Origin of the sequence: Polymorphobacter multimanifer, assembly GCF_014205635.1 — a bacterium.
Classification (GTDB): domain Bacteria; phylum Pseudomonadota; class Alphaproteobacteria; order Sphingomonadales; family Sphingomonadaceae; genus Sandarakinorhabdus; species Sandarakinorhabdus multimanifer.
The window spans coordinates 1-50,095 of the sequence record NZ_JACIIV010000026.1; the positions used below are offsets into that span (position 1 = coordinate 1).

Consider the following 50,095-nt stretch of genomic DNA (forward strand, 5'->3'; position numbering starts at 1 on the left):
CCGATCGGGGGCCTTTTTGCAAACAACCGGGCCGCACCGAAAATGGCCTGCTTTTACACCGCCACACTGGCCTGGAATCCGACCGCCGTTGACACGATGGCCCCGCTCGTCGAGGTAGAGCAGCAGCACCGCCCGATTTAGAGGATCGAAGCAAGCCATCGTCGCGTGCAGAGCGTCGAGTGCCTGGTTTGCTTCGAGATCGAGGCCAGTGGCGGCTACGGCGTCATGATCCGGCGTAAGTGCTGTCATCACCTTCGCCTCGCGATAGACCCGTCGGACATGGGACAGCGCGACATTGAGCGCGACGCGGTACATCCAGGTCGAGAAGGGCCGCCCCTCATCGTAGCGTGGCCACGCCGCCCATAGATTGGCCAGTATGTCCTGCATCAGGTCAGCGCGATCCTCGGGCTTGCGAGCATAGGTGGCGGAGACCTTGCGGAGGATGCCCGCATGAGTTTTGATCAGCGCCGCGAACCGATCGCCATCATTGGCCTCCCCACCCGTCACAGTTTCGCACCTCATCATGGCTTCATAAGGTTATTCGCAGCCATGGACGTTTCATCACACGATCGGCGAAAATTGGGTCGGCAAGGTTCTGGCCCCCTTGCGCACTGTCGGGATCGTCTTCTGCCCCGATCGAAAGCGTCCAACTGCAAGATCAACTGTACAAGTTCGCCGTGACGCTCTTCGAGCAGTGCGAGGAAACGCTCCCGTCAAGATCGTGGGCGAGGCTGTCCGGGCCGAGCTGGAAGGTGAAGGTCACCCGGCCAGTTCCAGCTTTGCCCGGGTAGCGCGCAGCGACGTCGCGCGGGAGCCGCTCGGGACGGCGACCCTCCGGGCGGCAAGAAGGCGCGTCCGCGGCCGCCATCATCATGCGACAGCGGGCTGAACGCGCGGGCGCGCATGCAGCCACTTGCCCCCTTCCTCGCAGAAAGCGCGTGCGCCGTTCCAAAGATAATTGCCTACGAGTCCGACTCCGCCGCCTAATTCGAGCTGCGCGTTTCCGCCGAATACGCGTTCGAATGGGAGATCTGCTTTCCACCCCAAGGCCTTCACCTCGGACGCTTCCTTGATGGACACCCTGCTATTGAACCTGTGCAAATGTTCGGCGGACGCCATCAACCAACCCGACTACAGATTTTCGGTTGTCGCCTTCCCTGAAGATCAAATCGAGCCCCGCATCCACCCTCAGGTTCTTGACGGGAATGGCCCTGGTGCCCGCCGGAGGCTGCAGCGCAACCGACTTCTGGACCAGCGTCCAGCCAGTGCGCGCGAGGACCAGCGGCGCGCTGGCCGAGGCGCTGCCTACACCCTCGGCGAGCATGACACGGTGGAACCCGGCCTGTCGCGCGGCGGATGTGATGACATCGTGCAGTGAGGGATGGAGAGTTCGATCATACAGGCCCAGCGGCAGGTCGCGTAGATCCTCAGGACCAAGCTGCTCCCTTTCAGCGAGCGGGTGATCCCATGGGATGAGCGCATCTGACCCAGGATCGTCGCAAAGGCGGATACTGGCCATGCCGGGTGGATAGGCCCCATCGGCGGGCTTCCCAAGGCCGGCGCTCCAACAGAAGCCGACATCGAGGGAGCCACGCAGAACAGCCTGCGGTTGATGGAGCCATGGCAGCCCGCTCGTCTGGACGACCGAGGGCGAAAAGCGAGCGTCCAGCTCTCCGAGGGCAAGCCGCACCAATTCGAAAGCCGTCCCGGTTTCAGGCAAGCCAACGACCAGGCGGTCCTCGGCCTGCCCGGAGGCTAGGCGGACCTCGGCAAGGGCTGTCGCAGCAGACGCGACCGCAATACGCGCCGGCCCTACAAGCGCTTCGCCTGCTGCCGTCAGGGTCATGCCCTTTGCGTGCCGCGTGAACAATGGCCCTCCGGCAGCGTGCTCCAGGTCCCTCAATTGCTGCGAGAGAGCAGGCTGGGACACATGCAGTCGTCTTGCGGCCCGGCCGACATGCGCCTCTTCGACAACGGCTAGAAAGTAGCGAAGGTGACGCAAATCCAACGCAAATCCTCTCCTTGGCCAGGCCGATAAGTATAGCTTATCGTGCGATTGGAACAATGACTTGGACCGACGCTGTCTCTCGGATGCAAATTTGCGTCAGAGGAGAAAGTCTGATGAAAATTTTACGGCACCGTCGGCGAATGGTCGCCCGCTTGGTTCACCTGGCGCTTGCGTTGCCGCTCGGGGCTGTCGTCTATGCACCGGAGGCGATTGCCTTGACGATCCGGCCATTCTTGCAACTCGGAATGTTCCCGCTTCTGGCCCTGAGTGGGATCTGGATGTGGCAAGGGCATCGGGTCCAGCGCTTGGTCGGTAGAACAGCCCCTTCTGTGCGGCCAAATGGGTCGGTGGCGTCATGACGAGCAATCTGACTTCCAAAAGTCGCAGCATCCTTGCCGCCGTATTGCTGTTCGGCCTCCTTCACCACGCGGATCATGCCCTGAGGGTAGATCACAGCGGTTGGCCATTCCTGCCGCAGGTCACCCCTTACACATTCAGCCTGCTGATCTATCCTGCCTTGGCACTCGTCATGTGGGCGGATGTCCCGCTGCGCCTGAAAGCTGCAATGGTCGGACTGATCGCGATCGGCGTGATCTATGCCCATATCGTGATCGAGACCCCGCGCATGCAATATGTCATGTGGGCCTTCAACCGCAGCCTGGAGCCTCAATTTGCAGGCGTCAGCAATGCACTGTGCATCAGCTCGCCGACGCTGGGCGTCTTCGCTGTCGTCATCGCGATGGGTGTCAACATACTGCTGCCGGTCCTCGCCCTGTCGCTCTGGAGAGACGGACGGCACGTGAACGCGACATGATTGGCTTGTAGCGCTATTTCGGTTCAGCCAACTTCGGCGGCTACTGCCGGGAGGATGTGCGTGAGCGTTGAAAATGGTCTGCTTGCACTTGCCGGATTCGATCCCGCAACGCTTTCGAGAGATTTCCGCACTCGACTGCATCCCCTTGTTGAGGCCGCCGACGAGCGTGGCCCATTGTTGGAGGAATGCTGCGGCGCCTATAATCACCGGCTGCTTCGGTTCTGCACCATGTTGACTGTTGAACGGTCCAAAGTTTCGTCGCAATGCTCAGCATGTCGCGAGAGCATGGACGTGGAAATTTTCGTCACCAAATTGCTTGAAACACGGGCAGGCGATCGCAATGCAGAAGTATCTGTTGGCGCGTCAATATTCCGATTGCCACGGATGGCCGATTTGGGCGCAATTGAAAGTGGCCCCGACGCTGAGCCAATCATATTGCAACTGGCTCGGATCTGTCGGATCAGGGGGTTGGAACCGATTGGCGAAGATCTGGTCGACGCATTGAGCTCTGCGTTCGATACGGCTGATCCTGCCGCTGCGATCAAGCTTGATCATGCCTGCACCCAATGTGGTCATCGGGCTCTTGTTTCTGTCCAGGTAGAATTGCTCGTGGCGAATGCTGCGACGCAGGCCTCAACCCGACTGCTCCAAGACATCGATGCAATCGCCAGCGCTTATGGTTGGAGCGAACCTCAGATTATGACCTTGCCACCTGAACGACGCGGTCGATATGTGGAGATAATCACTGCGCGCATTGGTGCACGGTAGTTGGCGGCGTGACTGTTTCGTGTTCTTAACAAATGTGCTCACAGACGAACCGCCGTCATGTACTCGCGAATGCTGGTAGGAGAAGGAAGTACGGCGGAAAACGTGTATGCCCGGTCAGGTGCGCGACGGACTACGCTCCAGCGTCCCCTTGCGGACATCACGTGCCCATCTGATGACGCCAAGGCCAACGAGATTGAAAGCCAGTGCGATGAAACTCCTTCTATGGTGCAGCCTTGCCCTTGCGACCGTTTGCTTTTCTCGGCCAGCTTTTGCAGTGGAAGATGCAGCTGCCTTGAGGCTTGCCGAGATGAACGGACTGGTTGGCACTTGGAGACAAGCAGACAAACCTGGCTCGCCGCTGCGCATCCGGTTTTCTTTGACCGCTGGCGGAACTGCGGTTGTAGAGGAGTGGCTGCGGGGCAGCCAGCCTCATTCCCTGACGATCTACCATCGTGACGGGCAAGGGTTAATCGCTACACACTACTGCCCACAGGGCAATCAGCCGCGTTTAGCGTGGGTTCCCTCATCAGCTGTGAATGTGCTGCGCTTCAATTTTCGCGACGCAACGGACCTCGACGCTACGCATGAATCATATCTTGTGGCGCTTGCGTTCGATCTATCACACGAGGGCAAGATAGTCCGAACTGAAACGTATCGGCGGGCCGGCGAAGACGAAGTCTCATCGATGCATTTGGTCCGCGATCAACATTGAGTGCTTAACCTGGCTGTGGTGACCTCCCACGATTGCGACCTTCTTGCACAATGCAAGACCGTCCCCTTGCGGACATTGACGGCGGCCCTGTTGATGGTCGTGGAGGGCTCTGTCAGCCATCGATACAGTTGTAGATTGAGTTGCAGCGGCCAGGGGAGATGACGGCCAGATCGTCTGTGCCGCCTCATCTGGGACAGGGACGCGTTACAGCAGATCAGCGCAAAGACTGCTGAGGGGGCGCAATTCCCACAAAAGCATGCGGCTATTTGATCGAAATCGGGGCCATCGTGACGGCAATACTGGTTTGCGAAATCGGCGCGATGACATGACGCAGGATCTCGATCTCGTTTTGCAGCGTGATCGGATCATGGCCGTCGGCAGCGCGGAGCGCGGTTTTCAGCCAGTCGCTGACATGTGGGCTTTCGAGCAGATGCCTTATCCGCGTATTCGTGATGGCGATCACGGTTTCGGGTTCGTGCTTCATGACGACCTCGCGCTCAGGTTGCGTTTCTGGCCGCTTCAGGCGGCGACTCTGGATTGGTTCGGCGTTTGCGTGCCGGCCTCTGACGGCTGCCAGCGCGAGTGCCCTGCATAGCGCCAGGCCATGCGGCCCGCGTCGTCGAGCGCGAACAGGTGCAGCCAGCGGTTGTCGAACAGCGCCGCAATGCCCGGGTGGCGTTCGAGGACCGCCGTCATCGCTTCGCGCGGGGCCTCGATGCAGACCGTCAGCCGCAGCGGTTCATGGACCAGTGACGCGCCGTCATGAACGGATTGCCACGGCAGCCCGGTGCGCAGCGTTCCGCCATTGCCTTCAACGACACCGAAACCGCCGACGACATTGTGAAGCAGCTTGTTGCCGCCACCGAACACTTCGGGCGCCACGCTCGATCCGTAATATTGCAGGCTGATCCAGCTCGCGACGACGACCGGCGCGGTCATGATCAGTTCCAGCACGCCGAAGCCTTCGTCCTTTTGCCAGTTATAGTCGTGCAGAAAGGCGCGGCCGCCGAGATTGCGGCCCTGGGTGCGCGCCCGCGGTGCAGCGATGAATGCCTTGCACCCCGCAAGGCCCCATTCCGGGCGAGTCTCGGCCCAGTCTCGGCTGCGGCGCGTGATCGCCTGCTGGTTGTCGGCGCGGGGAAGACGCGCGGCGCGTTCGGTACGCGCGAGTACGGTGGCGGCCTCCAGCCAGCTGCGCAGGCGGATGACGTCCTTGCGGTGCGCGGGCGATACGAGATCGCTGTCAAACAAATGCACCGCATCGGTGGTGGTGTCATGCAGGGCGCCCAGGAACATTGTACTGTAAGGGATCATGATGCCCTTTTCCCGCAAGCACATGCGCACCTCTTCATCGTTGAGCAGGCCGGCGAGCAACCTGGCATTGACCTCACCCGAATAGCCACCGCAGGCACCGCAGTGCAGCCCGCTGGCGTGCGGGTTGTTGACGACATTGGCACCATGACCCGCCAGCACCACCAGCGGTGCAAACCCCTCGGTCAACGACATCGCCCGCAGGATCGATTCGGCGCTACTGGCGCGTATCGCAAGGTCGAGTGCCGGATCGGGCCGGGGCGCCGGTTCATCGCAGTCGCCGGTTTTACCAAGTGCGAGCGCGTCACGTATCAGCTTGAAGCCATAAGTCGGTCCGGCGGCCTCGACGAAGGCGAATGACGAAACCGCTGCCAGCTTGAAACGAGCCCAGGCGCGAGTGACACGGGTCTCGAGCCGTTTCGCCATGTCGGCGGGGAGGTCGGCGGTCCCTCCGGCGCGGGTCGTCAGGCCGGGATTGAGCAGCACCGGCAACCGGTGTTCGGCCACGTCCGAGCCCAGCCGCTGATGCGATGCGGTCAGCCCGAAGAAGCCGGCAAAGCCCAGCGTCCGGATATGCGGATCGACCGTTTCCAGCGCCCGGCGAAATACCTCGGACCGGACATCTATGCAGAAGGCCATCTGCAGCTTTGGCGGCAATGCCGGGGCAACCGCTATCTCTTCGGCCAGAACCGCCGCAATCGCCCGCTGGGCCGCGTGCTCCGCCGCTTCCTGCACGATGGCGTCGACGCACTGTGCTTCCGTCGGGACCAGCGGCGTTGCATGGGCGACAACGGCCGCCTGCCATGCCGTGCCGATCTGTGGCCGGTAATGATCGAGCAAGGCATATTCCCACATCATCCGGATGGTAAGGAAGTCGGCGATCGCCGCATCGTCACCGCCGGCCAGATTGGCCTGCCACTGGCGATGTCGGGCTGCATGGGCCCAGCCGCCCAGCGCCGAAAGCGCGCGGTGGAAGCAGCTGGCCATGGCAGCGGGGGCGAGATCGAGCCGCGCGACGATCAGCGCCAGCGCCTCTTCGGCTGTTTCGGGCGCCGCCGCGACCTTGGCGGCAAAGCCCGCCAGCCCGAGGATTTCCGGGGTCAGGTCGTGGGTCGCGGCCGATCGCCAGGCAGCATAGGCGGAGGTGCCGCGCGGTGCCGCCCACAAGGCCTGGCCTTCGTCGAACCAGCCGGCGGCCCAATTGCCGAAGCGATCGGCAATGATTGCTGCCCAGTCGATACCGGAGGCTTCGGCAGCCAGATCGGCGATGGTCGGAATCGCCTGGGGGGGCGGGGCCGGCGCTGCAAGTGACTGCTTCAGCGCGGCGACGCTTGCCGGGCGCCAGCCTTCCGCCGCGTGCAGGGCGGATGCGAGATCATCGTCCGTGATGGCGCCGGACACGATCCGGTCCCGATACCACGCCCGGTCCATGGTCATCGCGATGCCGGCGGCCCGTGACATGCGGGCGGCGACCATCGCCAGCCCCTCGCCGGTCTGGCCGAGCCAGGGGTTGACGGCGACGCTGGATGCCAGCGGCCATGCCGGTGGGATGGCGGCGACAGCTGCCGTAACGGCAGCGCGCAAGCTGCTTTCGTGCGATGCAATCTCCGTGGTCATGCTGAAACCCTCGGGTTGGAGGAGGACGTACTGCGCAACGCCCAGCCGCCGAGCAGGCGGTCGGTCATCGCGTTGACGTAAAGGCCATTGGAAAAGTGCGCGCGCAGCCCTGCCGCTGCCGGATGATAGGCCCAGAGCGGAAACATCGCCTGCGCAACGGCGACGAGGCCGAAGCTGACCACTGTGAGCGCGATGAGCACCCATTCGAGCGGCCCCGGTGCCGGCGGCTGCGGAACGCTGCCTTCGATCAGCCAGTTGGCGACGACATGCAGAGCGAAATAGCCCAGCGAGGCGACCGTTGCGAGCACCGCCAGCCGCCGTGTCAGCGCCGCAGGCGCTGCCTCGGCAAGACCCTGAGCCAGCAGATAGGCGATCCCGAAAATCAGGATGGCACCCAGCGCCAGCGCCTGGGGCGATTGCCCGAGAAACCCAATTGCACCGCCGATAAGGCCATAGATCAGCAAGGCGACGACAAAGGCGCGCGCCACCGCCGCCGGGCCGGGGATGTCGACGATGCCGGGCCGACGAAACGTCGCGATCCGTTCTATCGCGCCGCCGGACGACAGAAAGGCGTGCGCCTTGTAAAGCGAATGGGCGACCAAGTGCAGCAAGGCGAGCGGGAACAGCGCCAACCCGCATTGCATGATCATGAAGCCCATCTGGGCGATGGTCGACCAGGCGAGCGAGGTCTTGACCGCCGGCTGGGTCAGCATGACCATGCCGGCGAAGAGGGCGGTGAAGCCGCCGATCATGACAAGGCCGGCGAGCGCGGCAGGCGACAGCAGCATGACGTCGGCAAAGCGGATCAGCAGGAAGCCACCGGCATTGATGACCCCGGCATGCAGCAGCGCCGACACCGGCGTCGGGGCTTCCATGACCTCAGTCAACCAGCCGTGGGTCGGAAACTGGGCCGATTTGAACAGCGCGGCGACTGCGAGCAACAGCGCTGCGCCATGGGCCGCATCGCCGCCGCCCCCGGCACGTGCTGCCGCGATGATCGTGCCGATGTCGGTCGTGCCATAGGCGATGGCGAGGATCAGCGCAGCGGCCACCAGCATGACATCGCCCGCACGCGCGAACACCAACTGCTTGCGTGCTGCCCGCTGCGCTGCAGGCCGGTCGGGATAGAAAAGCAGCAGACGCCTCAATCCGATGCCGATTCCGATCCAGGCCGCAGCCAGTAGGACGAGATTGCCGGCAACGACGAGCAGCATGACGCTCGCAAGCGTGGCGCATAGCCAGGCCATGAAACGGCCCTGCCAAGCCTCGCCATCAAGATAGGTGCCGGCAAAGCGAACGACGACCCAGCCGACGAATCCGACCAGCAGCAGCATGACCGCGCTTACCGCATCAAGCCGGACCGACAAGCCGATCTCGCTTGCCCCCATCAACGGGCTGGTTCCGGGCCCCGACGCAATGAGCAGGCCGGCGGCAAGAAGCGCGCTCGCCAGCGCCCCTATCACCAACCCTTCGATGGCCCTCAGCGCGCCGCGGCCAAGATGCCCGGGCCGCGCGAATCCCAGGGTGGCCGCGGCCAGCACGAGCGCCGGCGGCACCAGCATCATGAGTGTCATCATCAAGGTTATCCCCTCAACTCGCCGCTTTCGGCTCGGCTGGAGGCTTATCGGCAAGGGGGCGCCGCTAAAAATTCATTGTTTCGCGGAAATCGTTCTGTTTAAACGAACGAACAATGGCCGAGATGAACTATAATCACCTGCGCTATTTCTGGGCTGTAGCGCAGGACGGCAACCTGACTCGCACCGCGGAGCGGCTGAATGTCTCGCAATCCGCCCTGTCGGTGCAGATACGCAAGCTGGAGCACGGGCTTGGCCATACGCTGTTCGAGCGGCGTGGCCGTCAGCTCCATCTGACCGAGGCGGGAAGGATCACGCTTGACCACGCCGATGCAATCTTCGCTACCGGCCGCGACCTCATGGGCACGTTGCAACAGACAGGAACAGTGCGGCAGGCGGTTCGTATAGGTGCACTGGCAACCCTGTCGCGCAATTTCCAGATCGGCTTCCTGCGGCCCCTGCTCGGCCGCGACGATATCGAAGTCATCCTGCGCTCCGGCAGCGCGGCCGAACTGCTGCGGGGCTTGCAGGCTCTCAACCTCGATATCGTGTTGACCAACCAGGTGCCCGAGATCGACGCGCTGACTCCGTTCATTGCGCACAAGCTGTCGGAACAGCATGTCGGTCTCGTGGGAACGCCTCGCCTCATCGGCGCGAGGCGCAGCGTTGCGGATCTGCTGGCGCGACATCCACTAATCCTGCCGACCCAGGGCAGCACCATTCGCATCGGCTTCGACGCGCTTGCCGTTCAGCTTGGTATCAGCCCCCAGATCGCTGCCGAGGTGGACGACATTGCCATGATGCGCCTGCTGGTGCGCGAGGGATCGGCGCTCGCGGTGCTGCCGCCGATTGCTGTTCAAGACGAACTGGCAAGCGGCACACTGATCGAGGCCGATGAACTTCCGGGCATTGTCGAAACGTTTTTTGCCGTCACCATCGATCGCCGTTTTCCAAACCCGATTGTCCGATCGCTCATCGGCGCCAGTCGGGAATTCCAGATGGGCGAATCCAATTCATCGGCGCGCCGATGAAGCCCAGTTGGGCATGGGGCAACAAATCAATGGCTTTGACAATCACGCGCCAAAGCTCTGGACAGCTTGCGATCTGAAGAGGCCGCTCGATCGGGCGCGAATGTCTTGTAATGGCGAAAGCCGGCATTCAGCTAACGCACCAAATAGGACGCAGTATCCCAGAACCGGTCTTTCGCTCGTCCGCCACCCTATCAAAGAACGGCCCCCTAGCGGACGCATGGTAGTTTGCGGAAGGTCAGCCGGCTCGCACTGCCCACATGGCGTACCAGAGCCCGCGAAACACCGGCTGCACCCGCTCAAACCCCGCCGCTGCGAAAAGTTCGCTCATGCGGTTGTCGCCGATGATCGGCATCGCCGCAATGGCCGATGGACCCTGTTCGATGACTCCCTGCATCGCGGCTTCATGGCCCATCTGACCTTGCAGCTGCGCATGCTGGATGAACCAGGGAAGACAGGGTTCAAATCCATCGGTGCCATCGAAGCACAGATCGGCGCGCAGATACGGCGCGCGGACCAGAAGGTAAAGAGCCTCCACGCCGGCCACGGCGAGCTGCATGTCGCGATAGCGGTCAAGCGCAATGTCCCGGTCATAGTCCATGCTGCCCTCCCGGCTACAGGTCGACCGTGAGATAGCCACCGATGCGCCGACCGGCGATCATGTCGAAGGCGCCGGCGCCGCGTAGTTCAAAGCCTTGCAGGTCGGTGAGATTTTCCACCTGCAGGCGCAACGTGGCGGCCTGGCCGGCCAGCTCGAACCGATACCGCGCACCCAGATCGATCAGCGTGCGCCGCGGAATCACCGTGCCATTGCTCACCGTGGCGGTTTCGGTGCTGCGGTGCGAGGCACTGACATCGAACGACAGTCCGTCCAGCAACGCCGGCCGCCAATCGGCATTCAGTTCCAGTCTCCGGCTGATCGCGCCGACGGGGCGCGGGCCCACCCGGCCGAGCGCAACGCCTTCGCCGGTCACGCGCGGGCGCAGCAGTACGGCTCCGGCGACGATGCTCAGCCGCTTCGTCACCGGGCCAGCGATCGACGCCTCGATGCCTTGGTTGATCACATTGCCGAGCGCATCGAAACGCCCATTGGCGCCCAGATTGAAATAGGGTTTGCGCACATCGAATACGCCGGCGACCAGTTTGACATCATCGGTGATGGCAAGGCGCAGGCCGGCGTCGCGTTGGCTGGTCCGGATCGCCGGTAGCGCCTCGTTGCGGTTGGCGGCATTGCCAGGTGCGATGCCGCTTTCCTCCAAGCCGGTCACATAGCCGGCATAGGCGACCAGGCGCGGGTTGATCTCGGCCGCCAGCGCGGCGTTGAACAGCAAGGGCGAGGCATCGGTGGCCACCGGCAGTTCGTCGGGCAAGCCGATGCGTTTGCGATACTGCGTCTTCTGCACACCAAGGCTGAGTTCCCCCACGCCCGGCCAACGCCCTTCATAGGCGAGGCCTGCCGTCCACTGCCGCACCCGGTCCCGCTGCTGCGTCGCGAAACTGAAGGCCGGCGCCGGCGCGGTGGTGCGCGCAAAGATGCTGGTCTGGCCCAGATCGACGACGTCCGATCCGCCAAAGCGCCGATCGCCGGCTCGCGCCCGCACATTCGCGTGGATGCGGTGGGCGCGCGGGCCATCGGGGATGGTGCGGGTCAGCCGCAGCTCGCCGCTCGTGCTGGCGAACTTCACCGGCGGATCGGCGATGATCAGCTGGCTGCCGATGCCGTCGGGCGTTACCCCGGTGATCAGATTGGCAAAACCGCGCGCATCGTCGAACAGGGATCTGAACAGGCCGCCCTGCAGCTCCCACCCGGTGGCGACCTGCCACTTCACCAGCGCGCCGGTATTGAACGCCACACCGCGATAGCGTGCCCAATCCGGACCGGTGAAAAAGCGGCGTGGCAGGCGCGGCGGCAGCGTCTCCCCCGCCGGCAGAAAGATCGGCCCGGTCTGGTCGAAGCCTTCGGAACGGGCGACGAACGGCACGATCTCCAGGGCAGCGCTGGGGGCAAAGCGTGCCGCGGCCGACAACTGCCAGAACCCGGCACGCGTGGCGTTGTAGAAGCGGTCGTCGAACACCGCGCCGCCCAGCCCCAGGCTGAGTTTTTCGGCCACCGGCAGATTGGCGTCTGCCTCGAACGCAAGATTGCCCCACTGATTGGCCGCAGCGAGCAGGCTGAACGCCGTCTTGTCACCGGGCGTCCTAAAGGCATAATCCACAATCCCGGTCGGCGCCGGAAACGGACTGCCTAGCGCCGACAGGCCAACTCGGATGTTGGTCGTACGCCGCAGCCGCGGGTTGAGGCCCCAAACCTGATCGAAATACAGGCCGTCAATGCGCACATTCCCCGCCGCCGTAGGCGAGAAGCCGCGCACATTGTCGCTGTTGTACAGTCCGATCGTCTCGCGGCCGATGCTGGTGCCAAAGGCATCGACGGCGCTGCGCACGGCGTTCTCCGCCGCCCGTTCGCCCGTGGCCGCTGTCGTGTCGACCGGCGGCACCTCCTGGGCGGCAGCCGGTGCAGCGATGGCGGCGGCCACCAGCATGTGCGCCCGCATCAATAGCTCACTCGTGCCGTCAGGCCGAAGGTGCGCGGCCGCAGCACCACCTCTTCGCGCTGGGTGCGCGTGTCGAAGCCGGTCGGGCGAAACCCATTGGTGGCAAACAGCGCCAGTTGCTGCAGCGCCACATCTTCATTGGTGAGGTTGCGCACGAACAGCGACAGGTCGATCTTCCCCGTCCGCAGGCCGATCTGCGCATCCACCTGCGTCTGCGTCGGCAGATCGACCCCGAAATCCGGGTTGCCGCGCGGCCCGTAAAGCGGATCGATGCGGTTGCCGACATGGCGGACATCCGCCGCCGCATAGGGTTTGAACTGGCCGATCAGCGGCTGCGGCGCGCTGTAATCCAATCGGAAATTGAAGGTCCATTCGGGGATATAGCCCAGCCGCTCGCCGCGGGTGATGCCCGCTTCCGGCGCATCGGCGGTGAACTTGCCATGGGTATAACCGATCACGGCACTGGCATTGAGGTCGGGCAGCAGCGCCAGCGCGGCCTCGATCTCGACACCCTGGATGCGGGCGGTGCCGGCATTGCCGGTATAGGAAACCACCGAATTGTCGGCGCAGGTGAAGGACACACCGGTCTGGATATCCTGCCAGTCCACCCGAAACGCCGCAGCATTGATGGCGAGGCGATTGTCCCTGGTGCGCGCCTTCACGCCCACTTCATACGACCAGGCACTGTCGGCATCGAACTGGTCGGGCTGGGCCGGGAAGCGGCTGCGATCCGGGCACTGGCCGCGCAGGTTCTCGGGCGGGTTGCCGCCACCGGTGCGAAAGCCTTCGGCAGCAGACACATAGGCCGTGACGCCATCCGAACCTCGCCAGCTGGCGACAAGGCGCGGGGTGAGTCGCGTTTCGCTGGCTGTCAGGCGGGAGGGATTGGCGCGATCGCCGGGATCATCGAAGGCCGGGAAGGATGCGCCGCGTAGCAGCATCTGGGTGTAGTGCGTAACGCGCAGACCGCCGGCCACGGCAAAGCCGCCGCCCAGACGCAGCTCGGCATTGGCAAATGCGGCATATTCATCTTCGGCAAAATCATCGCGGCCATCATAGCTGATCGCATCCGCCACTCCGAATTGGTCGAACAGCGCCTGCGGGGAGCCTTCGAAACTGTAAAGGATGGTGTCGGTCTGCCGCAGGCGATTGTAGAACAAGCCGCCGACGAGTTGCAGCGACTGGCTGCCGGTGGTCACCAGCCGCACTTCCTGGCTGAACTGGCGCACCCGGGTGCCAAACTCCCCCCACGACGGATCGACCGAGGCGGCATAGGTGTCATCGAACCCGAAGCCGACCACCCAGCTGCCGTTCGACGCAATGCTGTCGTCACGGCCACCCGCGCGCCGATCCTGCCAGTTGGTGGCGCTGACCAGCTGCAGCCCGCCAAGCGCATCGATATCGGCCGTCATCTTCAGGCTGGCGACGACAAGCTCGTCATTGACGAATTCATAGGGCCGGCCATCGGCTTCAAAAGTCGGATTGAAGGCAAAGACGGTCGCGCGATTTCGATTGCCAAAGGCGTTGAGCGCGAAATCCCCGGCACCGCCCGCACGATTGCGCAGATAGGTGAGCGACGGGACGATCTCCACGCCTTCGGCCGGCAACAACGACAATGCGGCGCGCAGCGTCAGGCGGTTCTGGCTGTTGTAATCGCGGATGCGCGGGGCGGTGGCAGCTTCGGTGACGAAATCCTGGGTGCGGATCAGGATCGCATCGATGAAGCCCTGATTCTCGACATAGTCACCGCTAATCCGCAGCGCCGCCGTGTCGGTGGCCAGCGGCAGATTGACGGCGCCGCGCAGCGCGAAGTTCGGGCTGCCGGCGTCCTGCGTGCTGGACAGCTCGGCTTCGCCCTTGGCGGAAAATGTCGATCGATCAGGCGCCGTCGGCACCGCACGGATGGCGCCGCCGATGGCACTGGCGCCATAAAGCGTGCCCTGCGGCCCGCGCAGCACTTCGATGCGCGCCATGTCGTAGAGGTTGATATCCGGGCTGGCGAAGAAGAAATTGGTGCGGGTGGTGAGCGGCGCTTCATCCAGATAGATGGCCGTCGCCGCTCCCTGCCGCCAGCCGAACTGTCCGCCCGCGTTCACCCCGCGGATGACATAGCGCGCAAAGCCAGGCTGGCTGGTTTCGATCGACAGGCCGGCCACGCGGCCGAGCAGGGCATTGGCATCCTGCGCGCCAAAGCGGGCGAGCGCTTCGCTGTCGAAGGCCGCAACACTGGCGGTGACCAGACCAAGCCGCTGCTCGGTCTTGCTGGCCGTGACGATGATCTCTTCGGCCAAGGTCGGCTGCGCCTCTTGCGCTACAGCCGCCGGCGCAACGGCGGCGGCGCAGAGCAACAAGCCCGCGCGCAGGATGGCTGTCATCGGCAATGCTCCCCGTGAGAAAAGGTTTCAATCGAGTCTGATGGCGCGGTAGCGCCGAACGGCAGCCAAGGTTGCGGCGACCGCCACGGCCAGCAGCCAGGCCAGCGCCGGCCATGGCGGCGCGCTGGCCTGCGACGGGGTGAACTCGGGCAGCGCGGCGAGCCGGTCTGCCGTCAGTTGGCCATCGCCCGCGATCACTTCGCCCAGCTTCGCCTTCACGTCGGCCAGATGGCCTGCCGCCGCAGCCCGCCAGGCCTGCGATGCTGCCAGACCGGTGCCGCTGGCGGCAGCCATGGCATCGCTGGCGATCAGCGGCGGCGACAGGAACGCCAGGCGGCTGGCCAGCGCCTGCTGTGCGGCCAGTACCTCGGCAAAGCGCGCGCTGACCGGCGCAACGGCGGCCTCCACCTTGCTGTTGATGCCGATACTGCGCGCCACCGAGGCGCGGCGCGACTCCACTTCACCCGATGCCAGATCGGGATGATCGGTTTCCCAGCTGGTGCTGGCATTGATCTCGGCGCTGCGCGCCGCGGCGATCTCCGCAAAGCGCGATGGCGCCGGGTGGATGAGTTGGGCATTGGCGGCAATCAGCGCCGGCATCACCAGCGTGAGCAAAGCCCACAGCCCGACCAGGCCCAGCGCGGCGGTTTCCGCCGTGATCTTCTGGCTGTTGACCAGCAGCACTGCCGCCCACCAGGTCGCGAGACTGGCCATTGCAATCAGTGCCCACTGCAGCGCAGCCGCAGGGCGGCCGGGAATATCCGGCCCAGTCAGCAGCAGGAATAGCAGCGCGAACAAAACAGGCAGGATCACCAGCGACAACCGCGGCAGCGATCGCGCTACCAGCAGCGCACCGACACTGCCGGCCTGTGCCAGCACCAGCCGCGCGGCACCGCTGTCCCGATCGGCCGTGAACAGCCCTGCGCCCAGCGCGATCAGCAGCAGCGGCGCGATCACCACCACCACGAAGCCCAGATCGAGCTGGCCCCGCGCCAGCCGCTCCGGATTTTCCAGGCTGGTGCGGTGGAACATCGTGTCGGCCCGCGCGCGCAGGCCGGCGGTGGCGGTGCTGGGTTCGAGCGCCGCGCGGCCGGCACTTGCATCCATCAGCGGCGGCAGCGGCGCAATGATCGGCGTGCGCACCCGCATCGGCAGCAGCACAGCCTCTTCCGGCGGCACGCCCTTGGCCAGTTGGCCCTGCAATTTGGCACTGGCTTCGGCAACTTCGGCCGTGGCGGCGGCACGCGCGGCGATCTGGTCTTCCAGCAGCGCCCGGCCGTTGGACACCGCCAGCGCCAGCACCGCAATCAGCAGCGTCAGTACAAGCAGCGCCAGCCGGCTGCGCAGCAACAGCCGGGTTTCGATGGCGATCAGGCCCATCATACGCCTTGCCGCACCAGCCGGCGGCTGGCCAGCACCAGCAGCACCACGGCCAGGCCAGCCCACGCGGCCAGCGCCAGCAGATCCGGCACGATTCTGTCGATCACCGGCGCCAGCGGCATCGGCCGATAACGGAAATCGGGAATGGACTTCCACAGCGCCGGACTGGCCTTGTAATCAAAGCCTTCGGCGCCGGCATGTTCGACGAAGTCGAGGTTCAGCAACCGGATCACCCGCCGCCGATGCGCCTCGGCCTGGGCCTGGAAATCCAGCTGGTGAGCGGTATCGGTGCCAGCCAATGCCATCGAGACATTCTGCAGCGGCACCAGTGGCGACAGCAGCGCCGTCCAGCGCATCGCAATATGCTGCTGCGCATATGTCGCCTCCAGCCCGGCCCAGGCGCGATCGAACACCGCGTCGCCATGATCTTCAGACGCATTCAGCCGCAAGCCGTCGATGTTGACTGGCAGGTCTTCCAAACGCGAGACCTTGTAGCGCGCCATCACGTCCGCTTCGAACGCCTTGGCACCGTCGCCCTCGAAGGGGTCGGGCGATGCCTTCAGCTCTGCCTGTATGGCCGTCGCGAATGATCCCGGATCAGGCACCGGCGCCAGCGTACCGGCAAGCCCGGCCCCCGCTCGCGGCACCACCAGCGCCGCCAGCAGCCATAGGCCGATCAGCAGCAATTGCGCCTGCCCCGCCGTACGCAGCAGCGCCGAAACCGCGATGGTGATGGCGGCCAGCAGCGCAAACCACAGTGCATACACGCCCACCCACAGCAGCAGTGCGGCCGGCTGCACCGCGCCGGCCAGCAAGGAGGCCAGCACCGCCGCACCCAGCAAGGGCAGCGCCAGCAACGCCGCGATGCGGCCCAGCCCGCCCAGTTTGGCCGGTACGAGCCCACCCGCGCTGGCCCCGCTAGCCAGCATCAGCCGCAGCGTGCCGCGTTCACGTTCGCGTGCAACAAGGCCGGCACCGATCACGAAGATCAGCAGCGGCATGATCGTCTGCATCACCCAGGCGGCGCTGAAGCTGCCCAGATCCAACCCAGTGGCCAGATCCTCCACCGGCCGCGCCTGTGCAGGGTTGCGGTTGTGTGCCTCCATCCACACAGCCGACCCGGCATGCGGCGTCACGCCGGGATCGAGCAGCGCCATCGGCGCCAGCGGTCGCAGCGCCCAGAAGGAAAAATGCGCCGCGCTGTGCGGATTGCGTTCGCCCTGTCCCTCCCAGGTCGCGCGATCGGCTGCGATGGTCGCCAGCCGGTCGGCTTCGTGCGCAGATACCCGCGCCCAGGAGGTCAGCACCGCCGCCAGCGCCAGCAGCGTCACCAGCACGGCCATCAGCACCAGCCGGGGATCCCGGCGAAACTCCAGCCAGTCCTTGCCGGCCAGAGAGACGTACAGGCTTGCCGTCATCATGCCGCGCGCTCCGCCATGTGGGTGAGATACAGGCTCTCCAGTTCCGGGCCGGACAGCGCGCCGGGATCGACCGTGTCGACCAGCCGGCCATGGCGCATGATGCCGATGCGCGTCGCTACATCCTTGGCGCGGAAGATGTCGTGGGTGGACACCAGCAGCGCGGTGCCCCCGGCCGCCGTTTCGCGCAGCACCGCCACCAGATCATTGGCCGCCGCCGGATCGAGGCCGGACAGCGGCTCATCGAGCAAAATCGCCTTCGCGCCCTTCATCAGCGCGATGGCCAGCCCCAGTTTCTGGCGCATGCCCTTGGAATAATCGCCCGCCGGCCGCGCGATGGCGCTGGCCGGAAAGCGCAGCCGATCGAGGATTGCATCGCGCTGCGTCGCCCGCGGTGCCTGTCCGGCCAGTTGCGCAAAGAAAGCCAGATTTTCGGCCCCTGAAAGTGATGGGTAGAGGCTGACGACTTCGGCGACATAGCCCAGCGCCGCGCGTGCCGCCGCCGGATCGGCCGCCACATCGTGGCCCGACACCAGTGCTTGGCCCGATGTGGGCGCGGTGAAGCCGAGGAACAGATTGAGCGTCGTCGTCTTGCCTGCGCCATTGGCCCCAAGCAGACAGAGCGTCTCGCCCGCCGCGACTGCGATATTGAGGCGATCGAGCGCCAGATGATCACCATAGAGTTTGGTCAGGTCACGCGCTTCAAGGACAGTCATGACAGACACTCCGGCTCGGCGGGGTTGATGACGAGCACCAGCCGGCGCTGGCCGGTGCCGGCAATCGGCGGCGAGCGGTGGATGATCGGCGTGGCGCTCCAGCGCCTGCCCTTGAACAGAGCGACCTCGCCGGGCTGCAACTGTTCAGGCACCACTTGATCGGGCGACACCCCGGCGGCCAGCGCGGCGGCGTCGCCATCGCACAGCCACTGGCTGCCCGGCCCGGCATAGCTGGTGATCAGCCGCGCCGTGACTTGATCGGCATGATATTTGCGGCAGGCATCGCCGGTGATGACCTCCAGCCGCAACGAAACGGCGGCGCAGGCCATCACATCGGCAAGACACCCGGCGAGCAGGGCCATGTCCATGGCGATACGGGGTGCAGGCGGCCATCCCGCCGCAACCATTGCGCCGGGCAGCGCCGCCGCCACGTCGGCCACCGCCAGTTCCAGCCGCAGCGGTTCACACTGGAAACGCAGCAGCCGGGCTGCGTCGGCCGCCAGCGCGTCATCCAGCATGCGCTGCCAGACGGCCAGGTTGATGGCCGGATCATGAATGTCGGCCAGCACGTCCACCGCGACAGCCATGGCAACATGATCGCGTGCGGTAGGATATGACTGGGACGATTTGATGGTCGCCCTGCCATTGCGAAACGCCAACGGCGGAATATCAGCAGTGCGATACAAACTCCCGGCCCCCTAAGAATCATATGTTATCTTGTAACATTTGCCACACAGCACTAGGGGACGCAAGGCACCTGGTTTTGCAGGTTATGCGGCAAATGGCAGGGACCAACAGGAATGGCAGCGTCGTAGGCAGCTTCCAACCGATTGAACGACTGAAATTAGGGCGCGAAACTGCCATGATGGGTCCCTTGCGGACGACACGCAGCAGATGCCGAGCCGGAGAAAATTAAGTGCTAGCGCCTTCGGGCAGCTGGCTTCCGGATCGCTCGGAAGGCCGCAAGTGCTCCGCTGAGGCAAATGATGACTGCACCGGCTGCCAGCCATAGCCTTGCCGACCATAGCCTGGCCAAAATGGCGAAAGGGCTGATACCATTGTCCGGCAGGTCCGCGGTGCTCACCCGCTGGCGGACCCAGGCCGAAGCCAGGCGCGTCGCCAGTCCGTCGCCACCTGTCGACAATGCGATGATGGCATCGCCGGAAGCCGGGTCGAGGCGGATGGCCGTGTTGACCGCGGGAGTGTTGCCGCCATCATGCCCGAAAATGTAACCGCCGCCTCTGGCCGGTGCATAGAGCCGCACGCCCAAGCCCCAGAATGGACGGTCATCTACTCGGGCCTGGGGAGCTTGGAGCGTCGCAACAGAGCTTGGCGACAATACGCCCCGTCCGACCACGGCTCCATCGGGACCCGACCTGTGGGCGCTTACGAAAAGCGTCAAGTCAGCGACCGACGAATAGAGCGAAGCGGCACCGGCGGCGGTGTAGGCAAAATGCTGTGCAGCCGACCCGTCGGAGTCGAAGAACTCGGCAACGTTCGTGGCGCCTGGAGCCCTTGGGCGGAATGTCGAGCGCTTCATGCCAAGCGGCTTCAGCACCGCAGCATCCATATAGTCGGCGAACGGCTGACCCGAGACGTCTTCGATCAGCAACTGGAGCAGGCTGTACCCGCCACCTGAATACTGCCAAGCGCCCGGTCGAGCCCCAACTGCCACGCTGCCATTGGTAAACGGGCAAGCGTCAGCCGCTGCTGTCAGCGACGCCGGCAGCGGCTGCAAGGGCTTTCCAGGCGCAAAGCCGCAATAGCCCAGACCGTCGGTCAGGCCGGCAGTATGGCTCAACAGCCGGCGCACCGTCACCAGATCATTGTCATGCTTTGAAGGCGGAAGTCGCCAGCGCCGCAGGTAGCGCGACACCGGTGCGTCCAGTTCGATTTTGCCTGAATCCACGAGCGTCATCACGCCCCAAGCCGTGACCCACTTGCTGACCGATGCCATCTGGAACAGCGTGTCAGCGTCGACCTGTTGCCCGATCGACTTGAAGTGCCCCACTTTTACACGGCCTTGGTCGATCACAACCAGCGCCAGGTTCCCCGGGAATTCGGCAGACTGCGTCTTCGCAGCCTCGACGAGAGACGCGGCGTCGTTGCTGGCGACCGCGATAGTGTCATCATCCAACGCGGCCACGACCACGAATCCGCCGATCCAGAAAACCAGTGCCAGAAGGACGAACCCGGCAACGCGGGCAAGCCGTAACGATGTGCCGACCATCGGCAGCCCCTTCAGGATCATGCAGCAGCGGGTTGCCGAGCCAGCGTTCGATAGATTGTCGGCCGCGACATCTGCAACAGGTTGCCGAGATCGCCGATCGAGTAGTCGCCGCTGTCGTACATCCGGCGCAGCTTCTTGCTCTGCATCGGGGAAAGCTTTGGCTTCTTGCCCTTCAGCGTCCCTTTGGCCCGCGCGACCGCCATCCCTTCGCGGGTGCGCAGGCGGATCAGGTCGCTTTCGAATTCGGCAGAGGCAGCGAGAATGTCGAAGAACATCTTGCCCATCGGGTCAGTAGGAGCATGGATGATATTGTGATCATCAAGCACTTTCATTCTTTCGATACTGGTTAGCACTGGCCTGTCAGAGATCTTCTACCTTCTTCGGCTTCTGTCATTTCTGCTGGAGGCAAGTTGGGACGGAATCCGACAACTAGTTTGGTGCACCCATGCGAGCGGTCAAAAAAATATGCTCCTGCGGAGATTGGATAGCAGAGAACTGCAATTCGTTCGTTTGGATCAAGTGAGAAGCAAAAAGATGTCCTGATCTGAAGAATCGAGCGCCGCGCAGACCGTGGCCGCATCGCTTTCTGTATCTCTTTGTGTGTGCCTGTTGCAATTTGGGAGCCAAATGCCATGCTGAGCCACAAGATTTGCTTAACGACGGCCCTGAGGGCTTCGGTTGGCGTCGCAGCGCTTCTCGTCTCCTGCGTCGCGCATGCCCAGGCGCCGGCCGCCGATGAACCGGCAGCCGGGGAACTCGTCGTCACCGGCTCACGCGTGAAGCGCGACGGTTACAATTCGCCAACGCCGGTCTCGGTTGTCAGTCGCGATGAGATCTCGCGCTCGGCGACGCCGAACATCGCCGATTATGTCAACACGCTGCCCTCGCTTTCCGGTAGTTCGACGCCCGCAACCACATCGAACATGGTGGGCCAGGGCCGTCAGGGCATCAATGCCATGAACGTGCGCGGTATCGGCACGGTTCGCACATTGACGCTGCTCGATGGCCGTCGCGTCGGCGGCATGGCGAACGATGGCACGGTCGATGTCAGCGAACTGCCGCAGCAGCTCGTGTCGAGGGTCGATGTCGTGACTGGCGGCGCATCGGCATCCTATGGTTCTGACGCGCTCTCGGGCGTGGTCAACTTCGTGCTGGACACCAAGTTCACCGGGCTAAGGGGCGAAATCTTCGGTGGCCAGACCACCTATGGCGACAACCAGAACTGGAAGGTCGCCCTCACTTACGGCGCGGCGTTCGCCGGTGGCCGCGGACATTTCCTGCTCAGCGGCGAAGCCAGCCACGAAGACGGCATCTACCGGCCCGGCAACCGTGATTGGACCGAAGCCAACTGGGGATACATCAACAACCCGGCCTATACCGCGACCAACGGCCAGCCGCGCGTACTGCGCAAGCAGGACATTGCGCTCAGCACGGCAACCTTCGGCGGCGCCATCGCCTGCACTGCCACCTCGACATGCGCGTCGCTGCGCGGCATCGCCTTCGGCCCCGGCGGCACGCCCTACAACCTGGTCCTCGGCCCTATCGTCTCGGATCCGATCATGTCGGGCGGCACCCAGGCCGACAATTCGCCGCGCAACAATCAAGACAACAGCATGGTGCCCCGGCAGAACCGCCGCAACCTTTTCGCTCGGGTCAGCTATGACGTCGCCGACGACTGGAACATCTATGCCGAGGGCATGGTGGCCCACCTCGATACCGATGCCCGGTACTTCTCGGGTACCTTCGGCAACACGCTGGCGGTCCGCGTCGACAACCCGTATATGCCAGCCGAAATCGCAGCACGGATGCGGGCGCTGAACCTGACGTCGGTGCCGTTCGGCACCTTGAAAGGCGACAATCCGGTATCGGGCGCCAACTCCGAGCGCGGCTATACGCGTGTCGTCGCGGGGGTCGATGGCAAGTTCGATGCGCTGGACACCGAATGGACCATCGGCGCCTATTACCAATTTGCCCGCACCGCCCTGCGCAATACCGCCACCAACGCCACGCGGCTGCCCAACTGGAACCGCGCCATCGATGCCGTTCGCGCACCCAATGGCTCGATCATCTGCCGCTCCACCTTGACCAATCCGACCGATGGCTGCATCCCCTACAATCTGTTTGGCACCGGCGTGAACAACCAGGCCGCCATCGACTATGTGACCGGCAATCCCACGCAGGACAGCGTTTTCAAGCAGAATGTCGTCAGCATCAACATTGCCGGCGAGCCGTTCGAAATCTGGGCAGGCCCGGTCTCCCTCGCCTTCGGCGTCGAACACCGGACCCAGAGCGCCGACGGCGTGGCCGATCCGATCACGCAGGTAAGCGTGGCCAACTGGGACACCACGGGCGGCTTGCCGACGATCGGAAGCTACAAGGTTTCGGACGCCTATGTCGAAACCGTGATCCCGTTGGCGAGGGACCAGGCCTGGGCCAAGCAGCTGACGATTAACGCGGCGTCGCGGGTAGTGAAGTACGAGAGCGGCACCTTCGTGACCTGGAAGCTGGGCGCCGAGTACATGCCGATAGAAAGCCTGCGTATTCGCGGCATTGCGTCTCGCGACGTGCGCGAAGCAAATCTCTCCGATCGGTTTGCCGGCGTGTTCCAGACGTCCGGTTCGTTTCTGGATCCCAACAACAACGGCGCCGCCACGACGGCGCGCGGCCTCACCACCGGCAACCCGAACCTCGATCCGGAAATCGGTAGGACATACAGTGCCGGCATCGTCTTCCAGCCAACCTTCCTGTCAGGCTTCAACGCGTCGGTCGACTATTACAAGGTCAGCATCACCGGTGCGATCGGCAGCCTCAACATTCAGCAGGTCGTCAACCTGTGCTTCGCCGGCAATCAGGATGCTTGCGCCCTGATCACAGCGACTCCGGCCGGCCCGCAACAGTTCGAGGTGCGCACCGCGCCGCTGAACCTAGCGTCGGAAAGCACAAGAGGCCTGGATTTCGAGGCGAGCTACCGTTTCAGGTTCGAGGATCTTATGCCTGGGACGAGCGGCACATTCACGATCCGCGGCCTGGCCACGAACTACATCAGCTACACGGTGAATCCGGGGCTGCCGGGGTCGATCGTCACCGAGCGGGCCGGTGCTGCGGGGCTGCCGTCGTGGCGATATCAGCTCTCGGTCAATTACCAGAACGAGCGCCTGGCGCTGAGCGGCACGATGCGCGGCGTCAGTGGCGGCGTTCAAAACAACAACTGGATCGAGTGCCAGTCCGGTTGTCCGACGTCGACCGGCGACAACCCAACCTACGACGACATTTCGATTGCCGCGGCGACCTATTTCGATCTCTCGGCGACCTACAGCCTTGGCGACAACAACCAGTTCCAGTTTTTCTTCAACGTTCGCAATATCTTCAACAAGGATCCGGCCGTCGTGCCGGCTGGCCCGACCGGCCACCCATCCTGGTGGAACCAGCCGATCGAAAGGTCGCAATATGATATCCTCGGCCGTGTCTTCGGCGCAGGAATCCGTTTCCGGATCTAGATGCAGGCAGCATGTCGGAGCCGCTCGCAGGGTAGAGACAGCATGACGATGCCGGTTGAAAGGGACAGGACAATGAGAAAAGCGACAATGACGTTCGGCCTGCTTTCTGTGAGTGTCATGCTCGCAAGCTGCGCCACACCCGGGCGCGTCGGGTCGGGGCCGGCGGCAGCCGGATCGGCGTTTCGGGACTGTCCCAATTGTCCCGAGATGGTCGTGGTACCGGCCGGGCGCTTTATCATGGGCACGGCTGAAACCGATCCGATCCGCGACAAGGATGAGGGTCCGCAGCGTGAAGTAACCTTCGCCAACGCCTTTGCTGTCGGCAAGTTCGAACTGACGCGTGGCGAGTTTCGGCAGTTCGTGAAGGAGACCGGCCATGCGCCGCTGAATAACTGCACGGTGTTTACCGGCGCCAAGACCGAACGCGTCGCATCCAAGGGCTGGGAAGACACCAACTTCCCGCAAACCGACGCTCATCCGGTGTCCTGTGTCAGCTGGCTCGACGCCAAGGCCTATGTCGCATGGCTCGCGACCAAGACCGGCAAGCCGTACCGACTGCTGAGCGAAGCCGAATTCGAATATGTAGCAAAGGCAGGAGCAAAGACGCGCTATTTCTTCGGAGACGATCCAAACGAGGGCTGCGCCTATGGCAATGTCGCCGACGCGACCGCAAAGGAAGCCGGCGGCCTTGCCACCTGGGCTTATGTCACCTGCCGGGATGGTTACGGCATCAGCACGGCCCCCGTCGGCTCGTTCAAGCCAAACGCCTTCGGGGTCTACGACACTTACGGTAGCCATTGGGAATGGGTGGAGGACTGCCGCAACGACTCCTATCGTGATGCCCCCGTCGACGGCTCGGCGTGGGTCACCGGCGACTGCACGCTTCGCTCCGATCGCGGCGGCGCATTCTACAGCAACCAGCGCACCAATCGTCCAAGCGAGCGAGCGTTTTTCCCGCACGCCCTCAACAGCGTGAACGTCGGCTTCAGGATCGCCCGCGCGCTCTGAGCTTGCGGGGAACTGTGAGAAAACGGGCCTCGCAGCTTGGAGGGCAGGAAGCAGGCAGCCACGCCGAATAGCCCGAAATGACCTATCAGGTTACTATGTGAGCTCACAGGCACCGTCCAGGTCTGCCAGACAGGTGTCAGCGGCGTTCGAGCGTCGCGGTCGGCGTTGATGCCCGGCACATCGATGCTGACAAAATGTCGGGATCGCGAGACGACTGCCCGGCCTCAAGGAATGCCTCGATTTTCTGAAATGCTGTCAGCCATCGGCTTACGGACATCGCTTCTCGCAGCGGCATGAAACCGGCATAGCCAGATATCAACCTGGCCTGCGACTACATCTGGCGCGGAGACGTGACTCCCGGCGTCGCCGTATCCGTGCCGCTGAGTATGCCGCCACGATGATCCCATGCTGCTAAGGCGAGGCGACGGCGTCGACGCATGACAGCGCCAGTCAGGCCCAAGCCGGCAATAAGCATCGCCCAGCTCGCGGGTTCGGGGATTGCGTTCCGGAAGGCATAGTTCGTGAAATTCGGACCGACCGCCCAATCGTCGACGAATGCCGATTCGTCTCCGACATTAAGGTAGAGGCCGCCCGAGCTCGTCACGGCGCTTTCGGAGACCTTGCGGCCGCAGGGAAATTCAGCGCAATCGGGGAAAGAAAAAGCGCCAACCACGCTTACCCAGGCAAGATTGTCGATACTCCCGGGGTCATTGCCGATCGTCGAAATCGAGTAATCGCTTGCCATGCCGCCAAATAGAAATGCCGCAGTTTGCTGGCCGGTATAGGCCGGGGGCGTACCAATCCACGACGGGCCCTGGTCGACTCGCCACGATCCGATGAACACGAGCGCGGCATCGGCAGCGGTTGCGATGCTGCTGGCCACCACGGCAACGATCATTGTACTTAAAAACATTTTTCTCATGACAGCCTCCTGAGGTTTTACAGCAAAAATAAAACGCGATTTAAGACGTTGTTGCAAATTGCAGCCCAGAAACACTGTCGGATGCTGGCATCAGCCAAGCCCCCTGACGATATTGAACCGGCCGGCTGCATCGCACAGCGCGGCGGACGCGACGGGGCCATCGCCGGTGCGTGACACGGGCCGCCGGAGCCGCTCAAAAGGCGAGCCCGAGTGTCACCCTGCCTTCGGTCCAGCGGCTGCCGACATCGGCACGGCTGGTTGCGGCGGCGTTGAGGCTCCAGCGACCGGCAGCCAGGCCGGCGCCGACATCGAAGGCCAGCGAGTCGCGTGGCAGGTTGCCATTGCTGAGGACAAAGCGCTGATCGGGCATGGCGGCGAAGCGTGCCTCCACGCCGTCCTGGGCGCCGCCAAGGCGATGCATCCAGTGCGTGCCCAGTCGCGAGGTGAAGCGCAGGCCGCCCAGGATCATTTCCGGCGCAAGCGTCAGGCCGACCCGCGTTTCGGCGCGCTGCCAATGGCTGCGGTCGACAAGCAGCGCCAGTCCGCTCGCGCCTTCGCGCATCGCGTCGCCTTCAACCCGGCGATAGCTGATCGCCGCACCAAGGCTGGCGTTGAGCCAGCCAGCTGGTGGTGACCAGGAAATCTGGCTTTCGGAGGCGAACAGCCCGTTGGTCTGGCGGTTGATGCCCAGCCCGCCACCGGCAACGCTGCGGCTGCCATCGAAGCGGCCGCGGCCGCCGGCGAGGCTGGCGACAATGCGAAGGGACGGCGTCGGCGCCACCAGCACCCGACCCGTGAGGATTGTCGTTTCGCTGTGGCCGTTGCCTGCGGTGAACTGCGCGTCGCGCGCCATCCAGACCATGCCCATCCCCAGCTCGACATCGTCCCCGGCCATGGTGGTGATGCCGCTGGCATAGCCGATGCCGTTGCCTTGGCCGATGCCCGAATTGCCGTTCGGCAAACCGCCGAAAGAGGCCGACCAGCGGCCCGGCGCGCCTGCACTGGCGGCCTGGCCAACAAGCGTCAGCCCCGCCGTTGGCGCCGAATGCCCAAGCCGGGCCGGCGCCGCGGCAGTGACGGCGAGAGCGCTGTCGAGCATCGCCCCGGCAATCGCCAGCGAGCGTGTAGGCAGCGCCGGCGCATCGGCGGTCAACCGCGCGCGCAACGCATCTGCGCTCGGGATTGCCTGCAACTGCACGATGGTATCTGCCACCGCGCCGGTTGCCATCGGCGTCAAGGCATCGAGCGCCGCACCATAGCTGGCAGCAAGGCCCGGGGCGGCCAATCCGGCCATCGGCTGAACCTGGACCTGCACCCGGTAGCGGGTGTTGCCAACCGCAAGTCCGGCGCTGAACCTGCGCAGCGCCGTGTTTCCGGGCAGCGCCACGGTGAGCAGGCTGCTGTTCACCGGGCCGGCTGACTGGATCACGTCCCAGCTGGTCTTGTCGACGAACACGCCATTATCACCCAGCGCCACGACCAGCGCGCCGCGCGGCTGGAACAACGCCGTGCTGCCGCTCGCCAGCGCCCCCAATGTGCCATCCGAATAGATCAGCGTCGTCAGCTTGTGGCCGGTTTGCGACAGGCCACCCTGGATGAAGACGCGCCCGGCCTCGATGCGGGTGAAATCAGTCGGATTCCAGGGAATGAAGCCGAAATTGGCCTGTCCGGCGCCGGTCTTCAAAAGGCTCTCGAATCCGCTGATGCCGCCGCCCAGCGTCACGCCGCCATCGATGATGATCGCGTCGTTCCCGCTACCGCCGATCAACTGTCCGCTTACGATCGGCGTGTTGCGGATCGTGATGCTGTCGTTGCCGCCGCCGAGTTCGATGGTGCCGCTTGTGCTGCCACCCAGCAGGCTGACGGTGTCGACGCCGCTCCCGGTCCAGATCGACCAGTCGCCGGTGATGGTGCCGCGGTTGACGATGCTGTTGATGCCGCCGCTGGTGCGGATGCCATAGCTGGCAGCACTGCTCACGCTCAGCGGAAGCGCCGTCTGGCTGCCGTTGCCCGATTTTACCGCTTCCGGAGACGCGGTGTTGGTAGCCGATGCGCTGGCGATGATGTTGCCGTCGTTGGTGATGGTGCTGCCCGCTGTTCGCAGGTCGATGCCCACCGCCAGCGTGCCCGTGGTCTGGACAGACGCCACGGCAACGGCATCGCCATCGACGCCGTTGCCGAAGGCGCCGGCCCGGGCGATGGCAACGGGGGTGGCAATTGCGCTGATCGTGCCCGAGTTTTCGATGGTGATCGCGTTGGTGGTGGATCGGATACCATAGGCCTGGGTCCCGTTGACGATCGCCGTGGCGTTGGCAAAGGCATCGATGCTGGTATTGAAGCTGCCCGACGGGTTGGCGCCGGCAACCGCTTCGGCAAGCGGTGCGCTTACCGCCCGGATCTCGCCGGTATTGATCAGCACGCCACCGATCGTCTCCACAGCGATAGCGACGGTGTCCGAGGCATTGGCGCCCGAAGTGGCTCGCGCATCGGGATCCACCACACCGAGCCCGTTCGCGCCGGCATTGGCACCGGCGAGCGCGACCGGTCGCATATCCACGCTGATCTGCTTGTTGTTGACGAGCGTCAGCCTGCTGGTCGACGCGATTGCGCGGCCGATACTGTCGACCAGCGTGCTCAAGGAGGTCGCCGTTGCATCGCCCGAAACGCCGGCATTGCCATTGCCGAGCGCCCGTGCATCGACAAGACCCCGGCCGATCACCACGATGCTGCCGGAATTGGCGACACTGTTGCCACTGCCGGCGCCGAGACCGATGCCGGTCGCCAACACCCGGCTGCTCGCCGAAGCGTCTGCAAAGGCATCGACATCAAGGCCGCCGGCAACACCGTTGGATGTCGCGATGGCCTGCACGCTGCCGTCGACGCCGGCGCCCCGGGCACCCAGCGTGAGTTGGAGCAGCGCGCCGCTGCGGATGGTGACATTGGAGGCACCGCCGGCATCGATGACCAGCCCGCCGGTCAAGCCACCTTCGGCGCGAGCGCGGGCGATGCCGTCGGCGAACAGCGCGCCCGAATTGACAAAGACGCCGGGATTGATCGTCGTTCCGCCCCGGACCATGAGGGTGCCGCCCAGGTTGAACGTGTCGGCGCCGATGCCTGCGGTGATGCCGTTGGCGACCGCTTCCCCGCGGGTGACGGCGGCGGCGGTGGCGCTGCCGATGCTGGCCCCGGCAGCCGCCGAGCCGCGCGCGTCGACCAGAACATCGACCTCGATGCTCGATCGGTCACCGGTGGCAATGCTGTTGGTGCCATTGCCCGCTTCGATCCCGCTGGCGGCACTGCGCACCAGCGCCGCGGTGGCGCCGCCGGCAGCACCGACAAAAGCGAAGCTGGCCGAATTGAACAGGATGCCGGCCCGGCCGATGACGCGGAGGTCCGAATTGAGCAGGATGGTGTCGTTGCCGGTGTCGGTCGCGATGCCGGCCGCCGTCGACAGGCTCGAAGCGGCGCCATTGTTGAGCGCGGCCCCCAAAAACACCCGCGAACCACTCGCCAGCGTGCTGTCGGCGCGCGCCAGCACGGTAAAGGGAATGCGATCGCTGTTGTCGAGGGTGATGCTGTTGTTGCCGTTGCCGCCACCAAGCCCGAGTGCTCGGGCAGTGGCACCGATGGCGGCATCGCTGCTCGCCACACCCAGCGCCGAAAGGCCGCTGGCCTGATAGCCGGCATTGGCCACCGCACTGATGGTGCCGACGCCGGTGAAGCCGATGCTGTCGTTGCCGATGCCGGCTTCGACACCCGTTGCCACGACCGAGGCCCGGAACCGCCCGGCCTGGTTTACAGCGCCCAGCAGCGTGAAGTTGCTCGACCGGATATCGAGGGTCGCCGTGCTGCTCACATCGAGAAGGCCGGCCACCGTGATGCCATCGTTGCCGCTACCGCCGCCGACGCCGAGCGCCGTGGCGGTGCCGCTGCCGAGACCGTTGCTGCTGGCAAGGCCGAGCAGGCTCAGGTTCGAAGCCACACTGGTCACGCCCGCTGCAGCGTCGAGCGCCAGCCGGCTGCCCGCAGCGATGGAGATCAGGTCGTCATCGGCACCGCCATCGATGCCGATGGTATCGGCAGTCGCGAGGAAGCCTGCTTCGCCGCTGGCGACGCCGACGAGGGCGAGCGCGCGGGCGACGGCGGTGATCTGGCTGCTGGCGCCAAGCGTGCTCGTTCCGCTGTGCAGGATGCTGTCGGCGCCGCTGCCGCCCAGAATACCCTGTGTCGTGCTCGATGCCAGCGTGCGGGCGGCGTTGATGCTGCCGCCGACAAGGGTGGCACTCCAGTCCGCACCGCTGCTGGTGGCGGTGCTGGCCAGCAGCATCGTGCCGTCCATGCGGACGCTGTCGATTCCGGCCCCGCCGTCGATGCCGGTGATGCGGGCATCCACGCTGTTGTCGGCATTGGCCAGGCTGATGCCGACGCCGGTGCCCGAAAGCGAACTGCTGCGTGCCGTAGCCGTCGCTGTGCCGATCAGCGTGCCGGAATTGCGCAGGATGTCGTTGTTGTCACCGCCTGCGAGGCCGCTGATGGTGGCGAGCACGCTGGTGGTGGTGGTGGCGATGGTCCCGCCGAGCAGCGTGATGGCGGTCCGCTGCGTGCCGCCGCCGGCCATGGCGGACAGGGTGAGAGTGCCGCTGTTGATCAGCGTATCGCGCCCGGCATTTCCGCTCAGGCCGGCGGTGGAGGCGCGGATCAACGTGCTGGTATTCGAGATGCTGGCGCCGATCAGGCTGATGGCGGTGCCGACATCGCTGGTGCCGGCGTTGGCGTTCAGGCGGAGCTGACCGCTGTTGAAGGCAATATTGGTGCTGGACGCGAGATCGCCGGCGCCGGTATCGATGCCGACTGCCCGCGCAAAACTGTCCATGCCGCCGAAGCCGGCGTTGGCGCCGACACCGGTAAAATTCATCCGGTCGTTGCGCACCGTGCTGGTTGCCGCAAGTGTCGCGATGCCGCTGGTTTCGAGCTGGTCGTCGCCGCTGGCGCCATCGATGGCGGCGATGGCGGCGTCGGCAATGTTGCGGCTGCGCGCGACCGCGGCCCCTGCCACGCCGATGGTATCGCTGTCGGACCGGGCTGCAGCCGCGACTGTGCCGGTCACGTTGCCACCCAGCACCAGCACGTCGGTGCCGCTACCGCCGGACAGGCCGATTCCCCGCCCGGTGGCGCGCGCCCCCAGCGTGGCGTCGATGCCGCCGATGATATTGACCGTGGTACCGTCGGTGCGGGCATTGGCGGTCGCGCCCAGCGCGAGTGTGCCGCTGGTTATGATGAAATCGCCGCCATCGCCGCTGCGGGCGAGCGCGCTGTCGGCCGTGGCGTTCAGCTGGGTCGCGCCGATGTCGGCGCCGGCCAGGCTAATGCCGATCCGGTCGCTGGTGGCGGTGGCGAGGCTGGTGGCGGTGGTGGTGCCGCTCAACTGCGCTTCGTCGCGCCCGCTGCCGCCGCGATAGCCGGTGGCGGTCACGCTCGCCCGGCTGCCGAGCATGGCAGCGTTGACGCCGGTCAGTGTCACCGCCAGCGAAGAGGGCTCCGCCGTCGCGGCTGCCACCGCGCTGGTGTCGGTCAGCATCGCATCGTTGCGCCCGTTGCCGCCGGCGACGCCGGTCGCATGCGCGGTGGCACTGAGGCTGCTGTCCTGCCCGGCCGCGCCGACGGCAGTAACGCCGTAGCTGTCGCCGGTCAGGCCCGCCGTTGCACTGGCGCGGCTGTCCCGCGCTCGAATGACGTCGTCGCCGGCGCCGCCGTCGATGGCGGTGGCAATGGCCGATGTGGTGCTGCCCAGCGTGGCCAGGCCAGCGCCCGTCAGTTGCACCGTCACTGTGTCGATGTCGCTGCTGCTTCTGGCGGTAGCGGTAGTGCGCTTTTCCGACACGATGATGTCGTTGTCATCGCCGCCGGAGATGCCGGTGGCGGCGGCAATGCCGCTGTTGCTGATATCGGCGATAGTGGCACCGGTGAAGCCGATCCCGATGCTGCTCGCAGTCGCGGTGGCGGTGGCTGTCGCGGCCACGCTGCCGGCGGCCAGGATGCCGTCGCGGCCGCCGCCGCCGTCGAGGCCGATGGCCGTCGCGCCGGCGCTGTTCGACATGTCGCCGATATTCGCGCCGGTCAGGGTCAGCGACAGGCTGCTGCCGGTGCTGGCGGCGGTGGCCGCGACCGTCACATCGCCTTTGGCCGTCAGGCTGTCGCTGCCATCGCTGCCGCTCTGGCCGGTGGCGGCGGCAAGGCTGCTGGTGCCCGATGTCAGGATGTTGGCGCCCGCCCCGACCCCGATCGGAAAGGCAAAGCTGTAGCTGGCGCCGGTGGCGCTGACGATGCTGCTCACGTTCAGCGGCCCGTTGCTGATGAGCACGTCGTTGCCGCCGCCCGGCCCGCTGTCCCCGGCAAGGCCGGTGGCGCTGGCGGTAGAAGCAAGGCTGCTGTCGATATAACTGCCCGCCAGCGCAAGGCCGATGGCAAAGCTTGCCGACACGGCCACGCTGGTCTGTTGCGCGGTGCTTGTCGCCGCGACGGTAACCGAGTCGCGGGCGATCAGCGTGTCGCTGCCCGCCCCGCCGACCAGGCCGGCGGCATTGGCGACGCTGCCGACCGAACCGAGCACGCCGGCGCCCCCCACCCCAACGCCGAACACCGAGAAGCCGAGCCCGACCGACACGCCGAGATTGCGCGCCGAGGCGGTGGCGGTGCTGGAGACCGCGCCGCCCAGATCGAGGCTGTCGTTGCCGTCGCCACCATCGGCCGCGATCGCCGACGCGTCTGCATCGGTGCTGCTGTCGACCAGCGCCACGCCGGCACCGACGCCCTGATAGGCGCCGGACAGCTGCACCCCCACCGTGGTGCTGCGGGCGTTGGCGTTCGCGCTGCTGCCGACCCTGCCGGCCAGGACCAGCATGTCGTTGCCGCTGCCCAGTGCCGCGCCGGTGGTGGTGGCGGTTGCGTCGGTTTCTGCCAGCGCCACTGCGGCACCGGCGGCGACGCCGTTGACGACACCGGTGACGCTCACCGAAGCGCTGGTGTTCTGGGCATCGGCACTGGCCGTGCCCGACATGCTGCCGCGGCCATCGATGCTGTCATCGCCGCTGCCGGCGGCGAGCACTGTGGCGGCGGCATCGGCGCCGACACCGGACGAAACAACGCTGGCGCCCAAAGCCACGCCATTGTTGGCTCCGGCGATGCTGACACCGACGCCGGTGGTGGTGGTACTGGCGGTGCTGGCGGCGGTGACCTGCTCGTCGAGCGTCGCGCGGTCGGTTCCGGCGCCGAGATCGACGGCAGTGGCCGTCGCGAGGCTGCCGGCATCGGCCAGAATCACGCCAGCGCCGACACCGACGCCATTGTTGGCGCCCGCCACATTGGCAGCGATCTTGAGCGTCGTGGTGGTAGCGGTTGCGTTCACCGCAGCACCGCGCAGCATAACGCTGTCGGCGCCGTCTCCCGCCGCCAGAGCGCCTGCATCCGCGGTCGCCAGCGTGGTGGCGACCACCACCGCCGCTCCGGCACCGACACCGTTGTTGGCGCCCGAAACGTTGACACCGGCACTGTCACTGCCCGCCGTGGCAAGGGCAAGCGCGCTGAGGCCGGCGCCGAATTGGGCGCGGTCATCGCCTTCGCCCAGATCGACGGCGCGGGCGCTGCCCGTGGCGGTGACATCGGCGAGCACGACACCGGCGCCGGCACCCACGCCATTCAGTGCCCCCGAAACTTCGATCGCCACGCTTTTCACATCACTGTCGGCCGAACCGATCACCGCCAGCGCGGCGGATGTGACCAGCTGGTCGTTGCCGCCGCCCAGCGCCGCGCCGAACGCGCTGCCGTCACTGCCGAAACGGGTCGAAATGACCGACGCCCCGGCACCGACGCCATTCTTCGCTCCGGCCACGGTCAAGCCGACGCTGACACTGTCGAGCGATGCGGCGGCAGAAGCCAGCACCGGGCCGCCCAATGTCACCCGGTCGTTGCCGCCGCCACTGTCGATGCCGGCGGACCGGGCGGATGCGCTGCCATCGCCCAAGATAACGCCTGCACCGGCGCCGACACCGTCCATCGCGCCCGACACGCCGATCGTAACCACAATGATGTCGGCATCGCTGCCCGCGTTCGCCACTAGCGCGCCGCGCGCTTCGATGACATCGTCGCCGCCTCCGCTGCTGATCGCAGCCGCATCGGCCATGGCTGCTGTATCGATCTTGACGACGGCGGCGCCGATCGCGACGCCCTGCTTGGTGCCTTCGACGCTGATGCTGTTGCCATTGACCGTGTTGGCCGCACTGGCGACGGCGCTGATCGGGCCGGTGGCGAACAGGCTGTTGGTGCCGCCCGCCAGGTCGATGCCACGGGCAAGCGCGGTTGCGCTGGAATCGGCGAGCACCAGCCCGACTCCGGCCGCAACTCCGGATTCGCCGCCGGCCACCGCCAGCGAGGTTTCCGACGACAATCCGGTTACCGCAGCGCTGCTGGCGATGGTGGCGCCGCTCCTCACCTGGTCTTCGAACATGCTGCCGCGCAGGCCGAAGGCGCTGGCGGTGCCGGCGGCTTCGAGCTCGAAGATGCTGACAGCGATCGCCGCACCTTTCTTGGCAGCGCCGATATTGGCCGCCACGCCGATGCGCTGGAAGGCGGCTTCGGCGCCGATGTCGATCACCGCACCGTCGCGCAGGGTCGTCCGCCCGAGCGCGATCCCCGATGGCAGCGGCCGTGGGAAATTGGTGGGATCGAGCGTGAAGCGATCGATCCCGATGGCTGTCGCCTGCGAACGATAATCGGTGGTCAGGAAGCTGCCGGTGCCGGCGAGTCCCTTTTCCGTCGCCACCGAGACATTGACCGCAACGGCAATCGATTCGACATCGCTCGTCGCCCGCGCCTTGATCGACCCGGCGGTCACCTGGTCGGCAAGATCGCCAGCGAAGATTCCGGTCGCTGACGCTGTCGATTGCATGTCGGCATCGATCATCTGGGCATTGAGCGTGAAGCCCTTCTTGACCGCGGAGACTTTCACATTGGCCTTCAGCGCCTGCACCAGCGCATCGGCCGAAACATCGATGCTGCCGGCGCTGTCGATCAGGTCGATGCCGGCGCCGCCGGTGATGCCCATGGTGGTGGCGCCCGCGAGGCTCAGGCTGAACACCACCGACCCGCCGAGGTTGAGCGCCTTGTCGTCATTGCTCACCGTGACATCGGCATCGAGCATTCGCGATCGCGCGCTGCTCGTGGCGGCGAGCGTCGATCCCGCGAGGGTGAAAACGCGGTCGTTGCCGCTGCCGCCATCGATGCCGCTCGCCTCCGCGACCGCAAACGCGCCGGTGTTGAACACGTCGAGGCTCAGGTTGAAGCTGGTCTCGCTGCTTGCCCCGGCGCCTTCCTCTTCCGACCCTTCGAGGAAGCTGGCAACATCCAGCTTGAACTGCCCGGTATCGGCCTCGGCCTCCGCGGTGAGTTTGATGGCACCGCCATGGGTGATGACGTCGAGCCCGCTTCCGCCCAGGATGCCCGCCGCAAACGCCGCTGCCGCTGCCGAAGCATCGTCGCTCAGGCCGATCGAGATTGCATCCATCAGCTTGCCGGCTGCAGTATCCGAAACGCCGAGGGCTTCGTTGATCGGCACGGCGATCTGCACCGCCGTGGTCGTCATTTCGGCCTTGGCGCTGCCGGTGATGGTACCGCTGTTGACGATGATGTCGTGGTTGAAGCCACCGGTCGCTTCGACGAGTGGATCATGGTCGCCAAGGATTCCCGCCACCCGCGCCACTGCACCACGCCCCGGCTCGTCGGGGAAAGTCGGCGGCTCGAACAACATTTCGATGGCAGTGCCGTCGATTCCCGCGTCGGTGAAGGCGATGCTGGTGCGGATCAACGACGTCTCGGCCGAAAGCGACAGCGCGCCGCTGTTGCTGATCCGATCATTGCCCAGGCCGCCGACCAGCCCCAGCGCCCGGGCATTGGCGCCGCTTTCGGGGCTGGTATCGGGCACCAGAATTTCGGGCAGGGTATAGCCGGCAGCGACGACGGCGATACCGGTCTCTATCAGGCGTGCGATCGCGTTGGCCTCGGCGCGGCCGGCATTGCTCAGCACGTCGTCGCCGGCGCCGGCGTCCATCACCCGGGCCATGCCATTCGCGACGGCGGCGCTTTCCGGGCTGCCGACAACCAGGCCGGCGATCGTGAGATCGGTGCTGACCGCCAGGCTGTTGGCGGTGACCCCGATCTCGCCGGCAACCCCGATAGCCAGCGTATCGGCACCACCGCCCGCGAGCAGCCCGATTGCATCGGCGGTGCTCGTCAGCAGTTGCGGCTCGTTCGACAAATTGGCGAGGCTGACGTTCAGCTCGGTCCGTGTGCCGGTGGCGGCGGCGTTGCTCTCCAGCCGGCCATCCACCGCCAGCGAGGTGTTGCCGGTGGTATCGGCCAGCCCGATCGCGACGACGTCAAGCTCGGCGGTCAGCGAGTCAGGCGTCAGCGTCGTCGGCACACTGACATCCATGTCGAGCTTGCCGAGGTTGAAACTGCCGGTGGCGTTCACCGTCAACCGGCCGCCCAGGCGCAGCACGTCATCTCCCGCGCCGCCATCGGCACCGATCACGGTGATACGGGTCAGCGGCGACTCGGTGAACAACCCAAGGGTGGGCAGGTCGAGCGGCAGGCTGGCATAAATGCGGGTCTGGCCGAGCTTGCCGTCCACGGTGCCACGGCCGCCGAGCAGCAAATCGTCATTGCCGCCCAGCGCGTCGATCCCGATGATCCGCTGCGCCGGTGCCAGCCCGAACACATCAGGTGACCGGTCCACGCTGTAGTCGACGAGAATGAGGTTGAGCAGGTCGGCCCCGGCGGTCAGCGATCGGCCGGTGCGCAACTCCTCGGGCAGCGCCGCCAGCGCCGGGGTCATGCCGATCATCGCCGACGTGGCGAGCAGGGCCAGACGGCTACCAGTCTGGCGAACCGGATCTGAGCCCGGTCGGACAGACATGATTCTGTGTGACGTGTTCATGCTGACGAATACCCCCAAGCCACGCAAGCCCGTTCAGGTATTGAGCATTCAGAATCGAATTGGCGGGAGTGTCGAAATCGGGGCACATTACGACTCGTTGGCAATGTCGCTGGGGGGCATCTGCAATGGACTATGTCGCGTTCGGGACTGCGATCAGCAGCGATCCTCGCTTCTGCAGTGCTGCTCATGACTTGTGCGTCAGGATGCTGGACTGTCACGCCGCCAATCCGCCCCTTGCGCAGTTGATGGCCGACCGTGCTCAGGCACACATAGTCGGCATTTGTTATCATCTTCATCCGACCGCCAATGCCGCAGCGGTGCTGCGCCTGCTGCCGCCCGACACCGCCAGCCGCAATCGCGTTACCGCTCATCTCCACGCGCTGGAGCGGCGCGGCGCACTGGTGGCGGCGCCAAGGGGCCGCGACGCGCGCACCCGCAATCTCATGCTCGCCCCGGCATTTCAGGCATGGGTCGATCGGTGGGTCGACGCAGTGGTGTTGCCGGCACTGCCCTTTGTTCCCGAACCGCCGGTGGCGCTTGATGATCCCTCCGCTCGCCAAGGCTGGTTCAGCCGCTGGGTCGCGGCACAGACAATGGGCGTACGGTTGACGTCGCGCCTGCCCGAGGTGCGCCAGTTCCTCGATCTGCGCGGCGGCTATGTCGTGATCAACGAACTCCTGCGTCGCGACTATGCTTTGCCGGGCGCCGTCACCGAGCGCCTTTCCAGGCGCAACCTCGCCGCTCGATACGGGCTGACCCGCACCCACGTGATCGACCTGCTAGCCGCGCTCGAGGCCAAAAATTGGGTTGCCGAAGGCCCACTCGGCCCGGAACCGACTGACGCCATGCGCGCCCAGACCCGGATCTGGCACGGCCTCCATCTTGGCGCCGCCGCGCTGGTGCTGTCGGGCGTCCTGATGCCCACTATCGAGGAAGCGCTGGCAGCGCGGGCAGCAGTGACACCGTCCTAGCCGCCGGACCCGCCGTGCTGCCGCCAGTCCATCGGCGGTGCCTTTGTAATGCCTTCAGCTCGGATAGCAGCGAATCCCGCCAAGATCTGTGCTATCGACGAGATTGTCAGGAGTCGGGCTTTGAGCCGCAGACACCAGTTATCGAAAGCCAATGCTATTGCCGCAGCAGGCGCAGGTCTGCGTTTGAAAATGGCGGCATGCAGCGAAACCGAGCCGCGCTATCTGGCGCTTGTTGACCGACTATGAAACGCGCTCTGATCGCGGCAACCCTCTATTTCCTCGTGCTGTTTGCACTGGGCTTCAGTTTCGGTACCCTCCGCGTGCTGGTCGTTGCGCCGAGGCTCGGCGTCCTTGGCGCGACGCTCCTGGAAGTCCCGCTGATGCTCGCTGCGGCATTTTTCATCTGCCGCTGGGCAATTGGACGCTGGCACGTGCCGCCAGTGCTTTCGGCGCGCGGGGCAATGGTGCTGTGGTTTCTTGTGCTGTTGGCACTGTTCGAGACGCTGGTCGGCGTTGCCTTCTTCGGCCGGACGTTGGCCGGAACATGGGCGGGGCTGGCTACCCCTGCAGGGCTAATCGGCCTGACCGCGCAAATCATCGCGGCGCTGCTGCCGCTGTACGTCGGCAGGTCCGGGCGACGATGACACTCCCTACCCGGCGGCAGTGGATGCGATCGCTGGCGAGGGATACGAGAACAGCAAGATGTATATCGACTTCGCGCAACAGGCCGAAGCGGCGGGGGATCCCAAGGTCGGTGCCATATTCCGCCAGATCGCCGAAGATGAAGGCACGCACTACCATGGCTATCAAGCTGCGTAGGCCAAGCTCCCCCGCTGAGCTGCCAGTACAGGGTTGCCGATCGCCTCAACGCCCCGGGGCGGTCGGCATCATCCTCCGCAACGAAGGACATTGCTGCCGATGAGCCGCCTGCACAGAGAAAGTCACCTTGTTTCCCGTATCGGGTGGCTGCGCGCCGCTGTGCTGGGCGCAAACGACGGTATCGTCTCGACCGCCAGCCTGATCATCGGCGTCGCGGCCGCCGCGGCGAAACCTGGCGACATCCTCATCACCGGTGTCGCCGGCCTTGTTGCCGGTGCAATGTCGATGGCAGCCGGGGAGTATGTGTCGGTCAGCTCGCAGGCGGATACGGAGCAGGCAGACCTTGCTCGCGAGACGCTCGAACTGGCTGACGATCCGGCGGCCGAGCGCGCCGAACTTGCAGCGATCTATGAAGGGCGCGGCCTCGATCGCGAGCTTGCCGTCGCCGTCGCCAGGCAGTTGATGGCAAGGAACGCTCTTGGTGCCCACGCGCGTGACGAGCTGGGGCTGGTGCCGGGCGGCCATGCCCGCCCGATCCAGGCGGCCTTCACGTCTGCCGCGACCTTTACCGTCGGCGCGGCACTGCCGCTGGTGATGGTCCTGGTCGCACCGCGAAACCTGCTCGTCCCCGTGGTTGCCGTCGCGTCGCTGCTCTTCCTGGCACTCCTGGGCGCAGTTGGCGCGAAGACGGGCGGGGCCGGCGTCGGCAAGGCCACGCTGCGTGTCACCTTCTGGGGCGCCTTTGCAATGGCTGCGACGGCCGGCGTCGGAGCGCTGTTCGGCGCAGTCGTCTAGGCCAACGGTCAGTCGTCTTCACGTCTGCAGGCAACGCCTTCTTTGACACATGAAGCGGTTCGCCGCTGGCGCGCTGCCAGCCGTGCCGTAGCATTTTTTCAGCACCTCACCGCGTGCGGCGGGCAAAGCTGTAGGTGCCACTGGCAACGGCTTTTCCGCCGCCGTCATTGGGTGTGGTGATAAACGTGATCGTCGCGGTTTCCGGCGCCAGCGTGAGGTGTGCCGCACCCCACACCATGCCCTGCACATGAAGCTGCTTCAGCCCGGGATTCCGCACAAGTTGCTGCCGCATGAAATTGGTATTGAGCGGGCGCTGCTTGCCGCCGGCACCCGAGACGATCGCCGGCAGCGGCCGAACGGCACTGCCCGGCAACGCGGTCGTACAATCATCGGCAAAGGCTTCGAGCGTATGCTCATGGCCGGCAAGATACAGATCGGCATGCTCGCAAAGCACTGGCAGGATCGCCGCGCGCAACGCTTCGGACTGGCGGTACTTGCCACCGGACGACGCCCAGAGCGGGTGGTGGCCGATGACGATCTTCCACCGGGCGCGCGAAGATTTGAGCGCTGCTGCAAGCCAGCCAGCCTGGTCGGCCTCCTGCGCAGTCATCGGCTTCTCCCACGGCTCGGGCGACTCCATCTTGACCGAGGGCATCTCGCTGCCATCGTCGGCGAGTTCGTCTTCCATGAAAGTGCGGCCGGCGAGCAGCGTCTGAGTGTCGATGACGAAGATCTCGACCTCCCCTCGCGTTTCGGGCGGCGAAACACGATAGATCAGCCCGTCCATGTAGAAGGGCTTTGTCCTGGCGAGATAATCGACCTGCGCCATCGCGGCCTCGCGGCTTGTGTGCCAGTCGTGGTTGCCGAGCGTGGTGTAGAATCTGAACTCGCCCGCGAAGCGCCCAAAGCGGCCATAGGGATCGGCGAAATTGTGGCGGAACCGGTCGGCGTCGTTCTTGCCATCGGCGCCTAGCGTTGCACCATCGGGATAAATATTGTCCCCCAACAGCACCCCGAACTGGCAGGGGTGCGCCTGGCACCAACTGTCCATGGCGTTGGCGACCGGCATCAACCCCGAGGCAGCTACAACACTGCCCGAAGGCCGATGGATTGCCTGCGGGCCGGCGGTGAACTCGGCTGGTGGTCGCTTGTCCTTCAACCAATCGGCGCGCGCTTCGGCAACAAACTGTTCGGACGTGCGCGGCGGCGTGTAATCCTCGGCTTCGAGATAGCGCAGATCATAGCCATGATCGCCGATGGCAACCATATGCCAGGTGCCCGGCGCTGAAGTGGTCGATGGCAATTGCGGTGCCGATTCCGGTCCGGTCGCACAAGCGCTCAGGGCCAGCGACACAAGCAGGAAGCCGGGCGCTGCTAGTCGACTGATGGTCATGGTGAATCCCGCCAATTGGTTGTCCGATGCTTCATGCCGCTACTGTGACTGCAGGGCAAGAACCCTGCAGCTTGTAGGCAAATTGTCATGAAAATTAAATCTCGACGTCATTTTCTCTCGGCAAACGCTGTCGTCAATCAGGGAGGCAGACAGCATGGGCAAATCAATATTGCGCGCTCGCACGATCATTGGCGCACTCCTGACCACGGTTGCGATGCCGGCAATCGCCAACACCGTGACAGGCACTGTTCTCGACAGCAGCGGCGTGAGGCCGCTCGAAGGGGCGCAAGTACGCATCGCTCAACTCAACCGTGTCACCCAGGTCGATGGCGATGGCCGCTTCCGCTTCACGGGTCTGCCAGCTGGCAGCTATACGGTTACGGTCAGTTACGCCGGAGCCACCGAGCAGACGCAGCAAGTCAATGTGATCGACGGTGGCGAGCGGGCGTTGGCGTTTGCAATGTCGGCCGAGGGCTCGGAGAATTCGACCATTCTCGTGCTCGGCCAGCAATCCACGCTGCTCTCCTCGATCGCACGTCAACGGTCGTCGGACACGGTAACGACGGTGCTGACCCGCGATTCAATCGGTCAGTTCCCCGATCAGAATGTTGCTGAATCGCTGCGCCGCGCACCGGGCATCAACGTGCTGAACGATCAGGGCGAAGGCCGTTTCGTCTCGGTGCGCGGTCTCGCACCCGGGCTCAACTCATCGTCGATCAACGGCAACCGCGTGCTCTCCACTGGCGGTGACAATCGGGACGTTGCGCTCGACGTGATCCCCAATGAGCTCATCGAGTCGATCGAGATCAAGAAGTCGCTCACCCCCGACATGGACGGTGATACCATCGGCGGCTCGATCGACATCCAGACGACGAGCGCCTTCGACCGCAAGAAGGGCTTTGTCGGCCTGAGCGCGCAGGGCGATTACAACGAGCTCGCCGAGCAATGGTCACCCAAGTTCACGGGCAATTTCTCGGTGCCGATCACCGAGAATTTCGGCATCGCCGGTGGCGCCAGCTGGAACCGCCGCCAATTCGCCACAGACAACATCGAAGCCGATGGCTGGACCACGGCCGACAATGGCATCGATTATGCCGAAGACCTCGAATATCGTGATTATGACGTGCAGCGCGTTCGTTGGGGCGGCAATCTCAGCATCGACTGGCGCCCGACTCCCGGCACCACGCTCTATGTGCGCGGCCTCTACTCGAAATTCGATGATACCGAGCTGCGGCGCCGGCTGATCTTCGGTTTCGATGCCGAACCGGAATCGGGGAGCGCCACCTCGGCCACCTTCAATTCCGCCGACGATCGCATCGAAGTGCGACGCGACCTCAAGGATCGTCGCGAAATCCAGACTGTGGCAACCGTCTCAGCCGGCGGCAAGACCGAGACCGGCCCCTGGACGATCACTTATGACGTCGCACGCTCCTTCGCCAGCCAGACCGAGGATGGCTCGGTCGATCCGATCCGCTTCCGCCAGCGCTTCGAGGAGCCGGGCGCGCTCGGAGTGACGATCAACTATGCCGATCTCCAGCGCCCGACCTATGCGATCAACTTCGGCCGCAACGACTTCCTCAACCCACGCAATTACGAGTTTTCGTTGCTCGAGAGGACGACTCGCGAGGATGCCAAGGACAAGGAGTGGAGCTTCCGCACTGATGTAGCGCGCCAATTCGCCCTCGCTGATGGTGATTTCGAGCTGAAGGCCGGCGGCAAGGTCCGCCTACGTGACAAGCGCCAGAATTTCATCATCGATCTGTTCGAGGATGTCGAAGGCGGCCTCACCCTGGCCGATGTGCTCGGCAGATCGGCATTCACCCTCGCCGATATCAACCCTGTCACCGATCTCGGCCGGGTACGCGACTTCGTGGCACGGACAGCGGACTCGCAATTCGAACGCAACGACATCGAGAGCGACTTCGTGACAGCATCCGAAAACTTTCGCGCCAAGGAAGACATCTATGCCGGCTATGTGCAGGGTCGGCTCGATACAGGCGCGATGCGGTTGATCGTCGGCGTGCGCCTAGAGCACACGAGGCAGGATCTAACCGGTAACCGCGCCGACGTGTTCGAGGAAGGGTCGATCCTCAACGGCGAAGAGGTTGAAGACGATACGGTCATCATCTCGCCGGTGGCCTTCCAGCGCAACTACACCAACTTTCTTCCCAGCGTGAACCTTCGCGTCAATCTGGCCGATGATGTCGTGGCGCGCTTCGGCGCCTTCCGCTCGCTGTCGCGTCCCAGCTTTGGCCAGGTGGCACCGCGCTTCACCGTTGCGGAAAACGAGGATGGCGAGCGTGAAGGTGCATTCGGCAACCCCGATCTGCGCCCGTACAAGGCTTGGAACATGGATGCGACGCTGGAATATTATTTCTCGAAGCAGTCGGTGGTCCAGGCTGGCCTGTTCTACAAGTCGATCACCGATTTCATCGTGACGTCGCGCCAGCTTAACGGAACCTTCGCCGGCATCGATTTCACCGAGGCCGATATCCCGATCAACGGAGATCGCGCCGAGGTGTTCGGTGCCGAGTTCAGCTACAGCCAGGCGTTCACCATGCTGCCGGCTCCCTTCGATGGCCTGCTTGCCAATGTGAACTACACCTACACCAACGCCCGTGGCGACGTGCTCGGCCGCCGCATCCCACTGCCGGCGGCCTCGAAGCACACTGCCAACTTCGTGCTCGGTTATGAAAAGGGGCCGGTCTCGTTCCGCGCAGCTGCCAGCTACCGCGACCAGTTCCTCGACGAGTTGGGCGAGGATGCCGAGTCCGATCGCTATGTGCGGCCGCTTTTCCAGGTCGATCTGTCCGCCAAATATCGCATCAACAGCGCCTTGCAGCTGTTCGTCGAGGTGGTGAACCTCAACAATGCAGACTTCACCGCCTTCCGCACCGGGCCTGGCCAACGGCGGCTGCTCCAGTTCGAAACCTATCAGCGCACGTTCAAGTTCGGTGCGCGCGCCAACTTCTGATTCTGCGCGCGGAATGCCGTGAAGGCTGGTTTGCATGCACCGGCCAATCATACCCCCAGCCGGTGGTGGCCGAGAGGGAACACGGGTGAACGCTCAGGACCTGGGGGCCCCAAAGCCTTGATTTCATGAGTTTGTCCAGACGCCCGCGAACAGCGGCGAACGGGAAGTTGGAGCGGGCAGCGGGAATCGAACCCGCACGAGCAGCTTGGGAAGCTGCCAGGCTACCACTACATCATGCCCGCGGCGCCGCACACCCATAGAGCGGGTGGATTGCGGCCGTCAACAACGGGACTTGACGACTACGCCCGTAATCGATAGCTTTTGATTACAGAAGTAATCGCGAGTCGAAGCATGGAACGCATCCCCGAAGCCGAGTGGCAGGTCATGGAAATCCTCTGGGCCGAAAGCCCGATGGGCGCCCAGGATGTCGCCGAGCGACTCGCCCCCGCCACCGGCTGGAGCCTCGCCACCGTCAAGACGCTGCTCGGCCGCCTCCTCGCCAAGGGTGCGCTGGCGCATGACGAAGAAGGCCGCCGCTATCTCTATCGCCCGGCAGTGGCGCGCGAAGCCTGTGTGGCGGGGGAGTCGCGCCGCCTTGTCGATCGGCTGTTCGGCGGCCGCGCCACGCCGCTGGTGGCGCATCTCGCAGACACGGGCCAGCTGAGCGATGCCGACATCGCCGAGCTGGCCAAGCTGGTGAAGGAGCTCGGCAAATGATCGACTGGCTGCTCGAAACCCTCATCATGACAACGCTGCTGATGGCGCTGGTGCTGCTGCTCCGCCGCCCGGTGGCACGCAGCTTCGGCGCTCATGCCGCTTATGCGCTCTGGTTGCTCCCGGCCGCCCGCGCCGTGCTGCCGGTGCTCCCCGGCTGGCGCCCCTGGCTCATCCCCGCCGATGCATCCGCCATCGCCCGTCCCGATGCGCTCACGATCGGCCTCGTCAGCCCCGAGGCAGTCGCAGCTCTGCCGCCGGAAGCCGGCACGGACTGGGGCCTCATCCTGCTGATCGGCTGGATCGCCGGTACCCTCGTCTTCGCCGGCCTCCAGCGCATCCGCTACCGCCGCTTCATCGAAGCCACCCTCGCCCAGGCCGAGCCCCTCACCCGCATCGCCGATATCGATGTGCTGATGAGCCCCGCCGTGCACGGCCCCATGGCTGCCGGCCTCTGGCAGCGCCGCATCCTGCTGCCGACCGATTTCCAGTCGCGCTATACCCCCGAAGAGCGCCGCCTGGCACTTCTCCACGAGGGCGCACATCATGACCGGCGCGATCTCTGGGCCAATGCCCTGGGTCTCGGCGTGCTGGCGCTCCACTGGTGGAACCCGGTCGCGCATTTCGCCTGGAAAGCCTTCCGCGCCGATCAGGAACTGGCGTGCGATGCCACCGTCCTCGCCGGCGCCGACGGGTCGGCCCGCGCCGCCTATGCTAGCGCCATCCTCAAGTCCGCCACCCCCCGCACCCCCGCCGCGGCGTGCGCCCTCAACCATGTCTCGCAACTCAAGGAGCGTCTCGGCATGATGAAACCCGTCTTCGGCCCGGTCCGGCAACTGGCAGGCGGCCTGGCCGTTGCCGGCGCCATCGTCCTCGGCCTCGCAGCCACCGCCAGCGGCGCCCAGCCTGCCCCTCCGACACCCCCCGAAAGCCCCCGCGCACCCCAGCCGCCCGCCCCGCCGGCACCCCCCGAGGCCCTCCTCACACCCGTGATCGTCACCACGACCACCACCACGGCACCCGGCAAGCCGGTGCGGATCGTCCGCACTGTGGTTCAGCCCCGGGACGCAGAGCCTCTCGAGCTCGACCAGCAGGCCATCGAGCGCGACATCGAAGCCGCCCTCGCCGAGGTCGATGCCGCAAATGTCGAAATCAGCCGGGACGGCCGCCAGCGTCGCGTCGTCATCCACAACGTCAATGGCATCACCGATGCGAGCTTCGCCATCGATGCCGCCGCCATCGCAGCAGAAGCCCGCGCCACCGCAGCCCGCAGCATCGCCCAGACGCGCGCCGAAATCGCTGCTGATTCCGAGATGCCTCAAGACATCCGCGACCGTGTCCTCGCCTCGCTCGACAAGGCCATCAGACGGATGGAACGCCGTTCAATGAAATAAAGTCACATAGTCCTGCCGCGACCGCTTGCCACCAGCCGGCCCGCCATGCGAATGACAGGAATATTGCGGCTCTGCGGGGGTTTGTCTGGTGCGATTGGGGATGATTCTGGCGTCGGTCGTGGCGCTTGTGGCCGTGGCAGGGCAGGCGCAGCCGATCCGCCAGACGAAGGGCAGCTTCGAAGACAAGTTCCGCCAGCTGGAAGGCGAGGATTGGCCGACTCCGACCGACTATCGCAACGCTTCGGGCGCTCCGGGCCACCGCTACTGGCAGCAGAAGGTCGACTACAAGATCGAGGCGGTGCTCGACGAGGCCAACAAGAGCATTTCTGCGCGCGAAAGCGTCACCTACCAGAACAATTCGCCCGATGCGCTGAAGCACCTCTGGCTGCAGATGGACCAGAACATCTTCCGCCGCAACTCGATCGCCGAGCGCACCGAAACTGTCGGAGATACCGCCAGCATCTCGGTAACGGGCGTCCGCCGCGCCAAGCGTTTCCAGCAATGGAAAGGCGGCTATAACGACGTGAAGGTTCTCGACGCCAGCGGCCAGCCGCTCAGGTTCACCGTCGTCGACACGATGCTCCGCATCGATCTGCCCACTCCGCTCGCCTCGGGCGCCTCGACCAGCTTCAGCATCAGCTGGAGCAACCCGATCATCGAAACTCGTGTCATCGGCGGCCGCTCGGGCTATGAATGCTTCACCAGGCCGGGCGACGATGGCAATTGCATCTTCCTCGGCGCCCAATGGTTTCCGCGGCTTGCGGTCTATTCGGACTATGAGGGCTGGCACAACAAGACCTTCCTCGGTGACGGCGAGTTCACCCTCGAGTTCGGCGATTACGAGGTAAGTCTCACCGTCCCCGCCGATCATGTCGTCGCCGCCACCGGCGAGCTGCAGAACCCCGATATCCTCACTGCCGCCCAGCGGGACCGGTTGGCCCAGGCGCGCACCGCCCGCGAGCCGGTCTATGTCGTCACCCCCGCCGAAGCCGCCGCCGCCGAGCGCGGCAAGGCCGCTGGTACGCGCACATGGCGCTTCAAGGCGAGCAATGTCCGCGACTTCGCCTTCGGATCATCGCGCAAGTTCGTCTGGGACGCGATGGGCGTGAAGCAGGAGAGTGCCGAGCAGCCGGTGGTGATGGCGATGAGCTTCTTCCCCAAGGAGGCCCGCCCACTCTGGGATGCCTATTCCACCAAGGCGATCGCGCACACCTTGAAAGTCTATTCGGATTTCAGCTTTCCCTATCCCTATCCCACCGCGCAATCGATCAACGGGCCAGTTGGCGGCATGGAATATCCGATGATCACCTTCAACGGCCCCCGCCCGGTAAAGGACAGGAAGACCGGCCAGCTCACCTACACCGAGCGCGCCAAATACGGCCTGATCGGCGTGGTCATCCACGAGATCGGCCACATCTATTTCCCGATGTCGGTCAATTCGGACAAGCGTCAATGGACCTGGATGGACGAGGGCATCAACACCTTCCTCCAGTTCGAGGCCGAGAAGCTGTGGGACAAGGATTATCCCACCCGCCGCGGCGAACCCAAGGACATCGTCGACTACATGGTCAGCCGCGATCAGGTGCCGCTGATGACGCATTCGGACAGCCTGCTCCAGTTCGGCAACAACGGCTATGCCAAGCCCGCCACCGCCATGGTCATCCTGCGCGAGACGGTGTTGGGTCGCGAACTGTTCGATGTCGCCTTCAAGGAATATGCCAGCCGCTGGCGCTTCAAACGGCCGACCCCCTATGATTTCTTCCGCACCATGGAGGAAGTTTCCGGCGTCGATCTCGATTGGTTCTGGCGCGGCTGGTTCTACTCGACCGAGCATGTCGACATCGCCCTCGACAAGGTGGTGAAGGCGCGGCTCGACACCCGCAACCCCGAAGTCGAACAGGCCTGGCGCAAGGCGCAGGCGGCGCGTGAGCCCGCCTCGCTCACCACCAGCCGCAACACCGGCCCGACCGTGGTCGATGTCGACCCCGCAACCCGCGATTATTACGACGAGGTCGATGAATTCACTCCCACCGTCAAGGCGAAGAAGGACTATGCCAAGGCCATTGCCGACATGGATGCCGAGGAGCGCGAGGCGCTGGCGGTGAAGGACAATTTCTACCACTTCAGCTTCCGCAACATCGGCGGCGTGGTGATGCCGGTGCCGCTCAAGCTCGACTATGAGGATGGCAGCAGCGAAAAGATCCACATCCCCGCCGAGCTGTGGCGTCACAATGCCCGCACTGTCACCTGGCAGCATGTGACGCCCAAGGTGCTCAAGTCGGCCGAAGTCGATCCCGACTGGGAAATCGCCGATGCCGACCGCAGCAACAACCATTTCCCGCGCCGCATCGAGCCCGCCACCCTCAAGGTGCGCGAGGACACGCCGGTCAGCAACCGCATGAAGGACATGGAGCAGCAGGTGAGCCCCGACAGTCTCAAGACCCGGCCGGCGAAGTGAGGTTGCTGGTTGCGGCCGCCGCCGCGCTGCTCGCCATCAGCCCGGCAGCCGCGCATCGCGGCCATGCCTCGCTGTCGGTCGTGTGGATTGCCGACAACGGCAATGTCACCGTCACCCATCGCTTCTCGGCGCATGATCTCGAGCCCGCGCTCGTCGCCATCGCCCCCGAAGCCCAGCCCAGCCTCGACGATCCCGAGGCGCTCGCGGCGCTCACCGCCTATGTCGGCCGGCGTTTCCAGTTGCAGGGTGCCGCACTCAAGCTCCAGTCGCGCACCCTCGCTGGCGACGATGTCACTTTCGTCTTTGCCGGCAAGATGCCGCGCCGCCCGCAGGTCACCGTCCGCGCCAGCTTCTTCGGCGAAACCCACCCCGGCCACTCCGCCCAGGTCAATATTCGTCAGAACGGCATTACCCGCAGCCTGTGGTTCAAGCCCTCGGACGGCCCGCAATCGGTGACCTTTGCAAAACCCTGATCAGCCTACCGGGGACTGGCGTTCGACCCCGAGGTAAAGCGTCACGAAGTTGATGCTGTCGACGATGCCATGAACAAGCACGATCGGCCACAGATTGCGCTTGAGCACCAGAAACGCCGCCCCAAAGGCAATCCCGATCGCCGTCACGGTCACCAGCCCGCGAAGGCCCTGATAATAGGCGTGGCCGAACCCGAACAGCAGCGCCGGAAGCAGCACGGCGAACACCGCTGCAAAGGGCACGCCGCGAAACAGCGTCAGACTGCGTGTCACCAGAAAACCACGAACGAACATCTCCTCGCCAAAGGCCGCTGCCGTCCAGACGATGCCGAGCCACAGCAGCAACAGCGGCAGATTGCCCTCCACATCGCCCCAGCGATCCTCCACTCCGGCAGGGATGACTTTCATGAAAGTCCACCCCAGCACTTCGGCTGCAAACAAGGTAGCGGCGACGGCGATGGCGAAAAACACGAATACGAGCAAAGCCTTCGGCAGAACCATCAACCGTGATCGTGCGGTCCCGAGGTGAATCAATCCAAGTGACGCCCAGCCCTCGTCGCGGCGACGCAGATACAGGGCAAGGCACGCAAGGGTAGTGACGAGCGACACCGGCCCCGCAAAGCGCCAGAACAGTGGATCAAAGGCGATCCGCAGTCCGAGCGCCAGCGCGCCGAACCCGAGCAATTCGAATGCTGCGCGGCGTCGCTCGGTCAAATCCTGCAAATGCCGTCGCCCTACTGCACGGGCCGGGCTGCATCGCCGACGATGGCGAATGCGCTCCAGTAATAGGGGTGTGAGGTTTCGGCGTCGTCCATGAGGCGTGCGGCGGCGGTTTGCATGGCTTCGCCGACGGCTTTGGCATTGGGGTCGAACAGGCCGGAGATGAGCCGCTGGGTGGCGCCGAAGTCGTCGGGCACCGGCCAGTGGCTCGCGACGACGGTGCGCGAGCCTGCGCCGACGAACGCGCGGACCAGGCCGTCCAGGGCGAAGTTGCCGCCCGTGGCAATGCCGGCTTCGCGCGTGGCCGAGACCGTTGCCATGCCGGCGGTGTCGCACGCCGAGAGGATCACCGTCTCCGCATCGAGCCGAAGGTCGAAGATCTCGCGGAACGTCAGCAGCCCGTCCGAGATGGCGGTCCCCGGCCCCTGGGCACCGAACGAGGTGAGCAGCGCCGGCTGTGCGCC

At 65.0% G+C, this 50,095-nt stretch carries 34 protein-coding genes and 1 tRNA gene; 15 read left to right on the forward strand and 20 right to left on the reverse strand.

The genetic code is table 11. The annotated features are described in order from the left end of the window. Both FHS79_RS15065 and FHS79_RS15070 read right to left on the reverse strand, forming a co-directional pair. Positions 1-525: RNA polymerase sigma factor (locus FHS79_RS15065; protein ID WP_184201973.1), on the reverse strand; the 525-nt coding region annotated here is incomplete at its 3' end. 559 nt (positions 526-1,084) lie between these two features. Next, on the reverse strand, positions 1,085-2,008 hold the full coding sequence (locus FHS79_RS15070; protein ID WP_184201976.1) for a LysR family transcriptional regulator: 924 nt from the start codon (positions 2,006-2,008) through the stop codon (positions 1,085-1,087). A gap of 355 nt (positions 2,009-2,363) precedes the next feature. Between FHS79_RS15070 and FHS79_RS15075 the strand changes: the two genes are divergently transcribed. The 3 genes from FHS79_RS15075 (at position 2,364) to FHS79_RS15085 (ending at position 4,302) form a co-directional block, all read left to right on the forward strand. Next, positions 2,364-2,822 (forward strand): hypothetical protein, encoded by a 459-nt coding sequence (locus tag FHS79_RS15075; RefSeq protein WP_184201979.1) that lies wholly within the window; start codon positions 2,364-2,366, stop codon positions 2,820-2,822. A gap of 60 nt (positions 2,823-2,882) precedes the next feature. Further along, positions 2,883-3,590 carry a hypothetical protein gene (locus FHS79_RS15080; protein ID WP_184201982.1) on the forward strand — a complete coding sequence of 236 codons (708 nt, stop codon included), beginning with the start codon at positions 2,883-2,885 and terminating at the stop codon, positions 3,588-3,590. Between the two features lie 274 nt (positions 3,591-3,864). Beyond that, positions 3,865-4,302: a hypothetical protein gene (locus tag FHS79_RS15085; RefSeq protein ID WP_184201984.1), complete on the forward strand. Its 438-nt coding sequence runs from the start codon at positions 3,865-3,867 to the stop codon at positions 4,300-4,302. A 262-nt stretch (positions 4,303-4,564) separates the two neighbouring features. Here FHS79_RS15085 and FHS79_RS15090 read toward each other — a convergent pair whose 3' ends face one another. From FHS79_RS15090 to FHS79_RS15100, 3 genes are read right to left on the reverse strand one after another with little or no spacing between them, the layout of a single operon-like run. After that, positions 4,565-4,786 carry a hypothetical protein gene (locus tag FHS79_RS15090; RefSeq protein WP_184201987.1) on the reverse strand — a complete coding sequence of 74 codons (222 nt, stop codon included), beginning with the start codon at positions 4,784-4,786 and terminating at the stop codon, positions 4,565-4,567. A gap of 35 nt (positions 4,787-4,821) precedes the next feature. Then, the gene (locus FHS79_RS15095; protein ID WP_184201990.1) at positions 4,822-7,230 is read right to left on the reverse strand and encodes a YbcC family protein; all 2,409 of its coding nucleotides are present in this window, start codon (positions 7,228-7,230) and stop codon (positions 4,822-4,824) included. Beyond that, positions 7,227-8,807, reverse strand: coding sequence for an NADH-quinone oxidoreductase subunit L (locus tag FHS79_RS15100; protein ID WP_184201993.1), 1,581 nt, complete (start codon positions 8,805-8,807; stop codon positions 7,227-7,229). The genes FHS79_RS15095 and FHS79_RS15100 overlap by 4 nt, the downstream gene beginning before the upstream one ends. A gap of 113 nt (positions 8,808-8,920) precedes the next feature. Here FHS79_RS15100 and FHS79_RS15105 point away from each other — a divergent pair, with 113 nt between their 5' ends. Next, positions 8,921-9,835, forward strand: a complete 915-nt coding sequence (locus FHS79_RS15105; RefSeq protein ID WP_184201996.1) for a LysR family transcriptional regulator — start codon at positions 8,921-8,923, stop codon at positions 9,833-9,835. 235 nt (positions 9,836-10,070) lie between these two features. Here FHS79_RS15105 and FHS79_RS15110 read toward each other — a convergent pair whose 3' ends face one another. The 9 genes from FHS79_RS15110 to FHS79_RS15150 form a co-directional block, all read right to left on the reverse strand. After that, on the reverse strand, positions 10,071-10,433 hold the full coding sequence (locus FHS79_RS15110; protein ID WP_184201998.1) for a hypothetical protein: 363 nt from the start codon (positions 10,431-10,433) through the stop codon (positions 10,071-10,073). A gap of 13 nt (positions 10,434-10,446) precedes the next feature. Beyond that, entirely contained in the window at positions 10,447-12,387 is a 1,941-nt protein-coding gene (locus tag FHS79_RS15115) for a porin family protein (RefSeq protein ID WP_243452934.1), read from the reverse strand. Beyond that, positions 12,387-14,762: a TonB-dependent receptor gene (locus FHS79_RS15120; RefSeq protein WP_184202001.1), complete on the reverse strand. Its 2,376-nt coding sequence runs from the start codon at positions 14,760-14,762 to the stop codon at positions 12,387-12,389. The genes FHS79_RS15115 and FHS79_RS15120 overlap by 1 nt, the downstream gene beginning before the upstream one ends. A gap of 27 nt (positions 14,763-14,789) precedes the next feature. Then, the gene (locus FHS79_RS15125; protein ID WP_184202004.1) at positions 14,790-16,142 is read right to left on the reverse strand and encodes a DUF3526 domain-containing protein; all 1,353 of its coding nucleotides are present in this window, start codon (positions 16,140-16,142) and stop codon (positions 14,790-14,792) included. After that, on the reverse strand, positions 16,142-17,563 hold the full coding sequence (locus FHS79_RS15130; RefSeq protein WP_184202007.1) for a DUF3526 domain-containing protein: 1,422 nt from the start codon (positions 17,561-17,563) through the stop codon (positions 16,142-16,144). Before FHS79_RS15130 ends, FHS79_RS15125 begins: the two co-directional genes overlap by 1 nt. Beyond that, positions 17,560-18,276: an ABC transporter ATP-binding protein gene (locus FHS79_RS15135; protein WP_184202010.1), complete on the reverse strand. Its 717-nt coding sequence runs from the start codon at positions 18,274-18,276 to the stop codon at positions 17,560-17,562. The genes FHS79_RS15130 and FHS79_RS15135 overlap by 4 nt, the downstream gene beginning before the upstream one ends. Continuing rightward, positions 18,273-18,863, reverse strand: coding sequence for a DUF1826 domain-containing protein (locus tag FHS79_RS15140; RefSeq protein ID WP_184202013.1), 591 nt, complete (start codon positions 18,861-18,863; stop codon positions 18,273-18,275). The genes FHS79_RS15135 and FHS79_RS15140 overlap by 4 nt, the downstream gene beginning before the upstream one ends. A gap of 332 nt (positions 18,864-19,195) precedes the next feature. After that, positions 19,196-20,527: a serine hydrolase domain-containing protein gene (locus tag FHS79_RS15145; RefSeq protein WP_207792380.1), complete on the reverse strand. Its 1,332-nt coding sequence runs from the start codon at positions 20,525-20,527 to the stop codon at positions 19,196-19,198. Further along, positions 20,524-20,838 (reverse strand): recombinase family protein, encoded by a 315-nt coding sequence (locus FHS79_RS15150; RefSeq protein ID WP_184202016.1) that lies wholly within the window; start codon positions 20,836-20,838, stop codon positions 20,524-20,526. The genes FHS79_RS15145 and FHS79_RS15150 overlap by 4 nt, the downstream gene beginning before the upstream one ends. 300 nt (positions 20,839-21,138) lie before the next feature. Here FHS79_RS15150 and FHS79_RS15155 point away from each other — a divergent pair, with 300 nt between their 5' ends. Further along, complete coding sequence (locus tag FHS79_RS15155) at positions 21,139-24,003, forward strand: TonB-dependent receptor plug domain-containing protein (protein WP_184202019.1); 2,865 nt, start codon at positions 21,139-21,141, stop codon at positions 24,001-24,003. Between the two features lie 87 nt (positions 24,004-24,090). Further along, positions 24,091-25,011: a formylglycine-generating enzyme family protein gene (locus tag FHS79_RS15160; protein ID WP_184202022.1), complete on the forward strand. Its 921-nt coding sequence runs from the start codon at positions 24,091-24,093 to the stop codon at positions 25,009-25,011. 331 nt (positions 25,012-25,342) lie between these two features. On the opposite strand, the gene FHS79_RS15165 is transcribed toward FHS79_RS15160, so the two are convergent. Then, positions 25,343-25,990, reverse strand: a complete 648-nt coding sequence (locus FHS79_RS15165) for a PEPxxWA-CTERM sorting domain-containing protein (protein ID WP_243452935.1) — start codon at positions 25,988-25,990, stop codon at positions 25,343-25,345. Positions 25,991-26,126: 136 nt separating this feature from the next. Continuing rightward, positions 26,127-36,830, reverse strand: coding sequence for an autotransporter outer membrane beta-barrel domain-containing protein (locus FHS79_RS15170; protein ID WP_184202025.1), 10,704 nt, complete (start codon positions 36,828-36,830; stop codon positions 26,127-26,129). Positions 36,831-37,048: 218 nt separating this feature from the next. On the opposite strand from FHS79_RS15170, the gene FHS79_RS15175 reads away from it, so the two are divergent. From FHS79_RS15175 to FHS79_RS15190, 4 genes are all read left to right on the forward strand, one after another. Next, a complete protein-coding gene (locus FHS79_RS15175) occupies positions 37,049-37,894 on the forward strand; it encodes a hypothetical protein (protein WP_184202028.1) in 846 nt (281 codons plus the stop codon). Between the two features lie 242 nt (positions 37,895-38,136). Continuing rightward, positions 38,137-38,538, forward strand: coding sequence for a hypothetical protein (locus FHS79_RS15180; RefSeq protein ID WP_184202031.1), 402 nt, complete (start codon positions 38,137-38,139; stop codon positions 38,536-38,538). A gap of 19 nt (positions 38,539-38,557) precedes the next feature. Then, complete coding sequence (locus FHS79_RS15185) at positions 38,558-38,713, forward strand: ferritin family protein (RefSeq protein ID WP_243453351.1); 156 nt, start codon at positions 38,558-38,560, stop codon at positions 38,711-38,713. A gap of 99 nt (positions 38,714-38,812) precedes the next feature. Then, positions 38,813-39,508, forward strand: a complete 696-nt coding sequence (locus FHS79_RS15190; RefSeq protein WP_184202033.1) for a VIT1/CCC1 transporter family protein — start codon at positions 38,813-38,815, stop codon at positions 39,506-39,508. 106 nt (positions 39,509-39,614) lie between these two features. On the opposite strand, the gene FHS79_RS15195 is transcribed toward FHS79_RS15190, so the two are convergent. Beyond that, positions 39,615-40,901 carry a metallophosphoesterase gene (locus FHS79_RS15195; protein WP_184202036.1) on the reverse strand — a complete coding sequence of 429 codons (1,287 nt, stop codon included), beginning with the start codon at positions 40,899-40,901 and terminating at the stop codon, positions 39,615-39,617. Between the two features lie 235 nt (positions 40,902-41,136). Between FHS79_RS15195 and FHS79_RS15200 the strand changes: the two genes are divergently transcribed. Further along, positions 41,137-43,875 carry a TonB-dependent receptor gene (locus tag FHS79_RS15200; RefSeq protein ID WP_341534471.1) on the forward strand — a complete coding sequence of 913 codons (2,739 nt, stop codon included), beginning with the start codon at positions 41,137-41,139 and terminating at the stop codon, positions 43,873-43,875. Between the two features lie 168 nt (positions 43,876-44,043). Here FHS79_RS15200 and FHS79_RS15205 read toward each other — a convergent pair. Then, a tRNA-Gly gene (locus FHS79_RS15205) sits at positions 44,044-44,117 on the reverse strand. 109 nt (positions 44,118-44,226) lie between these two features. On the opposite strand from FHS79_RS15205, the gene FHS79_RS15210 reads away from it, so the two are divergent. From FHS79_RS15210 to FHS79_RS15225, 4 genes are all read left to right on the forward strand, one after another. Then, positions 44,227-44,592 (forward strand): BlaI/MecI/CopY family transcriptional regulator, encoded by a 366-nt coding sequence (locus FHS79_RS15210; protein ID WP_184202042.1) that lies wholly within the window; start codon positions 44,227-44,229, stop codon positions 44,590-44,592. Further along, the gene (locus FHS79_RS15215) at positions 44,589-45,983 is read left to right on the forward strand and encodes a M56 family metallopeptidase (protein WP_184202044.1); all 1,395 of its coding nucleotides are present in this window, start codon (positions 44,589-44,591) and stop codon (positions 45,981-45,983) included. The genes FHS79_RS15210 and FHS79_RS15215 overlap by 4 nt, the downstream gene beginning before the upstream one ends. 100 nt (positions 45,984-46,083) lie before the next feature. After that, a complete protein-coding gene (locus FHS79_RS15220; RefSeq protein WP_184202047.1) occupies positions 46,084-48,441 on the forward strand; it encodes a M1 family metallopeptidase in 2,358 nt (785 codons plus the stop codon). Further along, complete coding sequence (locus FHS79_RS15225) at positions 48,438-48,914, forward strand: DUF6702 family protein (protein WP_184202050.1); 477 nt, start codon at positions 48,438-48,440, stop codon at positions 48,912-48,914. Before FHS79_RS15220 ends, FHS79_RS15225 begins: the two co-directional genes overlap by 4 nt. On the opposite strand, the gene FHS79_RS15230 is transcribed toward FHS79_RS15225, so the two are convergent. After that, entirely contained in the window at positions 48,915-49,634 is a 720-nt protein-coding gene (locus FHS79_RS15230; RefSeq protein WP_184202053.1) for a CPBP family intramembrane glutamic endopeptidase, read from the reverse strand. An 11-nt stretch (positions 49,635-49,645) separates the two neighbouring features. After that, positions 49,646-50,095: CHAT domain-containing protein (locus tag FHS79_RS15235; protein ID WP_184202055.1), on the reverse strand; the 450-nt coding region annotated here is incomplete at its 5' end.

Excerpts from the sequence above, each read along its gene's own strand:
- FHS79_RS15100 (WP_184201993.1), bottom strand. The coding sequence starts at position 8,807 with ATGATGACACTCATGATGCTGGTGCCGCCGGCGCTCGTGCTGGCCGCG.
- FHS79_RS15220 (WP_184202047.1), top strand. The coding sequence starts at position 46,084 with ATGATTCTGGCGTCGGTCGTGGCGCTTGTGGCCGTGGCAGGGCAGGCG.
- FHS79_RS15120 (WP_184202001.1), bottom strand. The coding sequence starts at position 14,762 with ATGACAGCCATCCTGCGCGCGGGCTTGTTGCTCTGCGCCGCCGCCGTT.
- FHS79_RS15195 (WP_184202036.1), bottom strand. The coding sequence starts at position 40,901 with ATGACCATCAGTCGACTAGCAGCGCCCGGCTTCCTGCTTGTGTCGCTG.
- FHS79_RS15170 (WP_184202025.1), bottom strand. The coding sequence starts at position 36,830 with ATGATCGGCATGACCCCGGCGCTGGCGGCGCTGCCCGAGGAGTTGCGC.
- FHS79_RS15115 (WP_243452934.1), bottom strand. The coding sequence starts at position 12,387 with ATGCGGGCGCACATGCTGGTGGCCGCCGCCATCGCTGCACCGGCTGCC.
- FHS79_RS15090 (WP_184201987.1), bottom strand. The coding sequence starts at position 4,786 with ATGAAGCACGAACCCGAAACCGTGATCGCCATCACGAATACGCGGATA.
- FHS79_RS15160 (WP_184202022.1), top strand. The coding sequence starts at position 24,091 with ATGACGTTCGGCCTGCTTTCTGTGAGTGTCATGCTCGCAAGCTGCGCC.
- FHS79_RS15190 (WP_184202033.1), top strand. The coding sequence starts at position 38,813 with ATGAGCCGCCTGCACAGAGAAAGTCACCTTGTTTCCCGTATCGGGTGG.
- FHS79_RS15110 (WP_184201998.1), bottom strand. The coding sequence starts at position 10,433 with ATGGACTATGACCGGGACATTGCGCTTGACCGCTATCGCGACATGCAG.
- FHS79_RS15210 (WP_184202042.1), top strand. The coding sequence starts at position 44,227 with ATGGAACGCATCCCCGAAGCCGAGTGGCAGGTCATGGAAATCCTCTGG.
- FHS79_RS15175 (WP_184202028.1), top strand. The coding sequence starts at position 37,049 with ATGGACTATGTCGCGTTCGGGACTGCGATCAGCAGCGATCCTCGCTTC.
- FHS79_RS15130 (WP_184202007.1), bottom strand. The coding sequence starts at position 17,563 with ATGATGACGGCAAGCCTGTACGTCTCTCTGGCCGGCAAGGACTGGCTG.
- FHS79_RS15135 (WP_184202010.1), bottom strand. The coding sequence starts at position 18,276 with ATGACTGTCCTTGAAGCGCGTGACCTGACCAAACTCTATGGTGATCAT.
- FHS79_RS15105 (WP_184201996.1), top strand. The coding sequence starts at position 8,921 with ATGGCCGAGATGAACTATAATCACCTGCGCTATTTCTGGGCTGTAGCG.
- FHS79_RS15075 (WP_184201979.1), top strand. The coding sequence starts at position 2,364 with ATGACGAGCAATCTGACTTCCAAAAGTCGCAGCATCCTTGCCGCCGTA.
- FHS79_RS15145 (WP_207792380.1), bottom strand. The coding sequence starts at position 20,527 with ATGATCCTGAAGGGGCTGCCGATGGTCGGCACATCGTTACGGCTTGCC.
- FHS79_RS15180 (WP_184202031.1), top strand. The coding sequence starts at position 38,137 with ATGAAACGCGCTCTGATCGCGGCAACCCTCTATTTCCTCGTGCTGTTT.
- FHS79_RS15155 (WP_184202019.1), top strand. The coding sequence starts at position 21,139 with ATGCTGAGCCACAAGATTTGCTTAACGACGGCCCTGAGGGCTTCGGTT.
- FHS79_RS15095 (WP_184201990.1), bottom strand. The coding sequence starts at position 7,230 with ATGACCACGGAGATTGCATCGCACGAAAGCAGCTTGCGCGCTGCCGTT.
- FHS79_RS15215 (WP_184202044.1), top strand. The coding sequence starts at position 44,589 with ATGATCGACTGGCTGCTCGAAACCCTCATCATGACAACGCTGCTGATG.
- FHS79_RS15150 (WP_184202016.1), bottom strand. The coding sequence starts at position 20,838 with ATGAAAGTGCTTGATGATCACAATATCATCCATGCTCCTACTGACCCG.
- FHS79_RS15140 (WP_184202013.1), bottom strand. The coding sequence starts at position 18,863 with ATGGCTGTCGCGGTGGACGTGCTGGCCGACATTCATGATCCGGCCATC.
- FHS79_RS15125 (WP_184202004.1), bottom strand. The coding sequence starts at position 16,142 with ATGGGCCTGATCGCCATCGAAACCCGGCTGTTGCTGCGCAGCCGGCTG.